The sequence below is a fragment of the Flagellimonas flava genome (assembly GCF_050617915.1).
GTDB lineage: Bacteria > Bacteroidota > Bacteroidia > Flavobacteriales > Flavobacteriaceae > Flagellimonas > Flagellimonas flava_A.
On the sequence record NZ_JBODQE010000004.1, the window covers coordinates 115344 to 172653 of the forward strand.

General features: G+C 42.5%; 59 protein-coding genes (2 of these 59 only partly in view). 31 read left to right on the plus strand and 28 right to left on the minus strand.

Annotated elements, in window-relative coordinates:
• The 5 genes from ACRHOZ_RS11790 to ACRHOZ_RS11810 all read right to left on the minus strand — a co-directional run.
• A protein-coding gene (locus tag ACRHOZ_RS11790) for a 2-oxoglutarate dehydrogenase E1 component (protein ID WP_431125846.1) crosses the window boundary here: on the minus strand, positions 1-195 show its start. Its footprint begins 2601 nt before the window's first position; only the first 195 of its 2796 coding nucleotides appear in the window; it begins with the start codon at positions 193-195; its stop codon lies off the left edge, out of view.
• A 97-nt stretch (positions 196-292) separates the two neighbouring features.
• On the minus strand, positions 293-649 hold the full coding sequence (locus tag ACRHOZ_RS11795; RefSeq protein ID WP_431125848.1) for a hypothetical protein: 357 nt from the start codon (positions 647-649) through the stop codon (positions 293-295).
• Between the two features lie 32 nt (positions 650-681).
• Positions 682-1959, minus strand: a complete 1278-nt coding sequence (locus tag ACRHOZ_RS11800; protein ID WP_431125850.1) for an amidohydrolase family protein — start codon at positions 1957-1959, stop codon at positions 682-684.
• Positions 1960-2088: 129 nt separating this feature from the next.
• Positions 2089-3105: a UDP-glucose 4-epimerase GalE gene (gene galE / locus ACRHOZ_RS11805; RefSeq protein WP_431125852.1), complete on the minus strand. Its 1017-nt coding sequence runs from the start codon at positions 3103-3105 to the stop codon at positions 2089-2091.
• Between the two features lie 140 nt (positions 3106-3245).
• Positions 3246-4403: a DegT/DnrJ/EryC1/StrS family aminotransferase gene (locus tag ACRHOZ_RS11810; protein WP_431125854.1), complete on the minus strand. Its 1158-nt coding sequence runs from the start codon at positions 4401-4403 to the stop codon at positions 3246-3248.
• A 79-nt stretch (positions 4404-4482) separates the two neighbouring features.
• On the opposite strand from ACRHOZ_RS11810, the gene ACRHOZ_RS11815 reads away from it, so the two are divergent.
• The 3 genes from ACRHOZ_RS11815 to ACRHOZ_RS11825 all read left to right on the plus strand — a co-directional run bounded on the left by ACRHOZ_RS11815 (position 4483) and on the right by ACRHOZ_RS11825 (position 7354).
• Positions 4483-5730, plus strand: coding sequence for a 3-deoxy-D-manno-octulosonic acid transferase (locus ACRHOZ_RS11815; protein WP_431125856.1), 1248 nt, complete (start codon positions 4483-4485; stop codon positions 5728-5730).
• A 32-nt stretch (positions 5731-5762) separates the two neighbouring features.
• Positions 5763-7112 carry a sugar porter family MFS transporter gene (locus ACRHOZ_RS11820; protein WP_431125858.1) on the plus strand — a complete coding sequence of 450 codons (1350 nt, stop codon included), beginning with the start codon at positions 5763-5765 and terminating at the stop codon, positions 7110-7112.
• Between the two features lie 110 nt (positions 7113-7222).
• Positions 7223-7354: a hypothetical protein gene (locus ACRHOZ_RS11825; RefSeq protein WP_262710830.1), complete on the plus strand. Its 132-nt coding sequence runs from the start codon at positions 7223-7225 to the stop codon at positions 7352-7354.
• Between the two features lie 51 nt (positions 7355-7405).
• Here ACRHOZ_RS11825 and ACRHOZ_RS11830 read toward each other — a convergent pair whose 3' ends face one another.
• The 6 genes from ACRHOZ_RS11830 to ACRHOZ_RS11855 form a co-directional block, all read right to left on the minus strand.
• Positions 7406-8032, minus strand: coding sequence for a hypothetical protein (locus ACRHOZ_RS11830; RefSeq protein WP_431125861.1), 627 nt, complete (start codon positions 8030-8032; stop codon positions 7406-7408).
• 47 nt (positions 8033-8079) lie between these two features.
• Positions 8080-8379: an HPF/RaiA family ribosome-associated protein gene (locus ACRHOZ_RS11835; RefSeq protein WP_431125863.1), complete on the minus strand. Its 300-nt coding sequence runs from the start codon at positions 8377-8379 to the stop codon at positions 8080-8082.
• Between the two features lie 140 nt (positions 8380-8519).
• Positions 8520-9836, minus strand: coding sequence for an ATP-dependent 6-phosphofructokinase (locus tag ACRHOZ_RS11840; RefSeq protein ID WP_431125865.1), 1317 nt, complete (start codon positions 9834-9836; stop codon positions 8520-8522).
• Positions 9837-9847: 11 nt separating this feature from the next.
• On the minus strand, positions 9848-11476 hold the full coding sequence (gene pckA, locus ACRHOZ_RS11845; RefSeq protein ID WP_431125867.1) for a phosphoenolpyruvate carboxykinase (ATP): 1629 nt from the start codon (positions 11474-11476) through the stop codon (positions 9848-9850).
• A gap of 16 nt (positions 11477-11492) precedes the next feature.
• Positions 11493-13328, minus strand: coding sequence for an SLC13 family permease (locus ACRHOZ_RS11850; protein ID WP_431125869.1), 1836 nt, complete (start codon positions 13326-13328; stop codon positions 11493-11495).
• A gap of 22 nt (positions 13329-13350) precedes the next feature.
• Entirely contained in the window at positions 13351-14139 is a 789-nt protein-coding gene (locus tag ACRHOZ_RS11855) for a universal stress protein (protein ID WP_431125871.1), read from the minus strand.
• 251 nt (positions 14140-14390) lie between these two features.
• On the opposite strand from ACRHOZ_RS11855, the gene ACRHOZ_RS11860 reads away from it, so the two are divergent.
• Both ACRHOZ_RS11860 and ACRHOZ_RS11865 read left to right on the plus strand, forming a co-directional pair.
• A complete protein-coding gene (locus tag ACRHOZ_RS11860) occupies positions 14391-15089 on the plus strand; it encodes a DUF2490 domain-containing protein (RefSeq protein ID WP_431125872.1) in 699 nt (232 codons plus the stop codon).
• A 106-nt stretch (positions 15090-15195) separates the two neighbouring features.
• Complete coding sequence (locus tag ACRHOZ_RS11865) at positions 15196-15921, plus strand: energy transducer TonB (protein WP_431125874.1); 726 nt, start codon at positions 15196-15198, stop codon at positions 15919-15921.
• Between the two features lie 42 nt (positions 15922-15963).
• On the opposite strand, the gene ACRHOZ_RS11870 is transcribed toward ACRHOZ_RS11865, so the two are convergent.
• Together ACRHOZ_RS11870 and ACRHOZ_RS11875 are read right to left on the minus strand one after the other, a co-directional pair.
• Positions 15964-17160 carry a succinylglutamate desuccinylase/aspartoacylase family protein gene (locus ACRHOZ_RS11870; RefSeq protein ID WP_431125876.1) on the minus strand — a complete coding sequence of 399 codons (1197 nt, stop codon included), beginning with the start codon at positions 17158-17160 and terminating at the stop codon, positions 15964-15966.
• 2 nt (positions 17161-17162) lie between these two features.
• Positions 17163-19010, minus strand: a complete 1848-nt coding sequence (locus tag ACRHOZ_RS11875) for a CBS domain-containing protein (protein WP_431125878.1) — start codon at positions 19008-19010, stop codon at positions 17163-17165.
• Positions 19011-19167: 157 nt separating this feature from the next.
• On the opposite strand from ACRHOZ_RS11875, the gene hemN reads away from it, so the two are divergent.
• A complete protein-coding gene (gene hemN, locus ACRHOZ_RS11880; protein WP_431125880.1) occupies positions 19168-20526 on the plus strand; it encodes an oxygen-independent coproporphyrinogen III oxidase in 1359 nt (452 codons plus the stop codon).
• 18 nt (positions 20527-20544) lie between these two features.
• Positions 20545-21366: a universal stress protein gene (locus tag ACRHOZ_RS11885; RefSeq protein WP_431125882.1), complete on the plus strand. Its 822-nt coding sequence runs from the start codon at positions 20545-20547 to the stop codon at positions 21364-21366.
• An 88-nt stretch (positions 21367-21454) separates the two neighbouring features.
• On the opposite strand, the gene ACRHOZ_RS11890 is transcribed toward ACRHOZ_RS11885, so the two are convergent.
• From ACRHOZ_RS11890 to ACRHOZ_RS11935, 10 genes are all read right to left on the minus strand, one after another.
• The gene (locus ACRHOZ_RS11890) at positions 21455-22723 is read right to left on the minus strand and encodes an acetyl-CoA hydrolase/transferase family protein (RefSeq protein WP_431125884.1); all 1269 of its coding nucleotides are present in this window, start codon (positions 22721-22723) and stop codon (positions 21455-21457) included.
• Positions 22724-22736: 13 nt separating this feature from the next.
• Positions 22737-23447 carry a sulfite exporter TauE/SafE family protein gene (locus ACRHOZ_RS11895; protein ID WP_431125886.1) on the minus strand — a complete coding sequence of 237 codons (711 nt, stop codon included), beginning with the start codon at positions 23445-23447 and terminating at the stop codon, positions 22737-22739.
• Between the two features lie 3 nt (positions 23448-23450).
• A complete protein-coding gene (locus tag ACRHOZ_RS11900) occupies positions 23451-23897 on the minus strand; it encodes a FixH family protein (RefSeq protein ID WP_431125888.1) in 447 nt (148 codons plus the stop codon).
• A gap of 23 nt (positions 23898-23920) precedes the next feature.
• A complete protein-coding gene (gene ccoG, locus ACRHOZ_RS11905; protein WP_431125890.1) occupies positions 23921-25330 on the minus strand; it encodes a cytochrome c oxidase accessory protein CcoG in 1410 nt (469 codons plus the stop codon).
• A 66-nt stretch (positions 25331-25396) separates the two neighbouring features.
• On the minus strand, positions 25397-26350 hold the full coding sequence (locus tag ACRHOZ_RS11910; RefSeq protein WP_431125892.1) for a cbb3-type cytochrome c oxidase N-terminal domain-containing protein: 954 nt from the start codon (positions 26348-26350) through the stop codon (positions 25397-25399).
• Positions 26351-26354: 4 nt separating this feature from the next.
• Positions 26355-26540 carry a CcoQ/FixQ family Cbb3-type cytochrome c oxidase assembly chaperone gene (locus tag ACRHOZ_RS11915; RefSeq protein WP_138835662.1) on the minus strand — a complete coding sequence of 62 codons (186 nt, stop codon included), beginning with the start codon at positions 26538-26540 and terminating at the stop codon, positions 26355-26357.
• Between the two features lie 77 nt (positions 26541-26617).
• Positions 26618-28822: a cytochrome-c oxidase, cbb3-type subunit I gene (ccoN, locus tag ACRHOZ_RS11920; RefSeq protein ID WP_431125894.1), complete on the minus strand. Its 2205-nt coding sequence runs from the start codon at positions 28820-28822 to the stop codon at positions 26618-26620.
• 2 nt (positions 28823-28824) lie between these two features.
• Positions 28825-29034 carry a cbb3-type cytochrome oxidase assembly protein CcoS gene (gene ccoS, locus ACRHOZ_RS11925; RefSeq protein ID WP_420402069.1) on the minus strand — a complete coding sequence of 70 codons (210 nt, stop codon included), beginning with the start codon at positions 29032-29034 and terminating at the stop codon, positions 28825-28827.
• A 66-nt stretch (positions 29035-29100) separates the two neighbouring features.
• Complete coding sequence (locus ACRHOZ_RS11930) at positions 29101-29550, minus strand: hypothetical protein (protein ID WP_431125896.1); 450 nt, start codon at positions 29548-29550, stop codon at positions 29101-29103.
• A gap of 3 nt (positions 29551-29553) precedes the next feature.
• Positions 29554-31938 carry a heavy metal translocating P-type ATPase gene (locus ACRHOZ_RS11935; protein ID WP_431125898.1) on the minus strand — a complete coding sequence of 795 codons (2385 nt, stop codon included), beginning with the start codon at positions 31936-31938 and terminating at the stop codon, positions 29554-29556.
• Between the two features lie 119 nt (positions 31939-32057).
• Between ACRHOZ_RS11935 and ACRHOZ_RS11940 the strand changes: the two genes are divergently transcribed.
• The gene (locus ACRHOZ_RS11940; RefSeq protein ID WP_431125900.1) at positions 32058-32747 is read left to right on the plus strand and encodes a Crp/Fnr family transcriptional regulator; all 690 of its coding nucleotides are present in this window, start codon (positions 32058-32060) and stop codon (positions 32745-32747) included.
• Between the two features lie 85 nt (positions 32748-32832).
• Positions 32833-33738: a universal stress protein gene (locus ACRHOZ_RS11945; RefSeq protein WP_431125902.1), complete on the plus strand. Its 906-nt coding sequence runs from the start codon at positions 32833-32835 to the stop codon at positions 33736-33738.
• 13 nt (positions 33739-33751) lie between these two features.
• On the opposite strand, the gene ACRHOZ_RS11950 is transcribed toward ACRHOZ_RS11945, so the two are convergent.
• Positions 33752-34726 carry a M20/M25/M40 family metallo-hydrolase gene (locus ACRHOZ_RS11950; RefSeq protein ID WP_431125904.1) on the minus strand — a complete coding sequence of 325 codons (975 nt, stop codon included), beginning with the start codon at positions 34724-34726 and terminating at the stop codon, positions 33752-33754.
• A gap of 85 nt (positions 34727-34811) precedes the next feature.
• Here ACRHOZ_RS11950 and ACRHOZ_RS11955 point away from each other — a divergent pair, with 85 nt between their 5' ends.
• The 8 genes from ACRHOZ_RS11955 (at position 34812) to ACRHOZ_RS11990 (ending at position 39056) form a co-directional block, all read left to right on the plus strand.
• Positions 34812-35264 (plus strand): nuclear transport factor 2 family protein, encoded by a 453-nt coding sequence (locus tag ACRHOZ_RS11955; protein WP_431125906.1) that lies wholly within the window; start codon positions 34812-34814, stop codon positions 35262-35264.
• Between the two features lie 51 nt (positions 35265-35315).
• Positions 35316-35924 (plus strand): Crp/Fnr family transcriptional regulator, encoded by a 609-nt coding sequence (locus ACRHOZ_RS11960; RefSeq protein WP_431125908.1) that lies wholly within the window; start codon positions 35316-35318, stop codon positions 35922-35924.
• 35 nt (positions 35925-35959) lie between these two features.
• The gene (locus ACRHOZ_RS11965) at positions 35960-36409 is read left to right on the plus strand and encodes a DMT family transporter (protein ID WP_431125910.1); all 450 of its coding nucleotides are present in this window, start codon (positions 35960-35962) and stop codon (positions 36407-36409) included.
• Entirely contained in the window at positions 36406-37131 is a 726-nt protein-coding gene (locus ACRHOZ_RS11970) for a GNAT family N-acetyltransferase (protein WP_431125912.1), read from the plus strand. Before ACRHOZ_RS11965 ends, ACRHOZ_RS11970 begins: the two co-directional genes overlap by 4 nt.
• 2 nt (positions 37132-37133) lie before the next feature.
• Positions 37134-37763: an NAD(P)H-dependent oxidoreductase gene (locus ACRHOZ_RS11975; protein WP_431125914.1), complete on the plus strand. Its 630-nt coding sequence runs from the start codon at positions 37134-37136 to the stop codon at positions 37761-37763.
• A 78-nt stretch (positions 37764-37841) separates the two neighbouring features.
• On the plus strand, positions 37842-38084 hold the full coding sequence (locus ACRHOZ_RS11980) for a hypothetical protein (protein WP_431125916.1): 243 nt from the start codon (positions 37842-37844) through the stop codon (positions 38082-38084).
• Entirely contained in the window at positions 38066-38380 is a 315-nt protein-coding gene (locus ACRHOZ_RS11985; RefSeq protein ID WP_431125918.1) for a type II toxin-antitoxin system RelE/ParE family toxin, read from the plus strand. Before ACRHOZ_RS11980 ends, ACRHOZ_RS11985 begins: the two co-directional genes overlap by 19 nt.
• Positions 38381-38432: 52 nt before the next feature.
• Positions 38433-39056, plus strand: a complete 624-nt coding sequence (locus tag ACRHOZ_RS11990; protein ID WP_431125920.1) for a hypothetical protein — start codon at positions 38433-38435, stop codon at positions 39054-39056.
• A 44-nt stretch (positions 39057-39100) separates the two neighbouring features.
• Here ACRHOZ_RS11990 and ACRHOZ_RS11995 read toward each other — a convergent pair whose 3' ends face one another.
• Positions 39101-39376 (minus strand): hypothetical protein, encoded by a 276-nt coding sequence (locus ACRHOZ_RS11995; RefSeq protein WP_431125922.1) that lies wholly within the window; start codon positions 39374-39376, stop codon positions 39101-39103.
• 248 nt (positions 39377-39624) lie between these two features.
• Here ACRHOZ_RS11995 and ACRHOZ_RS12000 point away from each other — a divergent pair, with 248 nt between their 5' ends.
• From ACRHOZ_RS12000 to ACRHOZ_RS12015, 4 genes are all read left to right on the plus strand, one after another.
• Positions 39625-40200, plus strand: a complete 576-nt coding sequence (locus ACRHOZ_RS12000; protein WP_431125924.1) for a hypothetical protein — start codon at positions 39625-39627, stop codon at positions 40198-40200.
• Between the two features lie 174 nt (positions 40201-40374).
• Positions 40375-40713, plus strand: coding sequence for a hypothetical protein (locus ACRHOZ_RS12005; protein WP_431125926.1), 339 nt, complete (start codon positions 40375-40377; stop codon positions 40711-40713).
• A gap of 80 nt (positions 40714-40793) precedes the next feature.
• Positions 40794-41684: a glycoside hydrolase family 16 protein gene (locus tag ACRHOZ_RS12010; protein ID WP_431125928.1), complete on the plus strand. Its 891-nt coding sequence runs from the start codon at positions 40794-40796 to the stop codon at positions 41682-41684.
• Between the two features lie 15 nt (positions 41685-41699).
• Positions 41700-42164, plus strand: a complete 465-nt coding sequence (locus tag ACRHOZ_RS12015) for a GNAT family N-acetyltransferase (protein ID WP_431125929.1) — start codon at positions 41700-41702, stop codon at positions 42162-42164.
• A gap of 90 nt (positions 42165-42254) precedes the next feature.
• Here ACRHOZ_RS12015 and ACRHOZ_RS12020 read toward each other — a convergent pair whose 3' ends face one another.
• On the minus strand, positions 42255-42611 hold the full coding sequence (locus tag ACRHOZ_RS12020) for a winged helix-turn-helix transcriptional regulator (protein ID WP_431125931.1): 357 nt from the start codon (positions 42609-42611) through the stop codon (positions 42255-42257).
• Between the two features lie 97 nt (positions 42612-42708).
• Between ACRHOZ_RS12020 and ACRHOZ_RS12025 the strand changes: the two genes are divergently transcribed.
• From ACRHOZ_RS12025 to ACRHOZ_RS12070, 10 genes are all read left to right on the plus strand, one after another.
• Entirely contained in the window at positions 42709-42888 is a 180-nt protein-coding gene (locus tag ACRHOZ_RS12025) for a hypothetical protein (RefSeq protein WP_431125933.1), read from the plus strand.
• A gap of 95 nt (positions 42889-42983) precedes the next feature.
• A complete protein-coding gene (locus tag ACRHOZ_RS12030) occupies positions 42984-43487 on the plus strand; it encodes a GNAT family N-acetyltransferase (RefSeq protein WP_431125935.1) in 504 nt (167 codons plus the stop codon).
• A gap of 73 nt (positions 43488-43560) precedes the next feature.
• Complete coding sequence (locus tag ACRHOZ_RS12035) at positions 43561-44583, plus strand: metallophosphoesterase family protein (RefSeq protein WP_431125937.1); 1023 nt, start codon at positions 43561-43563, stop codon at positions 44581-44583.
• Positions 44584-44662: 79 nt separating this feature from the next.
• Positions 44663-46507 carry an alpha/beta fold hydrolase gene (locus ACRHOZ_RS12040; protein ID WP_431125939.1) on the plus strand — a complete coding sequence of 615 codons (1845 nt, stop codon included), beginning with the start codon at positions 44663-44665 and terminating at the stop codon, positions 46505-46507.
• A gap of 98 nt (positions 46508-46605) precedes the next feature.
• Positions 46606-48090, plus strand: a complete 1485-nt coding sequence (locus ACRHOZ_RS12045; RefSeq protein WP_431125941.1) for a serine hydrolase — start codon at positions 46606-46608, stop codon at positions 48088-48090.
• A 111-nt stretch (positions 48091-48201) separates the two neighbouring features.
• Positions 48202-48966, plus strand: coding sequence for an FkbM family methyltransferase (locus ACRHOZ_RS12050; protein ID WP_431125943.1), 765 nt, complete (start codon positions 48202-48204; stop codon positions 48964-48966).
• A 186-nt stretch (positions 48967-49152) separates the two neighbouring features.
• On the plus strand, positions 49153-50169 hold the full coding sequence (locus ACRHOZ_RS12055; protein ID WP_431125945.1) for a zinc-binding alcohol dehydrogenase family protein: 1017 nt from the start codon (positions 49153-49155) through the stop codon (positions 50167-50169).
• A gap of 43 nt (positions 50170-50212) precedes the next feature.
• Positions 50213-51865 (plus strand): UxaA family hydrolase, encoded by a 1653-nt coding sequence (locus ACRHOZ_RS12060; RefSeq protein ID WP_431125947.1) that lies wholly within the window; start codon positions 50213-50215, stop codon positions 51863-51865.
• A 9-nt stretch (positions 51866-51874) separates the two neighbouring features.
• Positions 51875-53332: a tagaturonate reductase gene (locus tag ACRHOZ_RS12065; RefSeq protein WP_431125949.1), complete on the plus strand. Its 1458-nt coding sequence runs from the start codon at positions 51875-51877 to the stop codon at positions 53330-53332.
• Entirely contained in the window at positions 53329-54867 is a 1539-nt protein-coding gene (locus ACRHOZ_RS12070; RefSeq protein ID WP_431125951.1) for an alpha-L-fucosidase, read from the plus strand. Before ACRHOZ_RS12065 ends, ACRHOZ_RS12070 begins: the two co-directional genes overlap by 4 nt.
• Positions 54868-54935: 68 nt before the next feature.
• Here the strand turns inward: ACRHOZ_RS12070 and ACRHOZ_RS12075 are convergent, their stop codons facing one another.
• Together ACRHOZ_RS12075 and ACRHOZ_RS12080 are read right to left on the minus strand one after the other, a co-directional pair.
• Positions 54936-56780, minus strand: coding sequence for a type IV pili methyl-accepting chemotaxis transducer N-terminal domain-containing protein (locus tag ACRHOZ_RS12075; RefSeq protein ID WP_431125953.1), 1845 nt, complete (start codon positions 56778-56780; stop codon positions 54936-54938).
• A gap of 29 nt (positions 56781-56809) precedes the next feature.
• Positions 56810-57310, minus strand: partial view of a DUF4202 domain-containing protein gene (locus ACRHOZ_RS12080; protein WP_431125955.1) — the 3' portion only. Its footprint extends 90 nt past the window's final position; 501 of the gene's 591 nt are visible here — the last part of the coding sequence; its start codon lies beyond the right edge, outside the window; it ends in the stop codon at positions 56810-56812.

Consider the following 57310-nt stretch of genomic DNA (forward strand, 5'->3'; position numbering starts at 1 on the left):
TCCATTGGGAGCAATCACCATTCCGTTGGAAGAGTTCAGATCCAATTCGTCCAAGGAGCTTTCCAATCCAAAATCAAAACCTTGGAAAAAAGCCCTCCAACTGGGTTCAAGACTATCTGGGCTTGTTAGATATTTATCGTATAGCTCCGCAAAAAATGAAGTGTGCGCAGCATTTAAAAAGGAATATTTATCCATTGATAGTTTCTAGCAAAAGCTATGCAAAAATTTAGTCAAAAATACAACAAATACCATAGGTACATCAACAAACTTGGCCTAATTTGACAAAATCCATCTAGGAGTTATATTTATGTCTAAACCAAACTTTCTGGCACTCCCTTTTAAGGATCAAAAAGCAAACTGCGGAAGAGGCATCAACGACGTCCAGAGCGATTAACTTCTTGATTTCCTTTTCTGGGATATCCACCACATAAAGCAAGTTTAAATAGTTCTGGAATTTTTCTAAAATCAGGAAATAGATCTTCTCGTGCAATAGGGATTTTAAGTCTTTTGCCTCGATGCCTTTGGGAAAATCCAAGGAGGCGTTTGCCAACGCAAAATCCTTGCTAAGCTGCAGGAGCAAGTTATCATAGAGCTGCTCTTTCTGAGCAAATTCCACTATCTCAAGACTGGTATTGAAATTGGTTTCCATGGGGTAATTACGTCCAATTTCGCAAATAGGATTTATTCCGACTTATAAATTTTCCCTTCTTTCATAACAAAATTTACATTTTCCAGCGTCTTAACATTCTCCAACGGGTTCTCATCAACAGCAACAATATCGGCAATAAAGCCCTCTTTAAGTTGCCCCAGTTCATTTTTCATCCCCAAGAGTTCTGCATTGGTTATTGTAGCGGAACGCAAGGCATCGATTACTGGCATCCCTGCTTCATACATATAGGTAAATTCTTTTCCATTGTCTCCATGGGGCGATACGCCAGCATCCGTGCCAAAAGCAATAGGCACTCCTTTTTCATAGGCTTTTTTAAAATTTTTCTCGCTAACTGGACCTATTTCCCTGGCTTTTTTAGCAACAATTGGAGGTAAAAAGCCTGGAATTTCAGCCATTTGCGCTGCAGCTTTACCAGCAGATATGGTAGGCACAAGATAGGTGTTGTGCTTTACCATCAAATCCATGGTAGGCTCTTTCATCAAGGTCCCGTGTTCTATTGTTTTTATACCTGCTTTGATAGCTCTTCGCATACCTTCATCACCATGTGCATGGGCAGCTGTTAGCATGCCATAATCTTTCGCTGTTTCAACTATGGCCTCAATTTCTTCTATGGTAAACTGCGGATTTTGACCACTTTTGGCCACACTCAGAACCCCTCCAGTAGCTGTTATCTTAATAACGTCTGCTCCATCTTTATAACGTTGTCGAACGGCCTTTCTAGCGTCTTCTGCTGAGTTTACCACCCCTTCTTTTGGGCCGGGATCGCCCATTAAGGAAATTTTCATTCCATTGGTGGGGTCAGCATGTCCTCCGGTAGTTCCAATGGCTTTGCCGGCGGTAAAAATTCGTGGCCCTACCACTAAACCTTTTGCTATGGCCTTACGAAGCGCAATATTTACTCCTGATCCTCCTAAGTCCCTCACAGTAGTAAAGCCAGCCATCAAAGTTCGTTTTGCATACACTGTTGATTGAAATGCCACATCAGCATCGTTTTTAGTGAAACGATCCAGGTAACGGGTTGGACTTGACTCTCCTTCAATATGAACGTGCATATCTATAAATCCAGGAAGAACGGTCTTATCCTTTAAATCGATAATTGTATCCTCGGCGCCACCTGCCTGATATCCATTTTGAATGGACTTAATGGATTTTCCAGAAACCACTATGGTTTTCTCCGAAAGTGTTTTGCCCGATTGGACATCCACAATTTTACCACAATGGAGATAGGTGTCTTGCGCCATTAGGATGGAACCCACAAGCAATGCTGGGAGCAAAAGAAAGTTTTTCATATCTGAGTTAGCTAAAAGATTATCCTTTAAATGTAAGCATTGATTCCGTTAAAGCCATAGAACTTGGTTCCGATGAGAAAAAAAAAGCCCGTCGTATGACGGGCCTCTTGATTTTCTTTGTTGCAGGTATCAACCTCTTACCTTGCGCTCCCAATCCCAGGCCGATTTCATGGAATCATCCAAAGTAGACCCCGCTTTCCAGCCCAAAACTTCGTTTGCATTTGTGGTATCGGCATAGGCTTTGATCACATCGCCAGGTCTTCTATCCACTATCTTGTAGTTCAATTTTTCGCCGGAAACACGCTCAAAACTGTGAATAACCTCTAAGACTGAGCTGCCTGTGCCGGTCCCAAGATTAAATACCTCGTAATTGCCTTCATTTTTTTGATTCAATAACCGTTGTAGCGCTACAACGTGCGCTTTTGCCACATCCACCACATGGATGTAATCCCGGATACAGGTTCCATCTTCTGTGGGATAATCATCTCCAAAAACAGAAAGTTGTTCCCTTAGCCCTACCGCAGTCTGGGTAATAAAGGGCACCAAATTTTGTGGCACTCCAAGAGGCAATTCCCCTATTTCCACAGAAGGATGCGCCCCAATTGGATTAAAATACCGTAATGCAATGGCCGCCAATTGCGGGCTAATTTTACAGGTATCCCGAATAATTTCCTCGCCAATTTGTTTGGTATTTCCATACGGGGATTCCGCAGGTTTTACTGGGGCGTCTTCCGTAATGGGCAACTCGTCAGCTTGCCCATAAACCGTACAGGAAGAACTAAAAATGAAATTGGCTTTGTCCATTTTTGTGAGTTCTTGAAGCATGTACACTAAAACCCCAAGATTGTTTTCATAATACAGGAGTGGTTTTTCTACACTCTCTCCCACTGCTTTTGATGCAGCAAAATGAATAACTCCTTCCAAATCACTATGCCTCTTGAAGAAATCCTGAACATCAGATTTATCCCGAAGGTCAAACTTCTCAAAAATGGGCCGTATTCCGGTAATGGCTTCTATACCATCCAGAACATCTTCAGATGAATTGGATAAATTATCAATGATGACCACCTCAAAACCTTCATTTTGAAGTTCAACAACGGTATGGGAACCTATAAACCCAAGTCCCCCAGTTACTAGTATTTTCATCTGTTTAAAATTTTTTGATTTCTGAATGCCAGCCTAACAGGCTGGAAGGTTCAAAAAATTTGAATACATTCAGGAACTACCATAAATTTTAATCATTTACCAACATAAAGTTGCAATGATGAAAATTCATGCTCGTTTCATTATTGGTTATTTACAAAATCCAAGACCAACTTGGTGATAAAGACAATTTGTTCATCATCCAATTCCGTATGCATTGGAAGGGAAATGACTTCTTTCACCAATTGGTTGGTGACTGGAAAATCCGCTTCATCATAACGATCATCGGCATAGGCTTTCTGCAGATGGAGCGGAACTGGATAGTACACCCCACATGGAACGCCGTTATCGTTCAAATGTTGTACTAAATTGTCTCTTTTTTCGTTCAAAATACGAAGTGTATACTGATGAAAAACATGGCAATCTGGAGAATCTGACGTATCGTCACAACCTTCATTGATCTTGGGAATCACAATTTGAGGATGATCTTTAAAAGCTTGGTTGTATTTCTCCGCTGCTTCCCTTCTTTTTTTGTTGTATTCGTCCAATTTAGGAAGTTTTGCCTTCAGCACTGCGGCCTGTATAGAGTCCAAACGAGAATTTACCCCCACCACATCATGGTAGTATCTTTTATACATTCCGTGGTTGACCATCCCCCGAATCGTATGAGCCAAATTATCATCATTGGTGAAAATGGCCCCGCCATCGCCATAACAGCCTAAGTTTTTGGATGGAAAAAAGGAGGTTGAGGCCACATGCCCCATGGTTCCTGCCTTTTTCTTGGTTCCGTTATCAAAGGAATAGCTGGCCCCTATGGCCTGCGCATTGTCCTCAATCACAAAAAGGTTGTGCTTTTCTGCTAAATCCATAATGGCGTCCATATTGGCGCATTGCCCAAAAAGGTGTACGGGCACAATGGCCTTGGTTTTGGGAGTAATGGCTCTTTCGATGGCTTTGGGATCAATGTTGAACGTGTCCGGTTCCACATCAACAAGGACAGGCGTTAAATTGAGCAGGGCGATAACCTCCACGGTAGCCGCAAAGGTAAAATCAGCAGTGATAACCTCATCGCCAGGTTGCAAGCCTAGACCCATCATGCAAATCTGCAAGGCATCGGTTCCGTTGGCACAGGGGATTACATGTTTTACACCCAAATAGTCCTCCAGTTCCTTTTGAAAGGAATGAACGTAAGGACCATTTATAAATGCTGAGGATTCCAGGACTTCGGTGATGGAAGAATTCACCTCATTTTTTATCCCTTCGTATTGACCTTTTAGGTCAACCATTTGTATTTTCTTCATCAAGATAAATTGAGTTACAAAATTAAGAAATTAAGATGCCATAATGGCCTATTGATGAAAGAATGTAATTTAGCGGAAAATGAATCCCTTGCACCTCATTTACGACCTATTGCTAAGGCTAACCTGGTGGAGCCTTCACCTTGTAGCCCTGTTTAGCACAAAAATGAAATTGTTTGTTACGGGCCGAAAAAAATCCAAAAACATTATTATGTCGCTGGACAAGACCAAAGACAAATGGATTTGGATGCATGTAGCTTCTTTGGGAGAGTTTGAACAAGGGGTTCCCATCCTTAAACAAATTCGCCTTACATATCCTTCACATAAATTGGTGCTCACCTTTTTTTCACCCTCGGGGTATGAGGTAAAAAAGAACAGTTCGCTTGCCAATCTTATCCTGTATCTACCCATGGATACACTTTCCAATGCCAAACAATTTTTGAATAGCCTAAATCCAGATCTCGCCATTTTTATCAAATATGAGATTTGGCCCAATTACCTCCGGGAGTTGAAGCAAAGAAATATTCCTACCCTATTGGTTTCAGCGATTTTCTCCAAAAGACAAATCTTCTTTAAACCTTGGGGCAGTTTTATGGGAAAAAGCCTCAATGCATTTACCCATTTTTTTGTTCAGAACGAAAATTCCAAATTGCTCTTGGAATCCCTGGGGCACCAAAATGTTGTTGTAAGTGGAGACACACGTTTTGATCGTGTCTCAGAAATACTTGCACAGCATAACCAATTGGATTTTATGGATGGTTTTAAACAAGACCGCCTGTGCTTTGTTGCGGGCAGTACTTGGCCCGAAGATGAGCAAATATTGTCAGCATATATCAATGCCTCTTCCCACAAAGTTAAATTTGTGTTGGCCCCACATACCATAAAGCCAGCCCATATCGAAAAAATCCGGGTGTCACTTTCCAAAGCAGTGATTTGCTTTTCTGAAATAAAGGCAGGTGATAACCTAAGCAACTATGACGTCCTAATTGTTGACACCATTGGTTTGTTGACCAAAATCTATAGCTATGCGGATGTAGCTTATGTGGGAGGAGCCTTTGCCACAGGACTGCACAACACCTTGGAACCTGCCGTTTATGCCATACCCGTAATCATTGGCCCTGATTATAGGGGATTCAAGGAGGCTGAGGACTTGGTTGATAAAAAAGGAATCTGTGTGGTGCGCAATGAATCGGAATTCAAATCACTTCTGGATCAACTGGTGCTGGATGAAAGTTATAGAAAGCAAACTGGCACAATCAATTCCTTATATATCAAACAAAATGTGGGCGCCACGTCCAAAGTTATGGAGTTGATCAAAAGCATTCTTTAAATTTTTCCTAGTTTTAAAAAAATCCAACCAATATGAACAATCGTGTTTTTAGAATTTCCCTTACCGCTGCCCTAGCGGGTTTTTTATTTGGTTTTGATACCGTAGTAATTTCAGGAGCCAATCTCCCTATCAAGGAACTTTGGGACACAAGCCCACTATTCCATGGCACCTTTATTATGAGCATGGCCCTTTGGGGAACTGTGCTGGGCGCTCTACTGGGAGGTATCCCTACAAAAAATTTGGGCAGAAAAAGAACCCTGTTCTGGGTAGGAGTGCTCTTTTTTGTTTCCGCAGTGGGATGTGCCATGGCCCCCGAACCTTATTTGTTCTCTTTCTTTCGTTTTGTTGGTGGCGTTGGGGTTGGGGTTTCATCAGTAGCCGCGCCAATTTACATTTCTGAGATTACCACCAGCAGCAATAGGGGAAAATTGGGTGGTTTGTACCAATTCTGGCTCGTCTTTGGGATTTTGGTGGCTTTTATTTCAAACTGGGCCCTCAAAGGTTTTGATGGAGCCAACGACTGGCGGTGGATGTTGGGCATTGAAGCACTGCCCGCCTTGCTATACACCCTAATGGTACTAAAGATCCCGAACAGCCCAAGGTGGTTGATTTCGCAAAAAGGAGATTCCGAAGCCGCAATGGAGGTATTCAAGAGCATTTATTCTTCAGAAGAAGCTGAAAAACAAATCCAAGAGATAAAATCAAATCTAGACCTAACGACCTCCAATGAAGGTCTTTTCCAAAAAAAATACTCCAAAATTCTGTGGCTGGGATTTTTTATAGCTTTTTTCAACCAGTTGTCAGGGATCAATTTTGTGTTGTACTACGCTCCTGAAATATTGGAACAGGCAGGTTTGGGGGGCAAGGAATCGCTCTTCAATTCCATTGCCATTGGCATAGTCAACCTGGTGTTTACCATTATAGGTGTACGGCTACTGGATAGGCTGGGCCGCCGCCAATTGATCATCATAGGGTCTTTGGGCTACATTTTTAGTTTGATCATGGTGGGCATTTGTTTTCAACAGCAACTTTCCCCATCGTTCACCATCCTATTCATTTGTTTGTTCGTAGCTTCCCACGCCATAGGTCAAGGGGCTGTGATATGGGTGTTTATTTCCGAAATCTTTCCAAACCGGGTCAGAGCTTTTGGACAGTCATGGGGCACAAGTACGCATTGGGTCTTTGCTGCACTGATCACGTTGGTAACACCTATCTTTCTTGACGACCAAGAAGGCTATATGAAGGATTCAGTATGGCATATTTATTACTTTTTTGCCGGCATGATGGTACTGCAACTCCTATGGGCCATCTTTAAGATGCCAGAAACCAAAGGGGTATCCCTGGAGGAATTGGGCAGGAAGTTGAGCGGTAAATCCAATTAAGACAGGATTGTACCGCACATGCTTAAAAGCTGACATTTAGTCGAATATAGCCAGGAGGTTTGCAAAACATCTGTGAATAATTCCGTACATTGAAAGGAAATTACACTACTATGACTGATGAAATCTCTTTTGGCAACAAAATGCTGGTTGGCTTTTTACGGCTTATGGTATTTGTCCTCGTAATCATTTTGGTAGCCATCCCGGTTTGTATCCTTTTGGACTTTTTAGGGCTTTTGGGATAAAAAAATGCGGCAGATGGTTGGTCTACCGCATTGTTAAGCTCTTGAAATCACCTAAAAAATCACATCCTCTTCCTGCATGGCGGTGGTCATTAGCCTGATGTATGCGTCAATGGTTTTGTTCACCTTGCTGGGTTCGGTTACCTCAAAGTCTCCCTTCCAAATTAGCTCTCGTTCCTTATCCACACAGATACAGTACAGAGCTGTTTCGATATGGTACAAATTGAAGGTCTCGTAGTACTCGGGATCATAATACATATCCTGATGTCCAAGATAATCCGTACTAAAGCGGGTATAGAGGTTATTGAACTTGTTCATACGCTCCCTAAAGGTCCGTCTGTTTTCGGTTCCCACAACTTTGGTGAAAAGAATGGCATCAAAGCCCTTGTCCAACAATTGCTGTTCTACTTCAGAAAGTTCTTCCTCCGACTTTTCGGAAGAGGTAAACTCCACATCAAAAAGATCTATACTGCGCATGGCTTCCACTCCCGTTTGTTCCAATCTTTCTGTCAATTGGGTTTCAAACTCAATGCGTACTTCATCGTCCTGACTCATCCCCACCACTAGAACTTTATAAGCATCAAACAAGACAATATCTGGATTCTTCCATGTTCCCACCAATTGGGTGGAAGCACATCCTGTCAAAAGAATCAATGATAATAGAATCAATTTTGGTTTCATCGTCTTAATTTTTGTGGTTCACTTTGCGGTACTTCAGGAATTACCTGTCAATGTCTAATAAAGACCCCTTGTCTTTTTTCCAATTGCCTTTTTAAATCATCCACGGTCTCGGCCATGGATTTCTCAAAGTCATGAGATTTGGACTTGGCAAACAATCGGGGCCCGGGGGCACTCAATTCAATCTCACAAATGCTATCTTCCCCAGCTTTGTCATGTTCAATCTTGAACAGTACGTTGGCGTTGATAACCCAACTGTACTTTTTCCCAAGACGCTCTAATTTCTTCAACAATAATTTGTTCAAGGACTCACTGGACTTCATTTTCTGATATTGAATGTTGACTACCATAATGCTAATTTTTAAAATCAGTATAAAGCTAGCTACAGGATAATCTGGAAAAAATGACAATTGTCAGGAATGGATAGCGTAAGATTTGCTATCTGTATCTTCAAAAACCGGCAAATTATGACGTTTGTCTTTGTATGGGCCTATTTTAGAAGGAAAGGTTGACCCGTGCTCTGTAATACCGAAAACCAAAATTCGCTTTCCAGATCTATTTTCTTGCGTTTTTTGGTGACTTCCGCAATTGGGATGTAAACAAACTTGTTATTCACTTTGCATGCTACAAACTTGGTCTTCCCCGCCATGGCTCCATGTACGGCATGGTATGCCAAACGGCTACAGTATACACTATCGCTGGAATTGGCCGGAGCACTTCTTACAATATAACTGGGATCAATGTACTTGATGGTCACCGGAATATCCGTGAAATACGCTTTGATCTGTTCTTTCAGAAAAACCCCTATGTCCGCATGCTTTACATTTCCAGATGCATCCTTGATCCTATTCTTATCCGTAAAAAGTTGCTGACCCGCACCTTCGGCAACCACAATAACCGCGTGCTTTTTTCTTTCTAGGCGTTTCCGTAACACTCCTAAAAAGCCCAATTCCCCTTCCAGCTGAAAGTCCATTTCCGGAATCAGAACAAAATTTACCACAGGCATTGCCAAAGCTGCGGATGCGGCAATAAAACCACTATCCCGTCCCATGAGTTTAACTATGGAAATGCCATTATATGCTCCTGCGGCTTCATTGTGCGCGTCCCTGATGATGGGACTGGCCACGTCAAATGCAGTTTCAAATCCGAAGGACTCGTCAATCAGATCAATATCATTGTCAATGGTCTTTGGAATCCCCACTACGCTGATGCTCCCTCCTCTTTTTTTGATTTCCTCACCAATGGCATCCACCCCTTTAAGGGTACCATCCCCACCAATGGCAAACAGCATATTGATGTTGTTGGACTCCAAGGTATCCACCATTACGGACACATCCTGTCCTCCTCTGGAGGAACCTAAAAAGGTGCCACCAAACTGATGAATGTCCTTAACTTTTTCCGGTGTGAGTTCTACAAATCCGTGACCCATTTCAGGATTTAGGCCTTCATAGCCGTAGGGTATACCTACTATGCGTTTGATTCCATAGAAGTAATGAAGAGCCATGACCACCCCGCGTATCACATTGTTGATTCCAGGACAGAGACCGCCGCAAGTTACTATGGCCGCCGTGGTTTCCTTGGGGTCAAAAAAGATACTTTGTCTGGGGCCCGCCTTTTCCAAACAATTGGGCTCCTCGCCTGTAGAAAGACAATGGGTGTATTGATCCATGGAAATATCAAAGACCAACCGATCCGATTCGCTGACAAAATTAAAGATATGATCTCCCCTGACAGTACTTAACTGCAGGGGAGATTTATAATTTGGCGCTCCAAGATGTTCTATTTGAAATCTATTTGTTTCGCTCACACTGTTTTTTATTAAAAATGATGATCCAAGCTATGGTGTGAATCAATCAAGGGGCCTCCATTAAGGATTTCCTCCGATGCTTCACTAGCAAATTTATCAAAGTTAATATGAAACGAATGCGCCAACTGAATGGATTTGCTCACATAGGCTCCTTTTTGTAGCCAGGTGTTCATGGGATCCAATATTTCCGTAGGAACCCCTGGACAATATTTAGGCATGTGCAATCCAAAAACTGGGTGGGCATCAAACTCAACTTCATCCAATTTTCCTTCCAAAATAGCCGAAATCATGGCTCGGGTATATTTCAGTTTGATTCTGGAACCTACGCCATAGGGACCTCCACTCCATCCCGTGTTGATCAACCAAACGTTTACCCCCGCTTCCTTCATTTTTTTGCTCAACATTTCTGCATAAACTGCTGGGTGCAAAGGCATAAACGGTTCTCCAAAACAAGCAGAGAAAGAAGGCACTGGTTCATTGATGCCTGCCTCGGTTCCAGCCACTTTGGCGGTGTAACCGGAAATAAAGTGGTATGCAGCCTGGCCAGGGCTCAACTTGGAAACTGGAGGCAATACACCAAAGGCATCACAAGTCAAAAAGAATATGTTTTTTGGATTGCCGGCATAGGAAGGGGTCTGGATATTGTCGATATGATCAATAGGATAACTCACCCTGGTGTTTTGGGTTATGCTGCTATCAAAATAATCCACTTCCTTGGTTCCTTCTTTAAAAACCACGTTTTCCAAAAGTGCTCCAGGGCGAATCGCCCTGTAAATATCCGGCTCCTTTTCCTCCGTTAAATCGATGACTTTTGCATAACAGCCTCCTTCAAAATTAAAGATGGTGTTATCCTCGGTCCAGCCATGCTCGTCATCCCCGATCAGTTTTCGGTCTGGATCAGCAGAAAGTGTGGTTTTCCCAGTTCCTGAAAGTCCAAAGTAAATTGCCGTATCACCATCTTTGCCAACATTTGCGGAACAGTGCATGGGCAGCACATTTCTGTCTACAGGAAGAATTAAATTCAAGGCCGTAAAAACACCTTTCTTCATCTCTCCAGGGTATTCAGAACCTCCCACAAGTGCAATTTTTCTGGTGTAGTTCAAAATGGAGAAGTTGCCTGCAATGATTCCATACTCTTTAGGGTTTGGACACTCATAGCCCGGTGCACATAGCACAAGCCAATCCTCTTCAAAATCTTCCAATTCTGCTTCGTTCAATCTCAAGAACATGTTCTTGATAAAGTAATTGGACCAAGGAAATTCTGTAATGGTACGTACGTTGGTGCGGTACTTTGGATCGGCACATACCGCTCCATCCCGAACATAGATTTCTTTATCCGAAAGGTAATTTACCACCTCATCGTAAAGCTTGTCAAAATTTTCAGGAGAAATGGGTTTGTTGATTCGGCCCCACCAAATCCTGTCCTTGGTGTACTCATCCTTTACCAAAAAACGGTCTTTTGGAGATCGTCCGGTAAACTTTCCCGTGTTGATGGACAGGGTGCCATTTTCTGACTCCACACCCATTCCTTTTTCCACAGTGATCTTTTGTAAGGTCTCAGCACTTAAATTCCAATGTGCCGTAGCGTTCTGTAAGCCATATTTGCTTAAATCTTTGGTTGTTTCCATGACTTCGTCCATAATTTCTGTTTTAAGGTTAAAAGTTCCATATCAAAGGAACCAGTACTAGTGTTGCTATAAAGAATAGGAGCAGCAGTGGCCCTCCTACTTTCACGTAATCTGTAAACTTGTATCCCCCAGAAGACAGCACCATTGCATTGGTGGTGGTCCCCACAGGAGTTAAAAATGCCGTGGAGGCGCTTATGGCCACAGCGATCATAAAAGGCTTGGGAGACACCCCCAAGGTGGTTGACGCCATTATGGCTATAGGTGCCATTAAGACTGCGGTGGCCGAGTTGTTGATGGTCTGGCTAAAGGTGGTGGTCAATAAAAATATGCCTGCCAGTAATGCCGTAGGATGTATACTCCCCAGCAAATCAACCAAACTATTTGCGGCCATTTGGGCCACTCCTGTTTTCTGTAAGGCCAGTCCCATGGGAATCATTGCGGCAATCATTACCACGCTGGTCCAACTTATCCCTTTATAGGCCTTAGATATGGGAACACAGCCAGTCAACATCATTATTCCAGCACAGGCAAGGGCTGCAATGGCACCCGGTAATATTTTAAATACCAAAAGGGCAATCATCAATACCAAGGTTCCCAATGCGATATAGCTTTTGGGTGTTATCACGTCTACATTTTTGGACAGGGCTTCAGGGCTTCCCGAAATGACCAAGTTTTCATACATGGAAGTCAAAGTCTCCATGTTTTCCCAGGGACCTCGAATCACAAATGCATCCCCAGCTTCAATCTTAATTTTTCCACTTAGTGGCCTGCTGTTTCTGGAGGCCGCCAGGAGTTGAACCCCTGCTTGACTTAGATAATGCCCAAGTGGGAGGGTCTTGCCCACAAAAACAGACTTAGGGGTGATAATCATCTCGGCCATCCCAACTTCTTGGTTGATCAGCTCCTTTTTAAGCAAATCTTTTTCAGGTTTCCATGGAATTACCCCCAAACTAAATTTCAGTACCAGTTTATCCACATCCTCGGCTTCTCCCTTCACCGTGATGATGTCATGGTACCGCATCTCTGTCTGGGGGTCTGGTAATTCCACAAATTGATGTATGCCTTGCAGCGGATGGGGATGCCTTCGTTTTAATCGCATGAGGGAGACATTATGGGCTTCTTCAAAATCCCAATCCCCAACCTTGGAGTTGATCAGCGGAGACATGGACCTAATACGCAGTCGGTATAGGTTATCCCCAATACTGTAGTTCTCAATCCATTTATGCATTTCCTCATCCAATGCCATAGGTCTATTCTTGGTTCTATGACTGGGCAACAATCTGTAGCCCACATATCTGAAATAGAGCATGGATATCAAAAGCAGCGGAAGGCCGATCAATCCAAACTCAAAAAATGAAAATCCTTCCAATCCGTTTTCCACCAAGGCGTTGCTTGCAATAATATTTGGAGGTGTCCCCGTTAGGGTTAGCAAGCCTCCCGTATTGGAGCCAAATGCCACTGGCATCAATAATTTGGATGGCAGTGTTCCTGCATTCCAGGCTGCGGCAACAGTAACCGGCAGCAAGGCAGCAACAGTTCCAGTGTTGCTTACAAATCCGGACAGTAAACTAGATCCCAGGGTTACAATGACCAGTAGTTTGGGAACGCTGCTTTTGGCCCATTTTACAAATCGCTGTCCGGCCACGGCTGTCCATCCCGTTCTTGAAAGTCCTTCTCCAATAATGAACAAGGCCGCAATCATGATCACTGTTGAATTGCTGAACCCAGACAAGGTTTCTTGAATGTCCAGAATACCTAGCAAATACAGGGACAACATGGACATTAGGGCCACCACATCAGGTGGAAACTTTCCCCAAACAAACAGAATGATCGTAATACCCAATACTACCAATAGTGTGATCATCGCTTCTATTTTGGGACAATCATCAATCCAAGGTCAAAACAGGAATCTCGGAGTGAAGGGTCAACAACTTTGTCAATCTCCCTTCAGATGGGGTACTCATTTGGGTATGGTTTCTGGGCAGAATGGCCAAAAGATCAATATTCTTTTTGTTGATGTATTCCAAAATGCCCTCTTCCACATCCTGATTTTTGCTAAAGGCGTGTTCTTCGTAAAAATGCTCCAAATAATACTCCAAAAGATTCTCAGTGCTATCCACAATGGATTCTTCCGCATATACCGATTCCCTGTAAATGGTTAAGGCATGTACTCTAGAATCAAAGGTTCTTGCTACATCCAAAAGGGTCTTCAATACTTCCTTATCATCAATTTCTTCGCGGCCCATCACCAGAGCAATATCTTTTGGCTCTCTGATCGGAGTTCCGAAGGGAACCGAGATTACCGGGCAATTGGCCTCCAAAACCAGACGTGAGGTGTTGGTAATGGCCTCATCGGTAACCTTGTCCCCCATGGTTCCCATCAATATCAGATCGGAGCCATTGGTATTATGCCACTCCAAAACGGATTCAATGAGATTACCAGTAACAGTACTAAATGAAGGTGGTGTTTTGATTTTGGCATTAAAGGATTTCACAACCTGACCAAAATCCAATTTCAGGGTTTTTTCCTGACCTTCCGTTATCGGCATAGCCGAAACATATAAGGCTTGAAGTTCTATATTGCGCGTTGGCCCAACAAAAACAGTGGCATATTCCAATGCATTTATGGAAGCCTCTGAGAAATCGAACGGGATTAAAATTTTCTGAATACTCATACCTACAAAATTTGAATGACTTAAAATCTTTGATTCAAAATTAGAATGCGCCACTCACCTAAAACATGACAGAAATCAGGTTTGGACTTTTATTACGTTAAGGCTACGTTAACCCGCATTTTTTGCCCAAGTATTACCAGATTTTCACATAAGCCAATATTGAGGCTGAAATTCATCGAGAACTGACAAGTATCATATTTTGGGCTAGTTCAAAAACCCACCTTTGCACTGCAATCTCCTAAGCCAACTCCATGAGGTTTATCCGCCTTTTATACCTCCTTTCTTGTATTCTTTTCCAAAGTGTGCTTAGCTCCCAAACTTTTGATGAGCATGGTTCGGGTTCTTGGCTGGAATTTTCCGGGACCAATAAGATAGATGAGAAGTGGAGTATTCCCCTGGCGGGAATTTTAAGGCATCACGAGCCATTTGAAGTTTACGATTTCTCCTTTATCAGGACAGGTGTTTCTTATCATTTGAGCAATTCCATTATTCTTACCGGAGGTGTCGCCTATGTCAACTCCAAATCCTATTTGGATTCAGGTGAAGCATCCTTGACCTTTCAATATTGGTTGTATGAAGAATTTACTTGGAAGAATAGATTCAGTCTGAATTCCTTGTCACATAGATGGAGGCTTGAAAACCGGTGGATCCATAACAATGGCCAAACTCGCTTTAATAATCGGTTTCGCTATCGATTGCAATTCCAAAGACCTATTTACGGGAAGATTTTTGTAAAATCCTCCAACGAGGTTTTTGTAAATCTGGATGGGGCCTTTTTTAACCAAAATAGATTCTATATCGGTATAGGGAGGGAGTTATCCCCAGACTTGAAGATTGAATTAGGCTATTTGAAAAATCATTTTCAAACTTCACACCACAACGCCATTCTCATGGGGATTACGTTCATCACCGATTTTACCCGTCAAGATTTGGTTGAAATTGAAAAATAACCAGTAATACCCCTTCTCAATTATCATATTTATAATTATCATGACTATTATCATGTTTTTTGACAAAGTAGCTGTCTAATTTTATTTCAGTTAAATACGTTAAGTCATGAAACCTAAAAAGAACCCTAATGCAGATATTGGCCGCAATAGTAGCCTTTATTTTATGATAGGTTTGACCTCGGTTTTGTTTGTAACATGGCAATCATTTGAGGTCAAGACCTACGACAAGGAAACGAACGTTTCGGAAGTGGTTCAAGTGATGGACGATCTTAAGGAAGATGTCCCCATTACCGAAATGGTTCGTACAACAACGCCACCCCCTCCACCATCAGCTCCTGATGTAATTGAAATTGTGGAAGACGTTGAAGACATTGAGGAAACCCTGATTGAAAGTACAGAAAGTAACCAGGATGCCTTTATTGAGGATGTGGTCATAGCCATTGAAGATGTAAATGTTGGCGAAGTGGAAGAAGAAGAAATTATCCCATTTGCCCTGATTGAACACGTACCTGTTTTCCCCGGTTGCGAGAACTTAAGCACAGAGGAAGAGCGGAAAGAGTGTTTTAACCAAAAGGTACAGGAGCATGTTAGAAATAACTTCCAATATCCAAAGACAGCCCTCGAGATGGGAATAACCGGGAAAGTATTTGTGCAGTTTGTGATTGATTCCAACGGTCGGGTTGCACACATAAAAAAACGGGGACCGGATAGGTTATTGGAACAGGAAGCTGTAAGAATCATATCCGCACTTCCCCAAGTTAAACCCGGAATACAAAGAGGCAAACCAACAAAAGTTACCTACTCCATTCCTATTACCTTTAAAATGTTATAAACACCTAACTTGAGAAACTCCTGTTTAAAACAGGAGTTTTTTTTAGTACCATCCAGAACTTTTATACTCCAAATTTCTAGATGCCATTTCCCTACTTTTCACCACCAAATGGGTCCTATCCAATTGACGGGTCCGATATCCCAATAAATGGAAAAAGGATTTGGCCAAAAACTTGGCAATACGCTGATCTACCAACAGACCATCTTTTTGCCTGGAACTCCATTGGATCCCTGGAAGGCAAACCAACAAGTGATCCATTTTGAACTTTCTCAATCCCTTGGAAATCCACAATAGCACCAGAGGTATGGATTTAATATAATAGAATCCTTCACTGCCCAATTTTTGGTACAAGGGCATAAAAATCTGTCGTTTCCTTTGGGTCATGATCTTGTTGCCATTGTCCATGGCAATAGCAGTACCCCTAGGAATTTTTTGGAAATTCTTGAACCCAGGCCGCATCTCAAATCCACCGCTGTTTTGGATTTCATGCTGGTAATAAATCTCATAAAACTTGCTTGAAACCATACTGGAGTCGGCAATCTCCATCCTCAATTTTGCCAGCTCCGCTGGAGCATATGCAACCAGCTCGGTAATTCCTAAAGTATAGTGGATAAAATGGGTACAGTTCCTAATGGATACCACATCGTCATGTTGACCGCTTTCATACCCAAGGGACACATAACCCAACTCGTTGATATAGCTTAACAAAGCCCCCACCAAATACTCCTCTATCCCCAAAATTGTAGGTAAGGGATATTGGGAAGCAAATTTTCGGTTGAGCAAACTGTCATTCAAAACCATAAAGGGTGAGGTGTCACTGGAAGTGGTATGCAGATCAATAAAGTAAAAAGGTGGTTGATTTTGCTCCAGAATTGCTTGCAACAGCTTATAAAGCTCAATCATTTCCTGTTCATCCTTGGAAATCTCATTATCAGTTTGAAGTGTTTGCTGAAGGTTTTCCGTTGTCCAAATCCGGTTCAGATCCTTTTCCACAAAACGCACCTTTTGCTCCAAGGCTTGCAGATTACCCGCTATGGCATAGAGTTGTCCACGAATTGGTGTTTGGCGAAGTTTCAGTTCACGGATTACATGCTTCAAGGCAAAAACTCCTGCTGGTTCATTCCCATGTATGCCGGCAAAAAAGACCAAAGTGGGACCGTCTTCATCCCCTTTTAAATGTCCGATGATGCGATCAACTTCCAAGGTTTCCTGTAGCGCATTACTGTATACTTTGGCCATAGCTATAAATCAACCTTGCTTATGATTCCAACAAGATGGGAGCCCACACAAACCGGCAAGCATCCTATTTGATACTCCTCCATTAGTTTTTTGGCGGTTTCTATTTTGGTGCGTGGCTGCACCGTGACCACTTTATGTATCATAAAATCCGAAACAAGGGCATTGTTTTCTTCTTTGTCGTGTTCCAGTTCAGCAATATGGCTCCAAGTTAAAAGTCCCGAAAGTTCCCCACGACTATTTTCCACAGGAATGTGATGAATATTGTTCCATTGCATGATGGATACGGCCAAATTGGCGTAATCATTCTCATAAAGTTTGATAAGTCGCGTGGACATGATCTGTCCTACCCAGATATAGGGCTCTGCCGCCGATTGCTTCTCATTGATCATGGGCCATTCATGAACGGGCATGCTTTTCTTTTGATTATCATGCATTGCCTCGGTCAACTTGACCAGAACGGAATCCAGCTTCATTTCCTTTCGTAATCGCCTAAAATTCTTCACTTGCCATTCCGCTCCGGTTCCTATTTTTGTGCGGTTTTCAATTACCCCAAGTAGGCGTTCCACATCTTTGGAATCCACACCATAATCCAACAAGCCTTTTTTTGCGATGGGAAGAAACTCCTTTACTATCAGCTTTTTTAAGGTCACGGTTTTTCCCAGCCAGGAAAGCACTGTTTGTCTTCCCGTAATCGCAGATTTAATAAAATTGTGCTTGGCCTCTTTAAAGTCCATAATGGCGGGCATGTTATCATACTTCTTGGGCCTTCCCACCATCAATCCTACCCAAAAGGCAAAATTGGCCATCTCGTCCATAACAGAAGGCCCTGAAGGAATATATCTATTTTCAATCCGTAAATGGGGTTTTCCATTGCCCACCCCATAGCACGGCCTGTTCCAACGGTATACTGTTCCATTAAATAGATTGAGGGCTTCAAGTTTGGGAATGGCCCCATTTTCCAAAAGCTCCAAAGAATTTTGATTGATGGGTTTGGTCAACAGGATTTGATGGCTAGAGATATCTTCCTTAAAAATCTCGGCCACGGATTCCTCCTGCCAATGATTGCCAAAACCTACCCTGGCCACTTGTTCCTTTAAGGCATACGACCATTTTCGGGTATCCAAGCTTTGCTGGAACAAGGCAATTCTGGTTTCTTTCCATAACTCCCTTCCCATCAATAAAGGAGAATTGCTGCAAACACCCAATACAGGTCCTGCAATAGCCTGAGCCCAATTATAGCTTGGAATAAAATCCTTTTGGGGAATTTGAAGGTGCAGTTGAAAACTGGTATTGCAAGCCTCAAACAGCACAGAATCATGCCGTAAGGTCAGTTCGTCCACACCCCTGATCTTCAACGCAAAATAATCACCCCGGCATTGGGTCAATACCTCGTTCAGTTTATGATATCTGGGAATTGGGGTCATAAAATCGATCCCCAATTCATTTTTGCTGATGGTGGGTAAAATACCCGTTAAGATGATCTTAATTCCCAATTTCTCTGCTTTGGATTTTGCTCTTTCCAGCAAATTGGTCAACTGGGACTCCACCTTGGAGAAGCAGTCGTCTTTGAGTTCAAATGGGTCCAGATTGATCTCCAAATTGTAATTGGCGAGTTCCGTTGTAAAATGACCGTCATTGATGGCATCCAAAAGTTGAATGGACTCCCCGGAGGGCCGGTAATCTTCATCGACCAGGCACAATTCCTGCTCAGCACCAATGCGGACCACATCACTTTCTATAAGATTATTACCCAAGATTTGCTCCAAGGCTTTAAGGTCATCCAACAAATGCTTTACAAAAGCTTTCCGCTCTTCTTGATCAAACTTGCTATCTGGAATACGTTCACCCATATAAAGTAAAATGTCCTTGATCGGTAGGGTATAAAACTACAATCCCAGCTAATGTTAAAACATGATACTTGTCAGTCCCATTTGATTCCTTACTGATATTTATCATGTTTTTTGAGCTTGCCCAGGGGTAATTTTGAACTATAAATACTAAACCCCTATGTGTCATCTAGTCCAAAAATATAATGTCCCTGGCCCACGGTATACGAGCTATCCAACGGTACCTTACTGGGACATAGAATCCTTCTCCGGAAAGCAATGGAAAAATAGCGTGCTGAGAGCGTATAAAGAATCTGAGGAAGAAGGAATAAGTCTATATATTCACCTTCCTTATTGTGAGAGCATGTGCACCTTTTGCGGCTGTCACAAACGGATTACCAAAAGGCATGAAGTAGAACTTCCGTATATACAATCGGTTCTCAAGGAATGGCAATTATACTGTGATATTTTGGGTTCTAGACCCATCATCAAAGAAATTCATCTGGGTGGAGGCACCCCAACTTTTTTCTCCCCTGAACACTTAAAAATGTTGGTCAAGGGAATTCTACGGTTGGGAAGTAAGGCAGAACATCCAGAATTTAGTTTTGAAGGACATCCAAATAACACAACCAAAGCACACTTACAGGCTCTTTTTGATGTGGGGTTTAGAAGAGTCTGTTTAGGTGTGCAAGACTACAATTTAACGGTGCAAAAAGCCATCAACAGGATTCAACCCTTCGAGAATGTGAAGAAGGTTACCGAATGGGCCCGAGAAATTGGATACACTTCTGTTGGGCACGATATTATATACGGCTTACCATTTCAAACGCTGAAGGATGTTAAGCAGACCGTGACCATGACCAATGCACTGAAACCAGACCGTATTGCTTTCTATAGTTATGCCCATGTTCCTTGGATGAAGGGCAACGGGCAACGCGGATACAAGGAAAGTGACCTTCCTACTTCGGAAGTAAAAAAACAGCAGTACGAGCTTGGCAAAAATATGTTGACCGAATTTGGGTATAAGGATGTTGGAATGGATCACTTTGCATTGCCTATGGACAGTTTATACCACGCGATGGAAAATGGCACGCTCCACAGGAACTTTATGGGTTACACCCCCTCCAAAACCCAACTGATGATTGGGCTGGGGGTCTCCAGTATTAGCGACAGCTGGTATGGATTTGCCCAAAATGTGAAGAGTATTGAAGAATACCAACATCTGGTAACCCATGGGGTAATTCCCATTTTTAGGGGCCATGTGTTGAACGAGGAAGACGAAATTATACGAAGACATATCCTAAATCTCATGTGCAGGTTTGAGACCGCTTGGGAAATGGGAGAAACACAAACCATAGATTTTGAAAGAATCATTGAGAACCTTACCGAATTGGAGTTGGACGGATTGGTGGATATTGGCGCCAACCAGATAAAAGTAACTCCTAAAGGAAGACCATTTATTCGGAATATCAGTATGGCCTTTGACTTAAAACTACATCGAAAAAAGCCAGAGACCCGACTGTTTTCCATGACTGTTTAACCATTAAAATTAAATCAGATGAAAAGTATTATTGTACCTGTAGATTTTTCGAAGCAAAGCGAACAAGCCCTAAAAGTAGCGGCCGGTCTTGCCAAAACACATGGATCTGAACTTTTGGTACTCCATATGTTGGAACTCTCACCAGCTATCATGGCCGATTCTGGATATGTGTCCCAAGAACAAATTGTTCATCTGATCAAAATTGGTGAAAAGCGCTTTAATGACTTTTTGGACAAGCCTTATTTAAAAGGCGTCAACATTATACCTGTAATTAAGCATTACAAAGTATTTAGTGAGATAAGTGACGTTGCAGAGAAACATGATGCTGAGCTTATAGTCATGGGATCCCATGGAACGGATGGTTTGCAAGAAATCTTTTTTGGTTCCAATACCGAACGCGTGGTCAGAACTTCGGATATACCCGTTTTGGTCATAAAAGGGGATATTGAAAAATTTAGGCCTGAACGATTTGTCTTTGCCTGCGATTTTAAGGAAGAAAGTGTTCCTGCCCTCCAAAAAGCAATGGAAATGGCCAAACTCTTAAAATCCCAACTTTATCCAGTTTATATCAATACCCCTGGAGATGAATTCTTGAGTACGGAAGATGCTTATAACCGAATATCCAAATTCCTGAATCTGGCCAAAGTTGGGCTGGAAGTTCAAATTTACAATGACTATACCGTAGAAAAAGGGGTATTAAATTATAGTGAGTCCGTAGCCGCTGACCTCATAGGAATACCAACCCATGGTAGAAAAGGATTGTCCCACTTCTTTATGGGAAGTATAGGTGAAAATATTGCCAATCATTCCAATACGGCTGTTGTAACCTTTAAAATTTGATTGATTGGTATTTGATTGGGTTTTACATGATGGAAAAAGGGGAGTTAAAAACTCCCCTTTTTTTTATTCTATATATTTTAAAAGCCAACTACTGATGGAACCTTTTATGGGCAGCTGCTTCCAAAGCTTCCCTATGATCAGGATGAGCGATGGAAGTTAAGGCCTTTGCTCGCTGTTGTAGATTTTTTCCATAAAGATTGACCACTCCATATTCGGTAGCCACAAAATGTACGTGTGCCCGGGTGGTAGTTACACCAGCACCTTCCCGAAGAAAAGGCACAATCTTGGAAACACCCTTTTTGGTCGCTGCGGACATGGCAAAGATGGGTTTACCTCCTTCTGAAAGCGAGGCCCCTCGGATGAAATCCATCTGGCCACCAACCCCTGAAAACTGATAGCTACCAATGGTATCTGCACAGACTTGCCCAGTAAGGTCAATTTCAATGGCACTGTTAATGGCTGTCACCTTGGGGTTACGTCGTATTCTTGCCGTATCGTTCGTATAACCCGAATCCCTAAAATCACAAATGGGGTTGTCATCAATGAAGTCATATAGCTTTCGGGAACCCACAGCAAAGCAGCTTACAATTTTGCCCCGTTTTACGGCCTTGTCCTCTCCCGTAATTATCCCTTGCTCAATCAAGGGCAGTACCCCATCGGAAAACATCTCGGTATGGATGCCCAGACGTTTGTGATTTTTTAGATTGTCCAAAACCGCATTGGGAATGTTTCCAATACCCATTTGGAGGGTGGCTCCGTCTTCTATCAAGGAAGCCACATTGGCCCCAATCTCATGCTCCAAATCAGAAATTACCCCTGGGTTATGCTCATGAATGGGTCTATTTACCTCAATCGCGAATTCTATTTCATCAATATGAACAATTCCCGTTCCATGTGTGCGCGGCACATACGGGTTGATCTGCACTATGATCTTCTTTGCGGTCCGTACAGCAGGCAAGGCCACATCCACAGAAACACCTAGGGAACAATATCCATGTTTGTCCGGTTGGGAAACCTGCACAATGGCCACATCCAAAGGCAAAATGTTGCGTTTGAACAACCACGGTATCTCGCTTAAAAAAATCGGGATATAACCCGCATTTGGTGTGTTCACACTTTTTCGAACATTCCCACCCACAAAACAGGAATTAAGATGGAAGGAATTGCAATAAGGTTCTTCCGTGTATTGAGCGCTTCCCTCCGTATGAATGGAAACAATCTCCACGTTCTCAACCTCCTTATGCCGTTCACAAAGGGCGTCCACAAGTTCATTCGGGGTCATTGCCGCTCCTTGAACAAAAACACGATCTCCTGATTTTATTAAGCCAACGGCTTCTTCTGCTGATGTTATTTTCACTTATTTTTTATTTCTAAGGTTGATGACATTCTATACTTGTTGATTCCATGTGGGCGTTCATGGGTTTTGGGGAGACATAGGGAATTCCCAGTCCCATTCCCCTGATAATGAAAAGTGCCCCGATCAATACCACAAAAACCGGAATCCATCTGCGTATTTTGGATTTCATGGGAGTGCTCAAAATTGAGCTTGAATAGGCTGCCGTGGTCATTAAGGGTATAGTTCCCATCCCAAACAGCATCATATACAGTCCACCCTGCCATGCGTTGCCCAGGGCTATGGCGCCCAATAAGGCCATATACACCAATCCACAAGGTAGGAAGCCATTCAAAAAGCCAATGGTTAAAAAAGCATCTGGGGTCTTTTTTTGAAGTTCCTTACCCAATTTCGATTTTATTTTTCCCAAAAGGGTATAAATGGGTCTGGACAGTTTGTGGGCATCAAAAATCTTAGTGGGTACCAAGACCAAAAGAATCATCAAAACGCCCATTCCGATGGACAGTTTTTGCTGCATCCCAAACAGGGAAAGTCCCTTGCCCAAAAATCCAAACAGAACCCCAATACTGGCATAAGCCATTAATCTTCCCGAATGATATATAAAAAGCTGGCCTATTTTTTTGGCGTTGCTTTCCCGATCCAGCGGTAGCATAAAGGCAATGGGGCCACACATGCCCAAGCAGTGCAAGCTTCCCAAAAATCCCAATGCCAACGCCGATACCAACATGATCTAATAGGTCAATTTTTCTTTGTGCAAAAAGGTATTACCTTCATACGACCATTTTATGGCTATATCCCAGCGACCGCCCACCAAGCTATTGTCAGGTATGAGCAAATGTGTATTGGACAAACTTAAAGGAAAGTCAATATCCAAATGCTTGTTGGACGGTCTGTAAAGGGACACAGTTCCTTCAATTTTTTTATAGTCGAATTTTTCCGGGAAGCTAATTTTCAAACCTTCCCCAGTTTTTTCAATTTTCAATTGGGCGTTCATTTTGGCCGCGGAGTTGGATGCATCAATCTCTTTCTGATAGGCCAGTTCCTGTTTGTAATAATCATCGGTGACCAAATCGTGGTTGGCCCTATCATCTGTGCTCATCCGAACCACGAAATATAGAATAAAGGCAATGAATGCCACAAAACTCAATACGATTCCTGTTCCCCAATTGATTTTCATTTTTCTCGCTTTTAACCTTATGCCTAATTATAACTTCTTGGTGCCAAAAATTGGGCTACCGTGGTTTCTATAAGTTTATCCCCACTATAAACCCCTATTTTGAGCTTGTCCTTGTCCCCTGTCAATGCAGATGCATTGATCTCTATAAACAATGTTCCCTCTGCAAGCTCCTCGGCAGGGACCACAAATTGATCTTGGGAGACCATTTTTATTTCGCCTTTATGGGACAATAATTTAAAACTAACATCCTCAATATCCTTGGTGGTCTTATTGACCAACTTATAGGTATATACATTGCTGATGATGTTGTTTTCCTTTCTTTCGTACAGCTGCCCTGGCAGCCTGAGGACATTGGCCTCCAACTCATTTCTAAGGAACAGCATCCCTATCAAGATTCCGGTCAAGATGAACAAAACGGCCGTATAGCCCTTCATTCTGGCCGTGAACTTGAACTTTTCCTTTTTGTTGATTTCATCCTCGCTGGCATACCGAATCAAGCCTTTGGGTTTGTTGATGCTTTCCATAATATGGTCGCACTCATCAATACAGGCCGTACAGTTCACGCATTCCAGTTGGGTGCCATTTCTTATATCAATTCCAGTTGGGCATACATTCACACACTGAAAACAATCTATACAATCGCCATGACCCAAGGCATCACGATCTTCATTCTTTCGGAATTTTTTACGCCCTGCTTCTCCTTCTCCCCGCTTATGGTCGTAGGCCACAATAATGGATTTATCATCCAAAAGAACACCCTGAAGTCTTCCATAGGGGCAGGCTATGATGCATACCTGTTCCCTGAACCAGGCAAATACGAAATAAAAAACTCCCGTAAAAATGAGCAAGGGCACCATGGTTCCCAAATGCGCCATCGGTCCATCCGTGATATAAGCAATCAATTTATCGCTCCCGATCAAATAGGCCAAAAACACATTGGCTATCAAAAAGGAAATGACAAAAAAGATGAACCATTTTAAAGAACGTTTCCAGATTTTTTTGGCATTCCATGGAGCTTTGTCCAAGCGGGTCTGGGCACCTCTATCTCCATCAATCCAGTATTCAATCCTGCGGAAGACCATCTCCATAAAAATGGTCTGGGGGCATATCCATCCGCAAAAAATCCGACCATAAGCCACCGTAAAAAGGGCGATAAATATTACCCCAATGATCATGGAGATTACCACCAAATGAAAATCCTGTGGCCAAAAGGGAAATCCAAAAATATTGAACCTCCGATCTAGTACATTGAACAACAGAAACTGATGTCCCTGTATTTTGATGAAAGGAGAGGCAAACAAAAACAGCAATAGACCGTAGCTCACATACTTGCGATAATCATAAAATCGGCCACTCGGTTTTTTGGGATAGATCCATGCCCTTTTTCCTTCTTTGGTAATGGTTCCTATGGAATCCCTGAAATTTTCTTCCATTGCAATTTTGGTTATACCCCTTTGTCCGTAGGACATCTCCCCTTAAAAGAGGAGTTTAGTATTCAACTATTCATTCATGGCTACATCCGTGGAATCCGAAACTTGCTCATTCGGAGCTTCTTCGGTTTCTGCGGGTGCGGGAGCATCCGGATCTATCCAGATATCCCCTTCCGGAGCCTTGGGATTGGCCGGTGTGGTTCCGCCCATAGTCAGTACATAACTGGCTACCTGGGCCATTTCTGCTGGCTTTAGGCTTTGCTTCCATGCCACCATCCCTTTACCATCACGACCACCTTCGGATATGGTGTTGAAGACATTTTTGATACCTCCACCTAAAATCCAGTATTCATCTGTTAGGTTGGGGCCAATACCTCCTCCTCCGTCAGCCATGTGGCATACCACACAGTTGTCCGTGAATATTTGTTTTCCAGCACTTAAATCAGCAGCGTCGGATAGAAATTCCACCGTATTGACATCCACCAAATCCTTTGCTGTTTTCTTGTATTCCTCAATGGCAATTTTGGCAGCAGCCACTTCCTGTTCGTACTCCATGGCCTGGTCGTAGTCGCCAATGATGTGGAAGCGGACCAAATACACAACACTAAAAATAATGGTGGCGTAAAACAAATATACCCACCAAGGAGGCAAAACATTGTCCAATTCACGGATGCCGTCGTAATTGTGGTCCATGATAATTTCACTTTCCCTTTCAATCTCACGGCTCTTGGTCAAACGTTTGTATACATTTTTGGCCCATGTCCATTCCATCTTTTTGTTTTTGGAAGCCAAGTAATTGGCCTTCGCTTCTTCGGAAAGGGTCTGGAACATTACATTTTCAATGGACTTCAATATTAGCTCAATCGCAATCAAAATCATAAGGACCAACAACAGGAAAAACTGAGTGATCGGATATTCAATAATTGCGGGTTTGTCTCCTGAATCTATGAAGTATTCCATCAATCCAAAGATCAAAAAGAAGATTACTGGAATACGGATCCACCACGGTGTTCTTGTGCTCATAATATTATAGTTTGTTAGGTTGATCGTTATCTAAAGGCAATTCGCCCATCTCTTTGATATGTTCCTTGGTAGCGGTAAACACCCACCAAAACAAGGCAACAAAGAACACAAAGAAGATCATTAGCGATATCATGGGATAACTGGCTACCCCGTCTATGGTTTCCATGTGGTTTTTTACGAATTTCAACATAGCTTTTATAGATTTTTAGATGCTAGATGTCAGATGTCAGACGTAGGTCGTTACCTGATTCAAGCATCCTGATTCTTTTATTCTTTGTTCTGTGATAACAGTTCTTCTGTGTCTTGCATCTTTATGTCTGTGCCCAATCGTTGCAGATAGGCAATCAACGCCACAATTTCACGATCTCGCATCTCCACAAAATCTTCTCCGTTGTCCGCCGCGTACTGTTTATCAGCTTCATAAGTTTTGGCAAATTCCGGGTCGGTATAGAGATTTTTTTCAATGGCCTCGGCCTGCTCCGCCATGGATTGAGGTGCATTGGCTATATCCTCTTCCGTATACGGAACCCCAAGTTTGACCATGACCTCCATCTTGCTCTGTACTTGGCTTCGATCATGTTCATTTCTTACCAACCATTGATACGCTGGCATTATGGATCCCGATGAAGTACTTTGTGGATCGTACATATGGTTCAAATGCCAGTTGTCCGAGTATTTTCCTCCTACCCGAAGCAAATCGGGTCCGGTACGCTTACTACCCCATAAGAATGGGTGGTCGTAAACAAATTCCCCAGCCTTGGCATATTCACCGTAACGCTCCACTTCGCTCCTAAACGGTCTGATCATTTGGGAGTGACATCCCACACAGCCCTCGCGGATATAGAGATCACGTCCTTCCAATTCCAAAGGGGTATATGGTTTTACACTGGTTATGGTCGGGATGTTGGATTTCACCAAAATTGTTGGTACAATTTGTATGATTCCTCCAATCAATATGGCAATTGTGGCCAAGATGGTCAGTTGCACGGGTCTTCTTTCCAACCAGTTGTGGAAGGTTTCACCAGCCACCCGTCTTTTGGAAACCCTTGCCAATGCAGGTGCTTCGGCCAATTCGTCTTCAACGCTGCTTCCTTTTCTTATGGTTACGACCACGTTGTATATCATGATCAACATACCCACAATGAACATGGTTCCCCCAATGGCTCTCATCCAGTACATTGGGATGATCTGGGTAACAGTCTCCAAGAAGTTACCGTACACCAAGCTACCATCTGGGTTAAATTCTTTCCACATCAAGGCTTGGGTAAACCCAGCCACATACATGGGCAATGCGTATAGAATGATTCCCAAGGTGCCAATCCAGAAATGAAGATTGGCCAAGCCTTTGGAATGCAAGGTGGTCTTGAACATTTTGGGAACCAACCAATAGATCATCCCGAAGGTCAAGAATCCGTTCCAGGCCAAGGCCCCTACGTGTACGTGGGCAATGATCCAATCACTAAAGTGGGCGATGGCATTTACGTTTTTCAAGGACAACATGGGTCCTTCAAAAGTGGCCATACCGTAACCCGTGATGGCTACTACCATGAATTTCAGGGTGGCATCACTTCTTACTTTATCCCATACACCACGGAGGGTCAACAATCCGTTGATCATACCACCCCAAGAAGGCGCGATCAGCATCACGGAGAAAACCACCCCAAGGTTCTGTGCCCAGTCAGGCAAAGAGGAGTACAACAAGTGGTGCGGACCTGCCCAGATATAGATGAAAATCAAGGACCAAAAGTGAACAATGGAAAGCCTATAGGAATAAATAGGCCTGTTCGCTGCCTTTGGAACAAAATAATACATCAGCCCCAAGAAAGGAGTGGTCAGGAAGAATGCTACCGCATTGTGTCCATACCACCATTGTACCAGTGCATCCTGAACCCCAGCATAGACCGAGTAGCTCTTTAAGGCGGATACGGGCAACTCCAAGCTATTGAAGATATGCAATACCGCTACCGTTACAAAGGTGGCCAGATAGAACCAAATAGCCACGTACAAGTGACGCTGTCTACGCTTTAAGATAGTGGCAATCAAGTTCCAACCAAAGACTACCCAAATGACCGCTATGGCCAAATCTATGGGCCACTCAAGTTCTGCATATTCCTTGGAGGTGGTGTACCCCAATGGTAGTGTTATGGCTGCTGCCACAATGATCAATTGCCATCCCCAGAAATTGATGTTACTCAGCGCATCACTGAACATTCTGGCTTTTAACAGCCGTTGGGTGGAGTAATACACCCCGGCAAAAATGGCGTTCCCCACAAAGGCGAAAATTACCGCGTTGGTATGCAGGGGACGAATACGTCCAAAGCTCAACCATGAAATGCCGTCGGTGATGTTAGGGAACAAAAACATAAATGCCAGCAGGAGGCCCACCAACATTCCAACAACACCCCATAACATGGTGGCGTATAAAAACTTTTGTACGATTTTGTTGTCGTAATGAAATTGTTGTATTTCCATATTTATTGGTTTGTTCTTTTAGTTTGTGTGATTTCTGCTTTGTCTTTATCTAAATCGGATTCTTGATCCAAAAGTTCGTCTTCAAAAAGCATTCGGACAGAGGGGGTGTAGGCGTCATCGTACTGCCCACTCCTGACGGACAATACAAATGCGGCAAAGAAGACCAGCGCAACCGTAATGCTAATGGCCAACAACACATAAATAACACTCATACCTACCTGAATTTGGCTGTAAAACTACTGTCAGGCCCATTGGCAAAAAATGACATATATCAGTTTTTACAGCGATTTATATATTTCTTTTTTTTGGGCTTGCCGCCATAGGGTTACAAGCGCCGCTACAATGATCAAGTTCTTTCCAATGTATTGTCCCAAAAGGGTCGGAATCCATGGGGGATTTTGAAAAGAATCCATAGGAAACAGCAATAATGGAGTAAAGGTCAATATCATATGAACCATGGTGACGATCACTGCCCCATTTCTCCACAGATTGAATACCAACAGAATGCCTATGGACACTTCCCAAAATGCCAATAAATTGATGGCAACGCCATCTGAAAGTTGTCCAAACGTCAATTGATGAATGGTGTTCTTTGCCAAATCTTCGGCAGGACTCATATCTGGAAAGAATTTTAAGGTCCCAAACCACAAATACACAATTCCAATACTGATGGCCAATACATTTGGCCCTATTCGCTCCCTTAGTTGGTTAATAAATTTCTTGCTCATGACTTAGTTAGTTGGTTGGTTTAGTTTCCGTCCCAGAGCATTGGTCATTAAGGTAGTGAACAAAACAATGCTAATGGAACTCAAGGGCATTAAAATGGCAGCAATAACAGGTTGTAATTGACCTGTTACCGCAAAATATAGCCCCACCACGTTATAGCAGAGGGACAGTACAAAGCTCATTTTAATCACTTGAATGGATTTTTTTGAAAGCTCCATAAAAGTGGACAGTTTGTTAAATTGGGAGGCGTCCAAAATCCCGTCGCAGGCTGGTGAAAACACATTGATATCTTCCGAGACCGAAATGCCCACATCACTTTGGGCCAGGGCCCCAGCATCATTGAGTCCATCCCCCACCATTAATACCTTATGTTCTTTCTGTAAATGCTCTATATGCTGTAGTTTATCTTCCGGTTTCTGGTTAAAGTGCATCTGGGTCCTTACGGGAAGTATTTTTTGCAGTTGTTTGCGCTCCCCATCATTATCGCCAGACAAAACTCCTATTTGCATGGAACTCCCTAGTGACTGAAACACTTTGGAAACACCATCACGGTAACTGTTCTTGAAAACGAAACGCCCTTTAAAATCGTCATCTGTGCTTACGTAAACGGCCGTATCTGCCGTGGTGCGGACAGAATCCCTGCCCACGTAGACCGCAGACCCAATCTTGATGGAATGTTGGTTGGCTCTACCTTCAATCCCCTTGCCTGTATGTTCTTGGAACTCATCCAATGTCATAATCGCGTTGGATTGCAAAATCCCATATAATGACCGACTCAATGGATGGTTGGATGCTCTTAGCGTGGTCTTGAGCAAAGCGATTTCTTCCGAGCTAAGTTCAACGCCCTCATATAAGATGGCGTCTTTTTTTGTTGTGGTAAGGGTTCCGGTTTTATCAAAAATAGCCGTATCAATCTTTGCCAAGCGCTCTATTACGTTGGTGTTTTTCAGATACAATTTTTGCCGTCCAAATATGCGTAGCATATTCCCCAGGGTAAAGGGGGCCGCCAAGGCAATGGCACAAGGACAGGCAATGATCAATACCGCTGTAAAAACGTTGAGGGCCATGCTAGGCTCGTATACCAACCAAAACAGGGTGGCCAAAGTGGCAATGGTCAATACGCCTGCGGTAAACCGTTTCCCTATACTATCCGTTAAGGTTTGGAAGGCACTCGCCTTATCTTTGGAGAACACAGAATTGCCCCAAAGCTGGGTCAGATAACTTTGGGATACGGATTTAAGCACCTCCACTTCCAAAAGTCCTGAAAGTTGCTTCCCACCTGCAAAGAGTTTTTCTCCAGATTCCTTGAACACCGCTTGGGATTCCCCTGTTACAAAACTATAGTCAATTTGTGCCGATCCCTTAATTAATATACAGTCGACGGGAATGATCTCGTTGCTTCTGATCAAGAGCCTATCTCCTACCTTGACCTTATAGATTTGGATATTTTCTTCAGATTTGTCCTGATTCAGACGGGTAACGGCTATTGGAAAATAGGACTTATAATCCCTCTCAAAAGAAAGAAAGGAGTAGGTTCTTTGTTGAAAGAACTTGCCAAGGAGTAAAAAGAAAATCAGTCCTGTAAGGCTATCAAAAAAACCAGAGCCCAAATCAAAAATTATATCTACCGTACTTCTCAAGAACAAGGTGAGAACACCCAGGGCAATAGGTACATCAATATTCAAAAGCTTGGAGCGCAAGCCCTTGTAGGCTGACACAAAATAGTCTTGCGAAGCATAAAACACCACAGGTAAGGAAAAGGCAAACATCAACCAACGAAATACAGGTTTGTACTGCTCCAGCCAGAATTCCTCAACTTCAAAATACTCTGGAAAGGATAAAAGCATCACATTGCCAAAGGCAAAACCTGCCACCCCCAACTTATAGATCAAGGAACGGTCTTTCTTCTTTTCCTTTTTATCGTACTCGTCCAGGGAGATATAAGGTTCATAACCAATACTGCTCAGCATCAGCACCAAACCTTTTAGGGAAAAATCTTGTGAGGAATAGGTAACTCGCAGCGTTTTCTTGGGAAAATCCACCTGGGAATTGGTGATAGCGGGATGAAGTCTATTTAAATTCTCCAGCACCCAAATACAGGAACTGCAATGAATGGACGGAATGCTCAGATTTATCACCTGGATGGCTTCCTCATTGAATTCCAACAGTTTTTCCACGATTTCCTGATTATCCAAAAAATCGTATTTGCTTCTTACTTCTTTTGGGGTGTTCCCAGCCTTGGCCTCAATTTCGTAAAAGTTGGAAAGGCCGTTTGAAGTAAATATTTCATACACTGTTTTACAACCATGACAGCAGAAATCCCTCTCATCAAAACGCACCTTGTCCCTGCCACAGTCATCACCGCAATGATAACATGTCATATTTGCCATTTACATTTGCTTTACCTTTTGCAAATTTGGGACGCTAGTCTTATTAAAAATATGACATTTATCAGTTCTTGTTCAATTGTTTAGCAGTAATTTTGTGCTATCAGGTAAAGCATCATAATATGGAAAGCAGGTGTGAAAATTGCATCATCAGACAGTTCAACGCGCTTAGGGCCATGAGCAAAGAGGAGTTGAAGAAAGTTTCCGATACCAAAACCACCAAAAAAATAAAGAAGGGCGAACCTTTGTTCGAGGAAGGTGATAAACTCAATGGAGTTTATTGCGTTCGAAATGGGGTATCCAAACTTTCCAAGCTAAGCGCCAATGGAAAGGATCAAATTGTGAAATTGGCCACCAAAGGTGAGGTCATTGGACAACGATCCGTAATTGCCGAGGAAACCACCAATCTTTCTGCAGTTGCTGTCAATGATATGGAAGTTTGCTTTATCCCCAAAGAGAGCATTACACACACCCTGCACAAAAACCCTGATTTTACCCTGGAAGTGCTCCGACACATGGCCCACGACTTAAAAGAGGCTGATGATGTGATCGTGAATATGTCCCAAAAAACGGTGAAGCAGCGTATTGCCGAAGCATTTCTTTACCTGAAAAACAATTTTGGTGAGGATGAAGAAGGATTTTTGGCCCTCACCCTTTCTCGGGAAGATATTTCCAATGTAGTGGGGACCGCCACCGAATCGGCCATCCGAATTATCTCCGAATTCAAGAAAAAAGGGTTGATCCATACCTCAGGTAAAAGAATCGGCATTAAGAACGAACGCAAGCTCGTTGAGCTTGTAGAAGGCTTCTAGACTGCCCTTATTCCAAAAACTGACAATTGTCATAGTATCCCTTTTTGCGTTACGGTAATTTTACGCTATCGTTATTTTTATCCGAATGCAGAAAATATTAATACCTACAGATTTTTCAGATAATGCATGGAATGCCATTGATTATGCCATGCAATTGTTCAGAAGCAGGAACTGCAGCTTTTATCTACTAAACACCTATACCCCGGTTATCCCCAGCGGTAGGTTCATGGCCAAAATGGTCAATGGGGTACGCATTGTGGATGCGGTTAGGGACGCTTCGGAAGAAGGGCTGCAAAAGACCGTGGATAGGATAAAAAGCAAGTACCGAAATTCCAAACACAGCTTTGAAACCATTTCCTCCTTTAATCTGTTGACGGAAGAAATCAACGATTTGGTGGATACCTTAGGGATACAATTGATCATTACCGGCACCAAAGGGGCTTCTGGTATAGAGGAGGTGTTTATGGGAAGCAATACGGTGCGCATCATCAAGAGCACCAAAAAATGTCCTGTTTTGGCCATTCCACAACATTTTGAATTTATCACACCCACTGAAATAGCTTTTGCCACGGATTTCAACCGATTTTATTCCACTTCGGAACTCAGTCCCCTGTTGGAATTGGCCCAAATGTTCCAGGCTACCATCCGAATCGTTCACGTTCAATATGGCATTAAGGCGCTTTCGGAGTTACAACAATTCAATTTGAACATGCTGCGAAGGTACCTAGATGGCATGGAGCACTATGTGCACACGGTTTCCGAGCTCAACTCGGTTTCCAAAACTTTGGAGCTCTTTACCCAAGAACTCAACATCCACCTGCTGGCCATGCTCAATTACCAACATAGTTACTTGGAGCAAATGACCCGTGAGCCCATAGTTAAGCGCACTGCTTTCCATACGCAAACCCCATTGTTGGTTATACCTGAGCTGGGCATGGAAGGCGTTGCCAAAGACAACCCTAAAAAAAAAGGTGAGGCAGTCGAAAGTTGAGCATCAAGCATTATTAATGCTGGAATAAGCTTACATCCGTTACATTGATTCCTTCCGGGTTTTCCAAAAAGTATGCGGCCAGAATTTTGTAAAGTTCCAAATGGTCTTCTACCCCATCCCAATTCCATTGCTCTGTAATTTCATCTTGTGGGGTATGGATTCCCCCAAACTGAATGGGTTTGGCCTGCTCTCCACCCTTTAACTGGTTCCCGATCCATAAAGTAAGCGCGGGAATACCTTCCCTCAAGAACGAGACCGTATCAAATCGGGTGTTCATTCCATCCACCCAATCCGGACTGTTGTAATGCCAACCATGGTGCTTCAGAACAGTTTCAATTTGATTTACAAAGTTCACGCCCTGTCTGGGAAAAATGTAGTAATCCTCCCGAAGCCCACTAACGTTAAACCCGTCAATGTTTAGACAGATGATGATGTCCTCTTTGGGAAAAAGTGGGTTGTCCACATAATATTTACTTCCGTGCATCCCCAATTCCTCCCCTGCGGTGGCCACAAAGACCAAATTATATTTTGGCGGATCAGCCTGCTTGAAGCTGTTGGCCAATTCAATTAGCGCTGCTACACCCACGGCATTATCCAAAGCACCATTACAGATGGAATCCAATTGACCCGCTTTTTTCTGAATGCCCAAAGCATCATAATGTGCCATAAAAACTATGGACTTTGTGTTTGGTTTTGCTGCTTGGATGTAACCTACTACATTGGATTCCATTTCCTCCATACCTGGAAAGGGAAACTTTTGGAGATAGGAGTCTTTATAGGGTGCTTGCAACCCAATTTGCCCAAATTGTTGGGAGATATAGGCAGCGGCTTTTTGAATTCCCATACTTCCTGTGCCACGCCCCTCCAGCTCATCCGATGCCAAATAGATCGTATGTTCCTTTACCCTATCCTGGACTTGGGCTGTGGTTACTACTGGCAACCATAGCAGCACTAGAATTTTAACTAAGTTTTGGGGAAAATTGATCATAATTTCCAGATTTTGTCCCCTTAAAGACCTAGGATTTGCTGATAGGTTACATCTACATTCCAAAATCATCAAAAAACACAATCAAATGAAGCAAAAAACTTTTTTTACCATGGCTCTTATTGCCCTAAGTATGGGCTACCTCAGCGCCCAAACTCCACAGGATTCCTTGGAAATCAAACAAGCGGCCTTGGACTACATCGAGTCACAACACCAAGTAAAACCTGAACAGTTTGAACGTTCCGCGCACCCCAGAATGGTAAAACGGACCTTTTGGACGGACAAATTCGCCAAAAAAGAGTACTTGCGGGAAACCTTTACCGATGCCATGGTTCTATTGGCGGAAACCTATAACCAAAATGGCGACAAATTCCCAGAAAATCCCAAGAAAGAAGTGGTGATCCTGGATGTGTTTGACAAAACGGCCTCGGTAAAACTCATTGCCGATGACTGGATTGATTATATGCACATTGTTAAGCTCAATGGCAAATGGCAGATCGTAAACGTACTTTGGCAGTTTAAGGACTCCAGCTTACACTAAAAGGAGTCCATCGTAATTCAAAGCAGCAAATTCTTTTGCTAACTTGCTCCTGTGGATCACTATATATTACAAATCAAACAAGTATTTGGACGGTATCATCCCATTTCGGAGGTCTCTTTTGAGGCTCTATACTCCTTAGGGGAATATCAAGAATTGAAGAAGGGCACCCGCCTCTTGGAAATTGGTAAAACATCGCGACACATCCATGTTTTATTGAAAGGGTCCATTGTTTCCCATTATCTAAGTCCAGATGGTGTTGAATACCACAAAAATATTTTTCTGGAAGGAGATTTTGTGGGTTCTACGGTTTCTGCATTGAAAAAAGAACCCTCCCATTTTGCGCTCACCGTCATTGAAGACAGTTGGGTCTTCACTTTTGAACACGCCCTATATCAATCCCTGATCAAACAACATACAGACCTAAAGGACTTTTACATTGCCTATCTGGAAAAAAACTGGGTGGTGGACAAAGAGCAGCGGGAAATTGAAATTGTGATTAAGGAGGCCTCGGAACGCTATGTGGACTTCATAACCATGTATCCTCGCATTGAAGAGCGGATTCCCCTGCATTATATTGCTTCGCACTTGGGTATTACTCCCACCCAATTGAGCAGAATCCGAAAAAAATTCAAAGAAAAAGACCCGCCTCAACATATGTAAAGGAAAAGCATCTTTTTTCACCTCAACTTTGCTGCATGAAACTAATAGGATTATACATGTTGGCATTGTTGGGAGGTGTATTTTTGGCCGTTCAGGCGGGGTTCAGTTCCCAGTTGGGCTCTCTTTTAAAGCAACCTGTGCTTGCCGTTATTTTTACTTCTTTGACCAGTGCCTTTCTAGGAGTGTTGTTTGTCCTTTTTTGGGGCAAACCCTCGTTCCAAATGTTCTCTATTCCTGAAATTCCATGGTATTTATGGTGGATTGGAGGGCTATTTAGCATGGCAGGTATCAGCCTATATTTCTATGCAATTCCAAAAGTGGGGATTTCCAAAATCATTGCCTTGGGCTTATGCGGACAACTGCTTTTTTCCTTGATTGCAGGAAACTTTGGTTGGCTAAACCTGCCCGTTGAACCCATAACTCCTAAACGTCTTATTGGCGCCCTGGCCATGACCCTGGGTATTCTTTTAATCAATACAAAATGAAAAAAATTACGACAAACATTCAGAATTTAACCAGACTTTGGAAAGTGGCAGGAGAGCAGTTCCATGGATATAAACAGGAAGGGCAAATTTCCAGTTCCTTTATTCCCGAATCGGAATGGCCCAATAAAATTTGGACCGAAGTGCACTTATCCGAAGACATTATGGCAGAGCTCAAGGACACAATGGAACAAAATCCCCAATTGACCTTCTCCTGCTTTAATCCAAACGCAGCGGACAATCCCGTATTGGCCAAACACAATTTTGAACTCCAGTTTAACCAAACAGGGATGAGCATGCCCTTAAACTCCAAGTTTACAACCCAAAAAAAATTGGATTTTAAACGGGTGGAGACTGCTGTGCAAGCTGCCCTATGGAGTACGGCCTTTATGTCGGCCTTTGGTTATGATTTTGGTACCAGAACGCTGGAAAAGACCCTTGACAAAATCCCCTACTATCTGGTTTACCACAATAAGGAATTGGTAGGCACCGTAATCCTATACAAGACTGGGAAAATTGCCGGAGTGCACGCCCTGGGCATTATTCCGGAAAAGCGAAAACAGGGGTATGCCACCGAAATCATGTACAACATTCTGAACAAAGCCATCGAAGATGGCTCGGAATGGGCTACGCTTCAGGCTTCCGATATGGCCAAAAACATGTACCTGAAAATGGGCTTCAACGTGGATTTTTTAATGCAGAACTATAAACTAAAACAAGATTGAAAATGGAATTTATAAATCACCAAAATTGGCGCTACGCCACCAAAAAATTCAATCCCAACAGAAAGGTATCCCACGGAGATATGGAACTGTTGAAAGAGGCCATCCAACTTTCGGTTTCCTCTTATGGGCTGCAACCCTATAAGGTGCTGATCATTGAGGATCAATCGCTCCGTGAACAACTTCGAAGCGTGTCTTGGAACCAATCGCAAATCACGGATGCTTCTCATTTGTTTGTCTTTTGCAATGAGGACCAAGTGAATCCAGAAGGTATTGATGGCTTTATTAAACTCACAGCCAACACAAGAGGTTTGGGTGTAGCCCAGCTCTCGGGCTATGGGGATTTCATGAAGGCCAAACTGGGAGAGAAATCCAAAGAAGACCAGTTCCATTGGTCCAAGAACCAGACCTATATTGCCATGGCCAATTTGTTGGCCGCCTGTGCCGAACTGGGCATTGATGCCTGCCCCATGGAAGGTTTTGAAGCGGACCAATACAACGCTATTTTGGGACTGGACCAAAAAGGCCTGAACGCCTCCGTGATCGTGTCCGTTGGTTATAGAAGTCTGGATGACGACTCCCAACATGCTGCTAAAGTGCGCAAACCCAAGGAAGAACTATTCGCGCATGTTTAAGGCCAGCCTATTTTAACCCGTTCGGATGTTCCCAACTCGGTTAATTTTTGCATATTTATAGGAACAAAATCAATGCAGATGGCAACTATGGACAACTTAAGAAATGGATTGATCCACAAGATCATGACCATAGATGACAAGGACTATTTGGAAGCGTTGGATCTTCTACTTTCGGCTGGCTCCCAATCCTTGGACGCCGTTAAACTTACCCAAGAGCAAAAGGCAATGTTGGAGTTGAGTGAAGACGATATCGAAAATGGAAGGCTTATTTCCCAAGAAGCTATGGACAAACGTAATCTTGAATGGCTCCAAGGCCTGTAGCCTGGACCAAGACAGCAGATATTCAGTTTGTAGGCATTCTAGAATATTGGACAAAGAAAAACAAATCCACCCTATACCCGCAGAAACTTGTACAGTTGGTCTCCAAAAGAACCCAGCTGATTTCCACAAACCCATTCATTTTTAGATCCACCCCTTTTAAAGGGGTACGCGTAGCTCCGTTGGGACCTTTTAATATGTACTACAAAGTCACCAAGGAGCGTATCATCATTACCGCCTTTTGGGACAACAGACAAGACCCAAGGAAACTTTGGGAAATATTGCGAAAACCCTCCTGACATAGGGCTGTCATCCCCTGCCATTACTTTGGCACCATAAAAAACAAACAAGATGAAAATTACCAAAATTATGGCCTTGACAGGCCTTTGCATGGCATTACAGTTGGTGTCATGTACCACCAAAGCACAATCGTCCAAAACCGTCAAGGCAGCTATGGCAAACACCAAGGTACTGGTGCCCAATCCCAGCAAGTATGTTTCAAGTCCTGTGCGTAACCGTATTAAGCTAAACCTTAACGCCAGCCTTCCCGAAGTTTGGGAAATGGTGGGCAAGCCAGAACATATGCCCCACTATAGCGCGGGGTTGGAAAAAGTGGATGCCCAATACGCTGCAGGCAAATGCACCGAGTTTACCTGCCATTTTGTGCCCATGGAAGGGCAGACCGAAGGTCTGAAACACACAGAAAAGGTTGTCTGGTACGAAAACCAGCTAGGGTACATCTCCCAATCGGAGGAACCCAACAATTATGGGTATACCGAAGGCTTGGCCCTAGTGCAGGTTTCCAAAACCGAGCAGGGCGCCCTGTTTTCTTGGGACATCCATTACAATGCCCCTGATGATGCCACCCTGCACATGAACATTGAGGCCTACCAAATGGCCTTGGACGACATTGCCGCCAATCTGATAAAAAAGTTTGGGGGCCAGGTGTTGGAAAGCTATGCCTTTAAACAATAGTTTCCACACAAGCTTGGAAAAGGGAGGCCGCGCCTCCCTTTTTTTTAGCCTTTCTGAAAGGTCTCCTCTATTAAATCCCAAAGTACCTTTACTTGATAGAGGGCCCGTTTTTCTTCCCCGTCCAAGATTTCCTCGGAGTGGTAGACCACAATATCGTGCACCAATTTTAGGGCCTTTACCCTGTCTGGCCCATCCAATGGGCTCACATACTCCAGGAGGGCTTGTTGTGCTGGGGAGGGTTGGGAAAATGGGGTTGCGCCTTTGGGCGCAAGTGCCGCATGGCAATGCGGGCAGTGGTTTTGTTCATTCTGATTTGCCATAGGTTATGTGTTTTGGTTAAGTGACCAAACTGGCGTTGCTTATACTCAGAATGCGTTGACGGGATAAATATACGGTTTAAAACAAAATAGAAGGATGTGGCAGCTACAGATAACCGTCCATAACGGCATAAAATTTAGGACTGGCGAAATATCCGTTTTTCGATAAAAAGTAGGTTATATCCTTCCAAACGGGAAGGTTATGCATATAAAAATGGGTACATTGTGGATATAAACGAGTTGTAAACAATTTGAGAAAACGCGTAATCAAATACGGAATTATAAGTTTAATTGGAATCTATTTGATTTTCCAATTTCTTCCAGTTGGTGATTATTGTTCAGGTCTGGGTAACTTTTTGACTTCTCTTTTTATAGTCGGACTTTTAATTTTAATCGTATTTGTTTTAGCAGTTCGGAATCTAATTCGAATTAAAAAAAAGAAAGAGAAATTTGATTTTATTCCTTTAATAATAGTTCTGTTCTTTGGTGTGATATGGTATTTTTTAGTGGATATGACTGACAAAAAATTCTGGACTGAAAAATCATTGATTGGATTTGTTGAAGAGGAAGGAACACCTAAAAGCGGAACATTAGTACTTTTCAAAAATGGCTCATTTGGAGCTTCATATCATCGTGCTGATTATAGTTGTACATATCCTGGAGATTATGAAATAATTGACAATCGACTAATTCTAAAACGAACTGATTTAACGGAATTAACTGATAGTATTTTTACGACAAAATATTTGATTGGTAGAAAAGACAGTATTTTAAAACCAATAGAAAACGGATTTATGGAAATCGGAATCTCAAAAATGGAGGAATGAAAAAACTGTTTACAACAATGTACAACCGTAATTACGGCGGATTCCACTACCCTTCGACTTCGCTCAGAGCAGGCTAGAATCCACTAGGAATATTGCTAAATACAGTGCCTAATCGATAAACCATAACTTAAAACCCGTAACGGACGGTTGTACTGAGCCGTTGGCTAACATTAAATGAAACAGTATAAAAAGGATTTACTGAAAGGGTTTGAAAAAAGAAAATTCGAGCTGACTGAATTACAGAATGGAAATTCGTTGCCTTGGTGGATTGAAGAAAAGTGGATTCTTAACGGAATGAAATCAGAAAGTCGGAATGACAAACTGTACGTGAATTTTTTAACCGACAAACAATGGGAAAGTGGAACTAAAATTGTAAACGAAATTTTAGTGAGTGAATTGGAAATGGAGGATTATTCGGATTTTAGTTCAAAGATTGCTGAACTGGATATGCAAAAAGGAATTTTCAGTGTAAAACTTGAACAGTTCTGGACTGAATTTGACAATAAAAAATAACGTTTGCCAACAATGGCTATAAGTAATTGCTAACCATGCAACCATTACCAACCAAAAAAGCTGTCAATCACTCGCAAAAAATGAAACCAAAAAGACTTTTTATACTAATCCCAATTGCTACCTTGATCATTATGTTCGCTTCCTGCGATAAAAAGCCCTATGTGCTCACCGAGGGTTATATGTATGTTCAAAAAGAAGAACGGCGGAACGATTCCACCGAATGGGAACTGGTATGGGAAGATAACTTTGACCGCGACACCTTGGATACCGATACCTGGAGCCGTATAGGTCTTTTTACTTCTTCCAAATGGAAAGTGCCGGTGGAGGAATGGCGGGAAGTGACCAACTGTTTCCGATATATAACGGCCACAGACCCAAGAGTGGTTACTCTAGACGATAGCAATATCCACCTCAAGGGCATCATTAATCCCGATTCCCTTGCTGGAGATCCTCGTCCCTATCTAACCGGGGGAATCTATTCCTGGGAGAAATTTGCCTTTCAGTATGGGCGTGTAGAAATCAAGGCCAAGCTGGATCAGGCCTATGGTATGTGGCCTGCTATCTGGATGCTGTCCGAAAAGGAAATATACCCAGACCAACATAACGGGGAAATGGATATTATGGAAACCCTAAACCATGATGACTTTGCGTACCAGACCACGCATAACCATTATACAATTACGCTAAAACAAGAAGAACCAAAAAAATTCGCCACGGCCAAAATAGATACCACGGGTTACAACATCTATAGCGTAAGCTGGTATCCTGATAAATTGGTTTATGCCGTTAATGGGGTAACGTCCTACGAATATCCCAAGATTGCTGGGGCAGGCACCTACCAATGGCCGTTTGATCAACCTTTTTATCTTCTTATTGACCAGCAAATGGAACACGAATGGCCCGGTATGATCACACATCCGGAGGAACTCCCCATAAGTATGACGGTGGATTGGGTACGATTATATCAATAAAGGAAATACCACAAAATGGAATTCATCAAACGTTCTTCACTAGCACAATCTGAAAAAGTTCAGGTTTTGGAGCTGTGGAACAATGAATATCCAGAAAAACTAGGGTATACTTCAATGGCAGCATTTGACACCTACCTTGAACATCTAAAGGATTCATCCCATATACTTTTAATTGATGAAGACAAAAAAATAAAAGGCTGGTATTTTGACTTTAAACGTGATAACGAAAAGTGGTTCGCGATAATTTTGGACTCCCAAATCCATGGAAAAGGGATTGGCTCCAAAATGCTGGAGCTTGCCAAAGAAAAAGAGAACGAATTAAATGGTTGGGTCATAGACCATAGCACGGATAAAAAGAAAAATGGCGAATCTTACCATTCCCCTTTGAATTTTTATCTTAAAAATGGTTTTGAAAAGGTAACAGGCAACCGATTGGAATTGGATAAAATATCCGCCGTAAAAATAAAATGGGCCAAATAGAACAAGTTGCCAACAATGGTCATTTTTAGTCTCCACGAAAAATGTTGGGGAGATAGCATGCCAGGGACCACTGATCGCAACCAGAACACACTACTTCGAATAATTTTCAACAACAAAATCGCCCCAGTCCGCAATGGATTGAACTATCGGAATTAAAGTTTTACCAAAATCGGTTAAAGAATATTCCACTTTTAGTGGTGGCTTTGAGGTGTAAACTTTACGTTTTATCAATCCGTCTTCCTCCAAAGCTTTTAATTGTAGGCTCAACGTTCTTTCGGTTACGGTAGGCATTGATTTTCTTAATTCATTATATCTTAATTTATTGTTCATTAAATGAAAAAGAATGACTGTTTTCCATTTGCCACCAATGATTCCCATCGTTAAACTTGTGCAACAAGGATAGTCATTCCCCCTGAATTTGAGCATTTTAGATTCTGCCGTTCCCATAAATTTTATACTATCATTTTTGACCGTTATTGCAAAGGTATAATACTATATATTGTTTTGCAACTATACTTATTATAGCATCTGACAAACAAAGAAAATGAAATACCAAGAAGTCCCTTTAGATATTAAAACGGTAAGCGAAACAGAACTGGACGGTATCAAGAAAGCCATAAGAAAGGCCGCGCTTAAAGACCAAAAAAGATTATGGATTCTTTCCGCACTTAGTCTTGTGTTTGTACTTTTAGTGCTACTTGGCCTGTTTTGGCTGATGCAATAAACAAACCCTGGCAACACAAAATCTAAAAAATAAAAGCCCTTTCTTCCGAATACAATATCTTAGAAGAAAAACAACCAAAGACCTAAATTTCCTCTATGGAACTCAGCACCCAACGATTACAACTAATTCCCTTATCAGGGGAGGACACCAAGATTTTTCATGAAACCAATATCAATCCCCATGTAAAAAGGTATTTATGGGATAATGAAGAAATCCCAGCGGCGGTTTCTGAAGGGATCATCCAAGAAGTGGGCACCAAATTTGAGAAAGAAAAATGGGGCCTGTGGAAAATACTGGATGCTTCTAGCCAAACTTATATGGGCTACATAGGGTTCTGGTTCTTTTTTGAAGAAGCGCTTCCTCAATTGGTGTATGCACTTCTACCGGAATTTACTGGCAAGGGGTATGCAACAGAAGCCTCACAGGAGATTATCCGATATGCTTTTGAAGAGCTAAAATTTGATTATATCAAAGCTTCCATGGACACTCCCAACCAAGATTCGGCAAGGGTCTGCGACCGATTGCAAATGCAACTGGTTGAAGAGAAAACGATGGAGGGCAAGCCCACCCTTTTTTATAAGTTGGACAACAGTCGTTAGCTGTGTATTCACCTTTTTTTAAGTAAGACGGATGGCCCATCAATGAAAATGTTATCCTATAATTAAAAACATAATGAAACGCCGATTTTTTTTCAACAAAGTTTCTGCCGCCTTTTTGGGGCTTGGACTTGCGACCAGTTCGTTTGCGAAATCAACTAAAAAGAAAAACAAGAAAGTCAAGGTATGTGCCACAGTAGATCAGGAAGAGGTGTCTTTTTACGCAGATGTAATTCATGAGTCGGTTAAGGTGGTCCATATAGCCGATACGCATTTGTTCAAAGATGATGAAAGGGGAATACCTTTTCAGGAGTACAGTAATCGAATGGCAAAAGCCTATAACCAAACCACACACTTTAAAACAGGAGCAAAAACGAATCCGGAGGAAGCTTTTGAACAAACTCTGGCGTTTGCAAAAGAAGTAAATGCCGATGTAATCACTTTGGTGGGAGATCTTTTTAGTTTTCCGTCTGAAGCCGCAATCGAATGGGTTTTAAACAAATTGAAAGAAACAGGTATTCCGTATATCTACATTGCTGGCAACCACGATTGGCATTACGAAGGTATGAAAGGTACCTTGGAGACTTTGCGGGACACGTGGATCGAAAAGCGATTAAAACCATTGTACCAAGGCAATCATCCGTTGATGGCCGCATATGATATTAAGGGCATACGTTTTTTGGCCATTGATAATTCCACCTATCAGATTAATGAGAGGCAACTAGCCTTTTTTACAGAACAAGTTGACAGCGGAATGCCACTGGTTCTCCTGGTTCATATTCCACTATATGCACCTGGAAAGAGCATTTGGTTTGGTTGCGGAAATCCGAATTGGGGCGCTTCCACGGATAGCAATCATGAGTTGGAAAGACGTCCTAAATGGCCAGCAAGTGGGCATACCCAAACAACACTTAATTTTCACAAACAGGTTTTTAATGCCCCAAACCTATTAGGGATTTTTGCCGGACATATCCATCAAAATTCTATTGAAATGATTAAGGGAAAACCACAAATTGTTGCTGATGACAACGCTAGTGGAGGTTATTTGGACATCAACTTTTTGCCCATGAATCAAAAAGATAAAAAGTTGATTTTGTAAATGTTGATACATATCAGATGAGAAACTAAGAATTGGCGGTAAATTGTGGCATCTACTACATAGCTAAACCTCAAACAACATGACAAAGTTTGTATCTTATTTAATGTTGGCGTTGATTTCCGGGAACTGTTTGGGACAAGAACCCAAAAAATCGGAAACTATAAAAGTAAATGGTATTGAAATCCACTATGAGGTTTACGGCAACGGGGAACCCCTTTTACTATTGCACGGCTGGACACAATCTTCAAAGTTTTGGTCCGATTACATTGCTATCTTTGCCCAGCATTTTGAAGTGTATGCCCTAGATCTTCGCGGGCATGGTAAATCCTCCCAACTCACTTCCGATTTCACCATAAAAAAGGCCTCAGAGGACGTTTTGGCACTTTTAGATGTACTAAAACTCCAAAAAGTGCATGCCATAGGGTTGAGCTACGGAGGGTTGACGCTGCTGGAATTGGCAAACACCAATCCGGATAGATTGGCATCCATGGTTTTAATTGGGGCTTCCCATAGTTTTGACGGCAGAAAAAACAGCGCTGATACCACCTTCTCCTATAAAAACCTCCCTCCATCATTTATAGAAGAACTGACTAGAATCCATTCACGGGGGGAAAACCAGGTTAGGGCTTTGTTTGACCCAAACCTTAACTATAGGATTGCGTTGGATAATGAAGAGTTGAGGGCAATGAAAATCAGGACTCTGATTGTGCATGGAAATCGAGATGAAATTCTTGGACTTAAACCAGCTATAGATTTACATGAAAACCTGCCCCAATCCGAATTATGGATTGTTCCCAATACCGGGCATATTGCCATAACCGGTGCAAACCAGCAAGATTTTCTAAAAAAGAGTCTTCAATTTCTGGCTGATGATGAAAAAAATGCAACTGACCTTAAGATTCCCGAGTTTCAGAACTTGTTCGATGCCAAAAACGAAACCAAAATAGCCTGCTACCGGATACCTGCATTGATCACTGCACCCAACGGGGATTTAATAGCCGCTATTGATGAAAGGGTGCCCTCTTGTGGCGATCTGAAATGGAGCAAGGATATCAATATTGTTATCCGTCACAGTGTTGACAATGGTGACTCTTGGACCAAAATAGAAAGGGTTATTGATTATCCCCATGGCCAATCCGCTTCGGATCCATCCATGATTGTGGACGAAGTGACCGGTTCAATTTTCATGTTCTTTAATTATATGGACTTGGACAAAGAAAAGGACATATACTATTTAAAGTATATCAAGAGTGCCGATAATGGCAAAACCTGGAGCCGTCCAATAGACATTACTTCGCAAATCACAAAACCGGAATGGCATCACGATTTTAAGTTTATCACATCTGGTCGCGGTATTCAGACCCGTGATGGTAAACTATTGCATACTTTGGTGAACTTGGAAAAAGGCCTTCATCTTTTTGCAAGTGACGACCATGGAAAGAGTTGGTATCTGATAGACAATCCAATATCTCCTGGAGACGAATCCAAGGTAATGGAACTGGACGATGGTAGCTGGATGATCAATAGCCGGATTAATGGCCTAGGTACAAGGTTTGTCCATACTTCGTCTAACGAAGGGAAAAGCTGGACGTCTGTGCCAGACAAGACCTTGGTGGACCCTGGTTGTAATGCTAGCATCGTAAGATATAGTTCCAAAAAGGATGGAGATGACAAAAACCGGCTGTTGTTTGCCCATGCTAACGATAAGGATGAGCGTAAAAATCTGACGGTACACATCAGTTATGATGAGGGAAAAAGTTGGTCCAAAGGGAAAACCATTTATGCCGGTGGTTCGGCCTATTCCTCCATGACCGTTTTGGACAATGGGGATATTGGCCTATTCTTTGAAAAGGACGACTATTCGGAAAATGTCTTTACTCGTTTCACCTTGTCTTGGCTGACAGATGGGGAGGATAGTAATTAATACATCCCAACCAAAATGTAGCATATTGCTTAAAATGCAAGGATTGCCCCAATCCTCAACATAGCCAAGTTTAGTACCTTTAGACAGAAACACCTTAAATGAAGTTGCTGCACACATTTCTCTTACTTTTGCCCTTTTCCGTTTGGGGTCAATCCATAGCAACTGATTCGTTGGATGCGTATATATCCAAACTGGTTTCTGACCAAGAATACAATATCCCAGGGCTGGCCATCGGTGTGATACACAATGATTCGGTTGTTTTTAAAAAGGGGTATGGTCTTACAAGTTTGGAGCAAGGTCATCCCATCAATACCCAAACTGTTTTTCCTATTCTTTCCTGCACCAAAGCGTTCACCGCAACAGGAATAGGAATACTTGTCGACGAGGGAAAATTGAATTGGAACGATAAAGTAAAAGAGCATTTACCAGACTTTGAACTCAGTGACCCTTGGATCACAAAGGAAATTGCGATTAGCGACCTGTTGGCCCATAGGTCAGGGTTAAGAGCATTTGATGGGGATTTGCTATGGTACGGCTCCAACCACACAACACAAGAAGTCATTGAAAAAATAAGGCATTATCCCATTAAAGGTTCATTCCGACTCGATTTTAATTACAACAATGTCATGTATTTGGTGGCGGGAAAAATTATAGAGCAAGTAAGCGGAATGCCTTGGGAGGAGTTTATGCAAACCAAAATCTTTGATGTGCTTGGAATGCAAGGCAGTTCTGCCAAGTTCTCAGAATTGACCAAAAGTCCAAAATACGTCCGACCTCATATTGCGAATAAACCCATTATTCCAGTGAGTTTGGACAACGCCGTAGCAGCGGGGGGTATTAATTCCTCCATTGATGATATGTTATTGTGGATTCAAATGTGTCTCAATAAAGGGACATTGAACAAGAAACAAGTACTCTCCCGAAATAACTTTGAGACGATGACAAGTCCAAAAATACCTTTGAACAATCGAGGTTCTGGAAGCTATGGGTTTGGATGGTATATAGATTATGAGGATTCAAAAAAGGTGCTCTACCATGGAGGTGGAATGCCAGGGTACAAGTCCATTATGGCCCTATATCCCGAAGAAAAAATTGGTATAGTAGTTCTGACAAATAAGATTACCATGATCAATGAGGGGTTGATGAATATGATTTCCAGTTATATCATAAATCCGGAGCTTACGGATTGGTCCCAAAACAGAAAGTACTTCACTTACTTTAGCTATTCTTGGGACAGGCCAGAGAACATTCAAATTTCTCCCAATATTCCAAGTAGCTTTGCTAAATATTGCGGGGTGTATGAAGACAAAGTCTACGGGCAAGCCCAAGTCAAAATGGTGAACTCAGATGCCATCTTGGAGTTAGTGCCCAGTAAGGACAAGCTGTCTGGAAGACTTTTTTTCTTGGACAAACAAAGGTTTAAAGTAAAATTCAAGGATACATTTTTACCTTCAGGAGAAGTGGTGTTTGAAATGGATAAAAATCAAAATATTATGGGGTTTAAGTTGGTGGTTCCTAATGATGATTTCAATTTTGATAATTTGCACTTTAGGAAAAAGGAGCAAGTCAATCCACATAAATGACTTAAAAGGCTGTACCATTGGAAGGCAATTATCTTTAAGTTGGTTATTGTACCTTTAAAACCAAGCTTAGTCATAAAGTTGAGCGGCTATATACTCCGAAATCTTTGATACATGAATAATGACAGCTCTACTTGGTTGGATTATATAAAAAACAAGATTCAACGAAGAATTCAGAAAATGCGATTGCTATTTGGCGGTATCTATTTCTCCATTTTCACCAAGACCTACAAAAATGCCGGGGTAGTACTCCATATTCCTTTTGACCTTACTGATTTTAAATTCCGAGGCCGATTCGCCTTGGATTTATATGAGGAAGAGGAGGCCAAATATCTTTCAAAATACCTGTCGCCCAACGCCAAAGTATTGGAATTGGGTTCCTGTTTGGGATACGTTTCTTGCCTCGTCAACAACATTCTTGCTGAAAAAGACCAACATGTGGCTCTTGAGGCCAATCCCAATCTAATTCCCTGGATAGAAAAAAACAGGGAAGCCAATGATTGTCATTTTCATTTGGAAAATTCCATCGTCTCCCCTACTAAGAGCAATATCTTCTACATTCATAAGCTCATTGTGGGCGGAAGCACCAAACGGGAAACTCCGGTAAAAACCGAAATTAAGGGCCTTACCATTACCATGCTCAAGGAAAAGTACAACATCGACTTTGACACCTTGGTGATGGATATTGAAGGTGGAGAATTGAGTTTGCTACGCAATTTTAAAAAGGAGATTTCTGGGTTTAAGCATATCTTTTTTGAGATTCATCCTTTTGCTGGCATCCTTACAGAAGAAGAAGCTCAGGAATGTGAGGAAATTTTAAAAGAAATTGGCTTTAATTTGAAGATTCGGGATGGGCATTATCAGATTTGGGAAAAATAGTCTGCATTCAGGCTATATTGCCCAAGGTGTTCCGAGACCGCATGACCCCCTTCCGTCTTGGAAACCAAGCTATTTCAGCACTTTTTTTTGAAACTCTTTGACAGGATGCTGTGCAGGATAGTTATAATTATATATTTTTGTGTAATCGATTACATTACCGCCAATTTGGTGTAAGCCTAAAAGCATATGCATTACATAGTTTGTGAAAAACCCGGCCAATTTGCCCTAAAAGAGAAAGGTGTACCTGTACCGAAGAAAAATGAAGCCTTACTTAAGATTAAAAGTGTTGGGATTTGCGGCACCGATCTACATGCATATGCCGGGAATCAGGCATTTTTTACCTATCCAAGAATATTGGGACATGAACTATCTGCAGAGGTGTTGGAAATTGGCGTGAATTCCAAGAACATAAAAGTTGGTGATACGGTTGGGGTTATGCCCTATCTCAGTTGCGGAAAATGCATTGCCTGTATTAATGGCAAGAGCAACTGCTGTATCAGCATTAATGTTCTAGGAGTGCATACCGATGGCGGAATGCAGGAGCAAATTGTTGTTCCTTCAGATATTCTTCTACCAGTTGGGGGTTTGACAGATGACGAAGTAACTATCATTGAACCCCTGGCCATTGCCGCCCATGCCCTAAGACGGGCACAGATTAGAAGCGGCGAAACCATAGCAGTCATGGGATGTGGCCCTATAGGTATTGGAATTCTAAAGCAGGCCCAGATTATGGGTGCAAAAGTGATTGCAATGGATATCAACGAAGGGCGGCTGCAATACGTAAAGAACACCATTGGCTGCGATTACGCCATCAATGCCTCCCAAGATCCATTGGCAAAAATTGAGGCCATCACAAATGGAAATCTATGCACCGCAGTTTTTGATGCAACGGGTGCCAAATTCCCTTTGGAAAAAGGGCCGGAGTATATGGCACATGGAGGGAGGTTTGTCCTCGTGGGATTATCCAAAGGGGAACTTACTTACAACCATCCCAAAATCCATGCTAAGGAAGCTACCATTATGTGTAGTCGTAATGCCACCCTGGAGGACTTTGAGCAAGTAATCAACATTATGGACCAATTCCCTACGGCATCCTTCGTAACCCATAAAGTTCATTATACTGAGATGATAGCCAACTTTGACCATTGGCTAGATCCAGAATATGGTACCATTAAAGCTGTGGTACATTTTAACAACAAATGATTTTCCATTAGGAATTTAGGGCATTTCAAATAGAACAAATATTATGTCAAAAGATTATGTGCAGATTGACCCTCGTGACAACATTGTGGTTGCCATAAACGACCTGCCCCAAGGAATGTCCATAAACTTGGATGGTTGTACCACCATACTACAGGAAAATATCAAGAGCAAGCATAAGTTTGCCTCACAGGATTTTAAGGTGGGGGATGAGATCCATATGTACGGAGTTCTGATTGGAAAAGCAGTTGTTCCCATCAAGGCGGGAGAGGCCATAACAACACAAAATATTGTCCACGCTTCAGCCAAATATGGAACTCCGACTAAAAAAGTCGCATGGAGCCCACCAGATGTTTCCAAGTTTAAACAACGGTCGTTCCTGGGATATCCAAGAGCGGATGGGAGCTATGGTACGGCCAATTATTGGTTGGTTATTCCCTTGACTTTTTGTGAAAATCGGAATGTTGACATTTTGGAAGCTGCTCTATTGGAGAAACTGGGCTATCAGACCAAACAAGATTATAGTGTAGATACGGACGCTTTAATCTCGAAGTACAAAAAAGGCGCAACTGCCCAAGAAATTCTGGATACTCCTGTTGTCCTATCTAGGGAAGAAACATCAAAAAACAGATTATTCACCAATGTGGATGGGGTTAAGTTCTTAAGACACGATGGCGGTTGTGGGGGAACCCGTGAAGATGCCCAGGTACTTTGTAACCTGCTTGCCGGTTATATCAGCAACCCCAATGTAGCGGGCGCGACCGTACTAAGTTTGGGATGTCAAAATGCCCAGATTGAAATGCTGCAAAAAGCCATAGCGAACATAAACCCCAACGGTGCGAAACCCGTGTCCTATCTGGAACAACAACAAAGCAAAAGTGAACGTGATTTTATTGCAGAAGCCGTTAAATTGACCTTTGTTGGACTCATTGAGGCCAACAAAATTCAACGCGAACCGGCGCCTTTGAGCCAAATTACCCTCGGTTTGGAATGTGGGGGTTCCGATGGATTCTCAGGTATTTCTGCCAATCCCGCTCTGGGATATGCATCAGATTTATTGACTGCTTTGGGCGGTTCGCCCGTCTTAGCCGAATTCCCAGAATTGAACGGAGTCGAGCAAAATCTTATAGATAGATGTCAAAATGAAAAGGATGCCCAAAAATTTGCGTCCCTAATGAAAGCATATTCAGAATCTGCCATCGCAGTAGGTTCTGGTTTTGAAAGCAACCCATCTCCGGGAAATATCAAGGATGGCCTCATTACCGATGCCATGAAATCTGCCGGAGCAGCCAAAAAAGGAGGAACCTCTCCTGTTGTGGAGGTGTTGGATTATGCGGAAAAAATAACCAAACCAGGATTGAATCTGCTCTGCACTCCTGGGAACGATGTGGAAAGTACCACCGGCCTTGCAGGCTCGGGGTGCAATATCATTGTGTTTACAACGGGCTTGGGAACACCAACAGGAAACCCGGTTGCACCAGTTCTCAAGCTTTCGAGCAATACCAAGCTGTACCAAAAAATGAACGACATTATTGATATGAACGCCGGAACGGTAATTACCGGCGAAGACACTATTGAATCCATGGGGGAGAAAATACTAGATCATATAATCCAAGTGGCTAGCGGCTTGGTTGAAGCTAAATCGGTAGTAAAAGGCCATAATGATTTCATTCCTTGGAAAAGAGGGATTTCTTTATAAGAACCATTCATGAAACAACTAAATAGAAACACGGTATCTGCACCAACCTACACCGAAAGAGTGCTACAATTTGGAGAAGGCAACTTTTTAAGGGCCTTTGCCAACTGGATGATCCATGAGATGAACAAAAAATCTGCTTTTGATGCAGGCGTGGTGGTGGTGCAGCCTATTGAACAAGGATTGGTCCATCTGCTGAACCAGCAGGATGGTCTATATACCCTGTACCTCAACGGGATTAAAAATGGAAAAGTCCTTAGTGAGCATGACATAATTGACTGCATTCAAAGGAGTATTGACCCATACAAGGACTTCGAGGGGTATTTGGCCAATGGCGAAAATCCGGATTTAAGGTTCATCATATCCAATACCACCGAAGCTGGAATTTCATTCGACCCCAATGATCAGTTGGAAGATACTCCGCAAAACAGTTTTCCAGGGAAGCTCACTGCTTTGCTATTTAAGCGATTTGAAACATTCAATGGGGATGCGGAAAAAGGTTTGATCGTGATTCCCTGCGAGCTCATTGACAGGAACGGTGACAATCTTAAGCGCATAATTCATAAATATGCAGCGCAATGGGAACTGGGTTCAGATTTTAAAACTTGGATTGATGATCATTGTGTTTTCTGCAACACCCTTGTAGATCGAATTGTGCCTGGGTATCCCAAAGACAGAATGGAAACCATTACCCAAGAATTGGGGTATACGGACAATTTGGTGGTGGACGGCGAGCAATTTCATCTATGGGTCATAGAAGGCCCTCAATTTCTCGAAAACCTCATTCCATCAAAGGAAAGCGGATTGAATATTGTTTTTACGGACAACATGGAACCTTATCGAACCCGAAAAGTGAGGATTCTGAACGGGGCACATACCAGCTTGGTTCCAGTGGGCTATCTATACGGAATTGACCATGTGAGGGAATCTGAGGAGGATCCCGTGGTAGGGAATTTTTTGCAAAAGGTCATTTTTGATTGCATTTGCCCTACGTTGGATTTACCACAAGATGAAGTGCAACAGTTTGCCAATGATGTCCTTGATCGATTTAGAAATCCATACTTGCAACATGCCTTGCTCAGCATTTCACTCAATTCCATATCCAAATTTAAAACACGGGTGTTGCCTTCGCTCTTGGAATACATCAAGAGAAAACAAGAACTGCCCCTCCCCTTATTGTTTTCACTTGCTTCCCTGATAGCATTTTACAAAGGAGAAAGAGACGGGGAACCAATTCTATTGAAGGACGACCCAAAAATTCTCGAATTTTTCAAGCACCAATGGGCATCGGACAACTTGGAAAACATTGTTCAAAATACGCTCTCCAAATTAGAGTTCTGGGGACAAGATTTAACCCAAATAGAAGGTGTTCAAGAGACGGTGTCAAGCTATTTAAAAAGTATCATCAACAATGGTATGAAGGACACATTGGCCAACTTCATGCACATTCAAAAACCAGTCAAATCATGAAACTAGTAATACCAAAAATCCTAGTTCTTACCATTTTACTATCAATCGTATCCTGCAAGGAAGCAGCACACGAGAGCCAATCTTCTGAACCCGAAATGTCAAAAGCTAAAGAGAGTTATAGTGAAGATTGGTCCTCCTTAGGTGGACATAACGAAGCACCTGACTGGTTTAAGGAAGCCAAATTGGGGATTTATTTCCATTGGGGGCTTTATTCCGTTCCTGCATTTGACAACGAGTGGTATCCCAGACATATGCATTTTGAGGATCACCCTGTGTACAAGTATCATTTGGAAAACTATGGTCACCCTTCAGAATTCGGTTATCACGATTTTGCCCCGCTCTTCAAGGCGGAAAAGTTTGACGCCGATAAATGGGCGCAATTGTTTGTGGATGCGGGCGCCAAATTTGCTGGGCCTGTTGCGGAACACCATGATGGCTACGCCATGTGGAACAGTAAAATTACCCCTTGGAATACCATGGACACAGCGCCCAACAGGGACATAACGGGAGAATTGGAGAAATCCATCAAGGGCAAGGGACTGAAATTCATAACCGCATTTCACCATGCCAAAAACCTGCAGCGGGCTACCGCCATAGGACAGGACATTAGCATAAGCCATTTCCCATATTTTGAAGGTATGCCGCCCACATCAAGTGACCCAGACCTACAATTAATGTATGGAAATATTGAGCATGAGAAATGGTACAAAGAGGTTTGGTTGGGAAAATTAAAGGAGGTCATTGATAACTATAGCCCTGATATTGTCTGGTTTGATTATGTGCTTGGCGACATTCCGGAAGAATATAGAAAGGAATTTGCAGCTTACTATCTAAACGAGGCCTATAAAAAAGACCAAGAAGCCGTAATTGTAAGAAAACAGCACGATCTACCGCTGAACATGAGCGTTGAAGACCTTGAGCAATCCAGAAAGAACACCATAGGAACCAAAACGTGGATGACCGATGCCACTATTAGCGATGGAAGCTGGTGTTATACCAAAGATCTTGGTGTCAAAAAATCCCAAGATATCCTTCATATGCTCATAGATATTGTCAGTAAAAATGGTGTGCTCCTTTTGAACATCTCCCCCAAAGCTGATGGCACCATTCCAAACAATCAGGTGGAAGGCCTCCTGGAAATGGGAAATTGGTTAAAAAAATATGGAGAAGCAATTTATGGAACAGAAGCTTGGTACACCTTTGGTGAAGGACCTACTAAGGAACCCACAGGCCATTTTGAAAATCATGATCTCTTTCACAAAATAAAATACTCCAGTAAAGATATTCGGTACACTACAAAGGATTATACTATTTACGCTATCGTAATGGGAACGACCACCCCTGACCAGCAGATCATGTTGGAATCTTTTGCCAAAGAAAAAGTTCTGGATGTACCTGCCATAGAAACTGTAACCGTATTGGGGAGTGAAAGCAAGATTGCATGGGAACAATCGGAAAATGGACTTTCACTGACAATGCCCTTAAATACAATCGATGACATGGCAACGGTAATTAAAATTACGATATCCCAGTAATACGATTAAAATCACAGCTGTTGTTTAAGAGGGCGAATTGAGTCGAATTCCCCTATTTAATTGGGCTTTCATTTGGATTCGTCCAAAACTGCTGCGCCAATCTTGTAATTGATGGTCACCCTGGTGCCCTCTCCAGGAATGGAGTTTATAAACAACCGTCCATTGATATAGCTGATACGCTCTTTCATAAAAAAGACCCCCATGCCTCCTTCACTATTCTTTTTGGCCACCTTTTCCAAAACGGAGGGATCAAACCCCTTGCCATCGTCGTCAATGACCACACTCAAAAGTCCATCAACATAGTTGATAGTCACTAGGATATAATTGGCCTCCGCATACTTGATGGCATTATTGACCGCCTCCTGGGTCACCCGATAGATATTTGTTTCAGCTAAAGAATCAAAGCGGATGTTCTGCTCCGTTTTGTTCTCGTATAAAATATTTTTCCCCGTGAGCTTGCTCAGTTCCACAGTCATTTTTTGAAGTGCCGGGAAGATTCCATGATCCTCCAATTCTGGTGGGGTTAGGTTGAAGGTGGCCGTTCGAACTCCTTTGATCAAATCGGAAGCCAGTGTTTTTAGATAGGCAATCTTCTCTTTGCTTTTTTCCTTCTGATTCAGGTTAATGGATTCAATATTGAACTTTAATGCCGTCAACATTTGACCAATTCCGTCATGTATGTCCTTCGCTATCCGCTTTCGTTCCTCTTCCTGCCCCTCTACAATTTGACTGGCCTGCATTTGCTTTTGCTGCATCCGCTCCTCGTAGTTCTGTTTGGTGAGTTCCTCTATTTTCAGTTGGTTCCTTTTGCGTTCCGTAATGTCCGAACACAAAATCAGGACGCTTTGCTCTAAACTGGACTGGTGCATGGGGATTATTGACATGTCCAACCATAAAAATGTACCTTTTTTGGTTTTGATTTCAATTTCCTCGGTTCGGATACTCTTTCGCTTACTGGTTAAAATTTCCCGCAGGTATTGTTGCTGTCCTTCATCTTCGGTTAAGATTTCCGCCAGGGGAAGGTTCACTTGGGTTTCAGTGCGCTCCAACAACCCCAAAAACTTTTTGCTTATGAAGACTACGGTGCCGTCTTTTCGGGTACTGGCAAAAAGGGCTGCATTGTCAATCACAAAATTAAGCTCCTGCAATTTCTGCAGGGAACGTTCCTTTTCTGTAAAAAGGCGTTTGACTTCTGAAGCTGTATTGTCAGACTTTATCTGACTCTGAATCAATTTTGAAATGGTCTCCCGTATCTGAATGGAAAGTGGTCGAAAGATAAAGACCACCTCCAAAAACAAAATCAACAATGAAACTGCGAGCAGTCCATATTCCTTTAATTTGAGCTTTTGCAGTTTTTCCTTGCTTTGGGCATCGTACTCATTTACAATAGCGTCCATTTTGCCCAAAAAGACTTGCTCGTTATTCAAAAGTACCTGTAATTGCCCATCATAGGATGGTGAAATAAGATTAAGATTCCCACTTTCTAGCAGTATGTTTTCAGCAGCTGTGACCATGGCTTCATGGTGGGGATTCAAATCCTCAAAGAGTTTCAGAATAATCTTATTGCTTTCCTTTGGGAGCCCAATACTGTCATTGCCATTTTGAAGTCCGTCATGAGAAGTTTTCCAAACAAAGAGTGTATGCTCCAAATCATTTCGGATGCTTTGGTATTCAGCCGCATTGCCACTGGCATTCTTCAAAAGCATGGCCTCCTTAACCAATTTTTGGCTGAATGCTCTCTGCCGCCCGGCCACATTGATAACCCGTGAATCGTTTAATTGGGAATTAAGGTGCTGCTGAATCAGAATTTGCGCCACGATAATGGTCAAGGCTATGGTTGCCAAAGCCAACAAGTACCACTTTCTGACCCTTAAAAAAGTAGCGGTGTCCAGCGCTTGTTGTTGGTTTTCCATGTCAGAAGGTATGAATCTGTTTTGGGCGATTAGCCAGATACCGCTTTAGTGACCAATGCATGTGCTGTTTTGGAAAACGGCAATTGAAGGGCCGCTTGTTGGCCTTTTTCAGACATTTTTCGCCAGGTTTTTTGGAGGATGTCCACAAGTTTTGCTTCCTCATGCTTTTCGGCAAAAGGCTCAAAATAGTGTTTGAGGAATACCAAACACACTACATCTTCAAGCGTTTGGGTTTCCTCATTTCTTTTTAGCTGTTTCTTCAGAAGTAAAAATTCAACTTGTCCAATGGTCTCCTTATCATAGCCCACCTCTTCCAAGATTTCTTTTGCCTTGGCCGCATGGAATTTCTTTAATTCCTGCCGCCATCTCAAGTATCCTGCACGGTTCATTTCGTATTGATCTCGAGGAATTTCCCATCTGCAAATATGCTGGCATCGGGCTGTAAGCTGCAATGCTTCGGAGGCATCCGGCGCAAAGGTAGTCAGGGTCTCTGTCATTCTAAGTGCATAAAGCACTTCCTTGGGGTAGGT

Coding starts and splice junctions, on each gene's coding strand:
- ACRHOZ_RS11855 (WP_431125871.1), bottom strand. CDS start 14,139: ATGAGTATTCAGAAAATTTTAATCCCGTTCGATTTCTCAGAGGCTTCC.
- ACRHOZ_RS11955 (WP_431125906.1), top strand. CDS start 34,812: ATGAAGCAAAAAACTTTTTTTACCATGGCTCTTATTGCCCTAAGTATG.
- ACRHOZ_RS12035 (WP_431125937.1), top strand. CDS start 43,561: ATGAAACGCCGATTTTTTTTCAACAAAGTTTCTGCCGCCTTTTTGGGG.
- ACRHOZ_RS11850 (WP_431125869.1), bottom strand. CDS start 13,328: ATGATCACACTATTGGTAGTATTGGGTATTACGATCATTCTGTTTGTT.
- ACRHOZ_RS11885 (WP_431125882.1), top strand. CDS start 20,545: ATGAAAAGTATTATTGTACCTGTAGATTTTTCGAAGCAAAGCGAACAA.
- hemN (WP_431125880.1), top strand. CDS start 19,168: ATGTGTCATCTAGTCCAAAAATATAATGTCCCTGGCCCACGGTATACG.
- ACRHOZ_RS11870 (WP_431125876.1), bottom strand. CDS start 17,160: ATGGCCAAAGTATACAGTAATGCGCTACAGGAAACCTTGGAAGTTGAT.
- ACRHOZ_RS11935 (WP_431125898.1), bottom strand. CDS start 31,938: ATGGCAAATATGACATGTTATCATTGCGGTGATGACTGTGGCAGGGAC.
- ACRHOZ_RS11990 (WP_431125920.1), top strand. CDS start 38,433: ATGAAAATTACCAAAATTATGGCCTTGACAGGCCTTTGCATGGCATTA.
- ACRHOZ_RS11825 (WP_262710830.1), top strand. CDS start 7,223: ATGACTGATGAAATCTCTTTTGGCAACAAAATGCTGGTTGGCTTTTTA.
- pckA (WP_431125867.1), bottom strand. CDS start 11,476: ATGGACGAAGTCATGGAAACAACCAAAGATTTAAGCAAATATGGCTTA.
- ACRHOZ_RS12075 (WP_431125953.1), bottom strand. CDS start 56,780: ATGGAAAACCAACAACAAGCGCTGGACACCGCTACTTTTTTAAGGGTC.
- ACRHOZ_RS12020 (WP_431125931.1), bottom strand. CDS start 42,611: ATGGGAACGGCAGAATCTAAAATGCTCAAATTCAGGGGGAATGACTAT.
- ACRHOZ_RS11830 (WP_431125861.1), bottom strand. CDS start 8,032: ATGAAACCAAAATTGATTCTATTATCATTGATTCTTTTGACAGGATGT.
- ACRHOZ_RS12015 (WP_431125929.1), top strand. CDS start 41,700: ATGGAATTCATCAAACGTTCTTCACTAGCACAATCTGAAAAAGTTCAG.
- ccoG (WP_431125890.1), bottom strand. CDS start 25,330: ATGGAAGAAAATTTCAGGGATTCCATAGGAACCATTACCAAAGAAGGA.
- ACRHOZ_RS11970 (WP_431125912.1), top strand. CDS start 36,406: ATGAAAAAAATTACGACAAACATTCAGAATTTAACCAGACTTTGGAAA.
- ACRHOZ_RS12010 (WP_431125928.1), top strand. CDS start 40,794: ATGAAACCAAAAAGACTTTTTATACTAATCCCAATTGCTACCTTGATC.
- ACRHOZ_RS11985 (WP_431125918.1), top strand. CDS start 38,066: ATGGCTCCAAGGCCTGTAGCCTGGACCAAGACAGCAGATATTCAGTTT.
- ccoN (WP_431125894.1), bottom strand. CDS start 28,822: ATGGAAATACAACAATTTCATTACGACAACAAAATCGTACAAAAGTTT.
- ACRHOZ_RS12070 (WP_431125951.1), top strand. CDS start 53,329: ATGAAACTAGTAATACCAAAAATCCTAGTTCTTACCATTTTACTATCA.
- ACRHOZ_RS11930 (WP_431125896.1), bottom strand. CDS start 29,550: ATGAGCAAGAAATTTATTAACCAACTAAGGGAGCGAATAGGGCCAAAT.
- ACRHOZ_RS11815 (WP_431125856.1), top strand. CDS start 4,483: ATGAATCCCTTGCACCTCATTTACGACCTATTGCTAAGGCTAACCTGG.
- ACRHOZ_RS11795 (WP_431125848.1), bottom strand. CDS start 649: ATGGAAACCAATTTCAATACCAGTCTTGAGATAGTGGAATTTGCTCAG.
- ACRHOZ_RS11950 (WP_431125904.1), bottom strand. CDS start 34,726: ATGATCAATTTTCCCCAAAACTTAGTTAAAATTCTAGTGCTGCTATGG.
- ACRHOZ_RS11895 (WP_431125886.1), bottom strand. CDS start 23,447: ATGTTGGTATCGGCGTTGGCATTGGGATTTTTGGGAAGCTTGCACTGC.
- ACRHOZ_RS11975 (WP_431125914.1), top strand. CDS start 37,134: ATGGAATTTATAAATCACCAAAATTGGCGCTACGCCACCAAAAAATTC.
- galE (WP_431125852.1), bottom strand. CDS start 3,105: ATGAAAATACTAGTAACTGGGGGACTTGGGTTTATAGGTTCCCATACC.
- ACRHOZ_RS12045 (WP_431125941.1), top strand. CDS start 46,606: ATGAAGTTGCTGCACACATTTCTCTTACTTTTGCCCTTTTCCGTTTGG.
- ACRHOZ_RS11860 (WP_431125872.1), top strand. CDS start 14,391: ATGAGGTTTATCCGCCTTTTATACCTCCTTTCTTGTATTCTTTTCCAA.
- ACRHOZ_RS12050 (WP_431125943.1), top strand. CDS start 48,202: ATGAATAATGACAGCTCTACTTGGTTGGATTATATAAAAAACAAGATT.
- ACRHOZ_RS11835 (WP_431125863.1), bottom strand. CDS start 8,379: ATGGTAGTCAACATTCAATATCAGAAAATGAAGTCCAGTGAGTCCTTG.
- ACRHOZ_RS12060 (WP_431125947.1), top strand. CDS start 50,213: ATGTCAAAAGATTATGTGCAGATTGACCCTCGTGACAACATTGTGGTT.
- ACRHOZ_RS11995 (WP_431125922.1), bottom strand. CDS start 39,376: ATGGCAAATCAGAATGAACAAAACCACTGCCCGCATTGCCATGCGGCA.
- ACRHOZ_RS11915 (WP_138835662.1), bottom strand. CDS start 26,540: ATGTTGAAATTCGTAAAAAACCACATGGAAACCATAGACGGGGTAGCC.
- ACRHOZ_RS11900 (WP_431125888.1), bottom strand. CDS start 23,897: ATGAAAATCAATTGGGGAACAGGAATCGTATTGAGTTTTGTGGCATTC.
- ACRHOZ_RS11800 (WP_431125850.1), bottom strand. CDS start 1,959: ATGAAAAACTTTCTTTTGCTCCCAGCATTGCTTGTGGGTTCCATCCTA.
- ACRHOZ_RS12040 (WP_431125939.1), top strand. CDS start 44,663: ATGACAAAGTTTGTATCTTATTTAATGTTGGCGTTGATTTCCGGGAAC.
- ACRHOZ_RS12030 (WP_431125935.1), top strand. CDS start 42,984: ATGGAACTCAGCACCCAACGATTACAACTAATTCCCTTATCAGGGGAG.
- ACRHOZ_RS11865 (WP_431125874.1), top strand. CDS start 15,196: ATGAAACCTAAAAAGAACCCTAATGCAGATATTGGCCGCAATAGTAGC.
- ACRHOZ_RS12065 (WP_431125949.1), top strand. CDS start 51,875: ATGAAACAACTAAATAGAAACACGGTATCTGCACCAACCTACACCGAA.
- ACRHOZ_RS12005 (WP_431125926.1), top strand. CDS start 40,375: ATGAAACAGTATAAAAAGGATTTACTGAAAGGGTTTGAAAAAAGAAAA.
- ACRHOZ_RS11910 (WP_431125892.1), bottom strand. CDS start 26,350: ATGAGCACAAGAACACCGTGGTGGATCCGTATTCCAGTAATCTTCTTT.
- ACRHOZ_RS12025 (WP_431125933.1), top strand. CDS start 42,709: ATGAAATACCAAGAAGTCCCTTTAGATATTAAAACGGTAAGCGAAACA.
- ccoS (WP_420402069.1), bottom strand. CDS start 29,034: ATGAGTGTTATTTATGTGTTGTTGGCCATTAGCATTACGGTTGCGCTG.
- ACRHOZ_RS11810 (WP_431125854.1), bottom strand. CDS start 4,403: ATGAAGAAAATACAAATGGTTGACCTAAAAGGTCAATACGAAGGGATA.
- ACRHOZ_RS11875 (WP_431125878.1), bottom strand. CDS start 19,010: ATGGGTGAACGTATTCCAGATAGCAAGTTTGATCAAGAAGAGCGGAAA.
- ACRHOZ_RS11945 (WP_431125902.1), top strand. CDS start 32,833: ATGCAGAAAATATTAATACCTACAGATTTTTCAGATAATGCATGGAAT.
- ACRHOZ_RS12055 (WP_431125945.1), top strand. CDS start 49,153: ATGCATTACATAGTTTGTGAAAAACCCGGCCAATTTGCCCTAAAAGAG.
- ACRHOZ_RS11965 (WP_431125910.1), top strand. CDS start 35,960: ATGAAACTAATAGGATTATACATGTTGGCATTGTTGGGAGGTGTATTT.
- ACRHOZ_RS11980 (WP_431125916.1), top strand. CDS start 37,842: ATGGCAACTATGGACAACTTAAGAAATGGATTGATCCACAAGATCATG.
- ACRHOZ_RS11940 (WP_431125900.1), top strand. CDS start 32,058: ATGGAAAGCAGGTGTGAAAATTGCATCATCAGACAGTTCAACGCGCTT.
- ACRHOZ_RS11820 (WP_431125858.1), top strand. CDS start 5,763: ATGAACAATCGTGTTTTTAGAATTTCCCTTACCGCTGCCCTAGCGGGT.